Origin of the sequence: Methylomonas sp. Kb3 (genome assembly GCF_002834115.1) — a bacterium.
Lineage (GTDB): Bacteria > Pseudomonadota > Gammaproteobacteria > Methylococcales > Methylomonadaceae > Methylomonas > Methylomonas defluvii.
Genome location: NZ_PIZT01000010.1, coordinates 57,672 through 115,342 on the forward strand (window position 1 = coordinate 57,672; position 57,671 = coordinate 115,342).

Sequence of the window (57,671 nt, forward strand, 5' to 3'; positions counted from 1 at the left end):
AAGGCGAACTAGGCATGGGGTTTTGCCGTTGGCTAAGTGCTGTGTCGCCCGAAACCAAACGCCGCAGAGCAAGGGTTCATTGGCGCCGCCGCAGTCCGTGGCTGGCAGTTAGTACCTTTGCCTTGTTGGCTTCGGCGAAAACCGTATTTGCAGAGCAGGGCGATGAACTTTCTTTGCAACGCATCGGCAACGGCAATCCGGTCGCCGGTAAACAAAAGTCGGCTGACGAACGTTGCCAGGAATGTCATGGTGAGGACGGCAACAGTGGCGATGTCAGAATTCCCAGCCACGCCGGTCAATACGCCGGCTATCTGGTTAAACAGCTCAGCGATTTTAAATCCGGCGCTCGCAATCACGAAATCATGAATGTGATGGCCGCCGATCTGACACAAGAAGACATGGCCGACATCGCCGCATATTTTGCCAGCCAAAAAGTCATGCGAGGCGAGCGGATCGCCGACAATCCGCTCGCTAAAAATTTGTTTGTAAACGGCGATGCGGCGCGGGATTTGCCGGCATGCGCCAGTTGTCACGGCGAAAACGGTAAAGGCAAGGTGGTGGATAACGTCATTTACCCGGTGATAGGTGGCCAGCGTCGGGTTTATCTGCGCAGTCAATTGACCAATTGGAAGCTGGGCGAACGCAAAAATAGCCCGGAAGCCGTGATGAACAAGGTCGCCAAGTCTTTAAACGACGACGAGCTGAATGCCTTGGTCGAATACCTATCGGGCTTGTAAGCAGAGGAGTGTGCCGCCGGAAGCTTATTCCCATCCTTTTTACGGAGTTGATATGAAACGTTTTTTCCTGGGTAGCGCACTATTGCTGTTAGTCGCGTTCTCGGCACTGGCCGGCTTGCAAGAAGGCGATGTGGCACCGGATTTCCAGACCCAAGCCTCGTTTGCCGGCAAGCCGTTTGCCTATTCCTTGAAGGAAGCGCGCGGCAAAGGTCCGGTGGTGGTGTATTTCTATCCGACCGCTTACGGGCGCGGCTGCAATATTCAGGCAAGAACCTTTGCGATCAATCACGACAAATTCGCCGCCGCCGGTGCGACGATTGTGGGCGTGTCTTTGGATAGCATCGAGCGGTTGAACGAGTTCTCGGCCGATCCTGATTACTGCGCCAGTAAATTTCCGGTGGCCTCGGATGCGGACGGCAAGATCGCCAATGCTTACGGCTTGAGCGTGGATGAATCGAAAACCGGGCGCTTGGACAGCCGCGGCGTACAAGTCAATCACGGCGCTATCGCCCGGACCACGTTTGTGGTGGCGGCGGACGGCAGGATCGTCGCCAGCGTCGGCGACTTGCAACCGGCCGAAAATGTCGAAAAGGCCCTGGAGATTGTGCAAGGTTTGGGTAAGTCCGCGCAGGCAGGTCAATATGGGTTTAAGGAAGGGTTTAGGGGGCGAAGTGCAAAGTAGTTTTCAACGGATAGTGTCATCAACAAAGGGCGTTTAGGAGGGCGGCAATGAAAAAGTCTTTGAATTGGTTGTTATATGAAACCCATCGCTGGCTGGGGGTGGTGTTGGCTTTGTTCATGTTTTTCTGGTTTTTTACCGGCATCGCGATTATTTATTCGACGCCGACCACACAAAGCCGCAGCCAGCAATTGGCGCACGCGGAAAGCCTAGCACCGGAAGTAGGCTGGTTGAGCCTTGGCGAAGCCTGGGACCGCAGTGCCGAACAACGCAAGCTGTTTGCCGTGCAACATCAATCCAAGCCGGCCAACATGGGCGAACATGGCGCGCAAGCAAAAGCCGAGATAGGTAATAGCGCCGAACAGACTGCCGGTATAGCCGATGCCCGCTTGGTAAGACGGAACGACGAGCCGTTTTGGCTGGTGGAAGATACCCAAGGCGCGCGTTTTGCGTTGTCCGCACTGGACGGCAGCTTGCGCGAAACTTCAGTGGAGCAGGCGTTACGCATCGCCGACGACTGGTTCAAGCGCGAGGGTATTAACCATAATTTGCAAGTAGTGGAAACGGTGGAAGCGCCGATTATTCTGCGCAATCAGGAGGCTTTGCGGCCGTTTCATCGGGTAGCTAGTGACGACGGCGACGAGTTGTTGATTTCGGCGCGTACCGGCGAAGTGCTGCATGCTTCGACCCGCGTCGATAGGGCGTTTTACTATGCCGGCAACTGGCTGCATTTATTCAAACCTCTGGAAGCTATCGGTCTGGGGCAATATCGCCACGATGTGCAATTATGGTCGGGCTTGGGCGCGACTATTGCGTGCATCACCGGTTTGATTATCGGTTGGTTGCGCTGGCGGCCGGGATTTAACGGCAAGCCCACTTACTCGCAAGGCCGCACGCAACCCTACCGCGAGTTTTGGTTTAAATGGCATTTCTGGAGCGGTTTGATCGGCGGGACCGTGGCGCTGTCTTGGGCGCTGAGCGGATTTATCGATACCAATCCCGGCAAATTATTTTCCGAAGCCAATCCGTCCCGGCAAGAGCTGAACCGTTATTTGGGCAAGGTGTTACCCGACGCGATGCGCAATTGGCAACCCGGCCCGCTGAATACGGCCGAGGGTAAGGACATCGTCGAGTTGGGTTGGCGGCGTTTGGGCGGCGAAGCGGTGTTATTGGCCTATGGTCGCGATGGTCAGCGATTGCCGCAAGCGGTGGATGGGGCGGTTCACCAATTCAATAAAATCTCGGTAACCGAGGCGATTCAGCGTGTGGCAGAAGATATGCCCATCGCCAGCCAGGAATTGCTGGACGATTACGATAGCTATTATTACCCGCGGCATTATCAAAGCTTGGTGGAAAAGCCCCTGCCGGTGGTAGCGGTACAGCTGGCGGACGCAGCCGGCACACGGTTTTATCTGGATCCGCAAGACGGTAGCTTGTTAGCTAAGCTGGATCGCAGTCGCCGGGTGTTTCGTTGGCTGTATTCGGGGTTGCATCATTGGGATTTCGGTTGGCTGTATCACCGGCCGATCTGGGATGCCTGGATGTTGACTTGGGTGGGTTTCGGTTTGGTATTGGGCGCCAGTTCGCTGGTGGTTGGATGGAAAAGACTGGTCAAAACCTTTAAGCCAAAAAAACGCAAGGCGGCCGGACCGCAGTCGGCGCTGGAACTGGCTACGGAAACCCGTAGTTAAGATAAATGCTCGGTAACGCCAGGATAATTGGCGTTACCGATACGTTTAGATATAAGGCCCGAGAACCAAGATGGTTTTATAGCGGCTTTTTCGCACTTCCTCACATTGAAAATGCTGTTAAAAATAGGTTGGCATGTCCAGCGCGAATATTTGAGGTCAAGACTGTATGCCGCCTTGACCCCAAAATGGTAGGCTAAAATCGCCGAGAAGTGCACTGCAACCGTTTTAGGGTTGCCGTTAACCTATCGATTTCCTCGTAAGTGTTATAAAACGCCAACGAGGGTCTTACGGTACTTTCCAAGCCAAAGCGGCGCAAAATGGGCTGTGCGCAATGATGGCCGGAGCGCACGGCGATGCCGGCCTCATTCAAGGCTTTACCAATATCTTGAGTGCTATGACCGTCTATCACGAACGACGCCACGCTGGTTTTTTCCGGCGCGGTGCCGATCAACCGCAGTCCGGGAATGGCCTGTAACGCATGCATGGCGTAAACCAGCAACTCATGCTCGTAGCGGGCTACATTTTCGATACCGATCTTGTTTAGGTATTCCAGCGCCGCACCCAAACCCACCGCATCGGCAATATTGCCGGTGCCGGCTTCAAATTTGGCGGGTGCCGGTTGGTAGACGGTTTTCTCGAAGGTGACGTCTTCGATCATATTCCCGCCGCCTTGCCAAGGTTGAGTAGCCTCCAGAACTTCCGCCTTGCCGTACAGCACGCCGATACCGGTCGGACCGAAGATCTTATGTCCGGAGAATGCCAGCCAATCGCAATCCAAGGACTGTACATCAACCTTTAAATGCGACACCGATTGCGCGCCGTCCAGCAATACTTTAGCGCCGGCCCTATGAGCCAGTTCGATCATTTCTTGCGCCGGCGTGACGGTGCCCAAGGCATTAGAGACCTGGGTAAACGACACCAGCTTGGTTTTGGCATTCAGCAGTTTTTGATATTCGGACAAAATCACTTGGCCGTTATCATCGACCGGAATGACTCTGAGTACCGCTCCGGTCTCCGCGCACAATTGCTGCCAGGGCACGATGTTGGCGTGATGTTCCAGCCAGCTGATGACAATTTCGTCACCCGCGCCAATGTTTTGCTTGCCCCAACTTTTGGCAACCAGGTTGATGGCTTCGGTAGCGCCACGCACGAACACCACTTCATCGGCGGACGAGGCATTGATAAAACGCGCGACGATTTGTCGTGCGCCTTCATAGGCATCGGTAGCTCGTGCCGCTAATTCATGCGCGGCCCGGTGGATGTTGGAGTTTTCGTGCTGATAAAACTCGGAAATCCGATCAATCACTACCTGCGGCTTTTGCGTGGTCGCGGCGTTATCCAGCCAGGCCAGCCGATAACCGTTTACGCGCTCTTGCAAAATCGGAAAGTCTCGCCGCACTGCATGCACATCAAATGGCGGATGCGCAGAACCTAAACCCGGTATTTGCGCCGCGCGAGCCAATGCCGATACGTCGTTTAAAAAATAAAACGATGAAGCGCTGGGCGTGGTGGGTTGGCTTTTACCAAACGGTGTGGCAAGGGCCGTTTGCAAATCCGCTGTACCAGGCAAAGCAAAACTGCGTTGCACCAGGGCTGAGATAGCCGTGTCGTCAATGCCGGGCCGGGAGTCGAAACCGGAGCTGACGTTATTAAACGGTACGGCAGTTGCCGCCGAGACCGGCACGGTATCGATGGCTTCGCCAGCATTAGGCACTTCCAGGAAAATCTGATTGGCCAAGCGCGTCAATTCGGCGGCATCCGGCAAGCCCGCGGGCACGGTGCCGCCGCTCAGCGCTTGTTGCGCCAGGCCAGCCAGATCACTGTTATTGGTAGTCATAGTAGTTGCCTATTTCGACGTTCTCCAATACGCCGATGGCGTCCTCGGTCAACACCGCCAGCGAGCAATACAGCGATACCAGATAGGAGGCGATAGCTTTGTGGTTGATGCCCATGAAACGCACGGACAGGCCCATGCTCAGTTCGTCGGTCAGATTGGGTTGATACAAACCGACTACGCCTTGACGGCTTTCGCCGGTGCGCAACAACAGGATGTTGGTTTTGCCGTTGGTGATTTTTAGCTTGTCGGTCGGAATCAAGGGCAGGCCGCGCCAGGTTAAAAATTGCGAACCGAACATGGAGATGGTAGGTGGCGGTGTGCCGCGGCGAGTCGCTTCACGGCCGAACGCGGCGATGGCGCGTGGGTGGGCCAGGAAGAAAGCGGGTTCTTTCCAGACTCGGGCAATCAACTCGTCCAGATCGTCAGGAGTTGGCGAGCCTTTGCGGGTTTGGACTTTTTGCGCAGGCGCGACGTTGTTTAACAAGCCGTATTCGGCATTGTTGATCAGCTCGCTTTCTTGACGCTCTTTGACGGTTTCGATGGTCAGGCGCAGCTGCTCGTGGATTTGGTTGTAAGGGCTGCTGTACAAATCAGCGACGCGGGTGTGAACGTCCAACACGGTGTTGACCGCGTTCAAGCGGTATTCGCGGCCCCATTCTTCGTAATCCACATAGGTTTGCGGCAGCACTTTTTCGTCCAGGCTCGAGCAATCAACGGCGATGCTGGTTTCGCTTTTAACTTTGTTGACCCGGTAAATACCCGCTTCGACCGGCACCCAGTGCATCAAATGCACCAGCCAGCGCGGGGTGATGGTACCCATCATGGGCACGGTTTTGGTAGCGTTGGATAAGGTGCGCGCAGCGACGTCGCCTAACGCGGTATGGGCTTGATGAATGTCTGACATGGTGATTTTCCTTTCTTAGTGGGTGGTGGTTGGTTAAAGTGTTTTTGCTGACGGATTAATCAATGTTGGTTTGAAAAAGCGCCGATTTGCCGTTGAGATTAAATCTCGCCGCCGCCGGCAAATACTTCGGTCCGATTCTGGCCCTGGCTTACCAGGCTGTCCGGCGGCACGCTGTGGGTGAGCCAGACGTTGCCGCCTATCGTCGAACCCCGGCCTATCGTGATGCGGCCCAAAATAGTGGCGCCGGCGTAAATCACCACATCGTCCTCGACGATGGGGTGGCGGGCGTTACCCTTGACCAGAATGCCGTTGTCGTCCTTGTCAAAGCGTTTGGCGCCCAGCGTGACCGCTTGATATAAACGCACCCGCCGGCCAATGACCGCGGTTTCGCCGATTACCACGCCGGTGCCGTGATCGATAAAAAAGCTGTCGCCGATTTGCGCACCCGGATGGATGTCGATCCCAGTGGCGGAATGCGCAACTTCGCTGATCACGCGCGCCACCAACGGCAGACCCAATTGGTACAGCACATGCGCTAGTCGGTGATGAATCACCGCGGTGATGCCTGGATAGCAAACCAACACTTCATCGGCGCAACGCGCGGCGGGGTCGCCCTCGTAGGCAGCTTGAATATCTGTGTCGATCAATTGCCGCACAGCAGGCAACTGGGCGGCAAACTGCCGGGTGATGTCTGTCGCTTGGCTGCGAGTATCCAGGGATATGCCTTGCTGTTCGGCGACAAATTGCAATTCCAGGCCGATTTGCCGTTGCAATTGCCGCAGCAGGCTATCCAGCGTGTGGCCGACGAAATAATCGATGCCCTCGTCAGTCAGGTCGGGCATTCCTAGTCGGTTTGGGAATAGCGCCGCGCCCAAGTTGTCGATGATCTGGCTCAAAATCTTACGGGAAGGCAATTTGGGCGGATGTTCGCGGCGGTGGCGGTTTTCCAGGGATTGCAGGCGCAGTTCGCGCAGTTCTGCAACCAGAGCATCGATTTCCCAGCGTTGGCCGTGTTCGCTTAAGGTCATAGCGCTACACCTTGCGGATCGAACAGGCCTTCGAACAAGGCCGAGCTCAAGTAGCGCTCGCCGGAGTCCGGCAAGATGACGACGATGGTTTTGCCTTCGTGTTCCGGACGCTTGGCCACCCGCACCGCTGCAGCCACGGCTGCACCACAGGAGATCCCGGCCAAGATGCCTTCCTCGCGCGCCAGACGGCGGGCATAGGCTATGGCATCGTCGTTACTGACCAAGGCAATTTCGTCAACCAAGGATAAATCCAGCACATCCGGCACGAAGCCGGCGCCTATGCCTTGAATCTTGTGTGGTGCCGGTTGTAGCGGTTCGCCGGCTCGGAATTGGCTCAGTACCGGGCTGGCCTCGGGTTCCACCGCAATGGAAACGATAGGTTTGCGTTGTTTGAATTTGATATACCGGGATACGCCGGTAATGGTGCCGCCGGTGCCGACGCCGGAGACTAAAATGTCGATGGCACCGTCACTGTCGGTCCAGATTTCCGGGCCAGTCGTGAGTTCGTGGATGCTGGGGTTGGCGGGATTTTTAAATTGTTGCAGCAGTACATAGCGGTCCGGATCGGACGCGGCAATTTCTTCGGCTTTGGCTATCGCGCCTTTCATGCCCTTGGCGCCTTCGGTGAGGACCAGTTTGGCGCCATAAGCCACCAATAATTTGCGCCGTTCCAGACTCATGGTTTCCGGCATGGTGAGCGTTAGTGGAATGCCGCGCGCGGCGGCTATGAAGGCTAGGGCGATGCCGGTATTGCCGCTGGTGGGTTCTATCAGTTCTTTGCCGTCGGTCAGCAAGCCGCGTTGCTGGGCGTCGTTAATCATCGCCGCGCCGATGCGGCATTTCACGGAATAGGCTGGATTGCGGCCTTCGATTTTAGCCAGCAAAGTCACCGGCGCGCCGTCGGTAATGCGGTTTAGCCGGACTAATGGGGTTTTGCCTATTGATTGCGAGTTATCTGGATACCAATGCGTCATGACGGTATTACTCCCTGTCGGATTTCTGCGGGCCAAAAAAAAAGCCAGCAGCCTGCTTATCAATTCAGGCGTACTGGCTTCCGGTGGTCCGGTCAGCGATTTTTTTTAAAGTACTTGGTTTAAACGAAGGCTGTCAATACAGGTTCGATTGGTTCGGTTATCTGTAATGCCTATTTGAGATATATAAATCTAAAAATATGATTTACCTCGGTGCAAGGAGCTTGCGGCGGTGGTTGGGCGGTTTGTAAGTCTTTGTTTTTGCGTGAAGGATCGCAAAGTCGAAATTTTTACGGCGGTTCTTATGATAAATATCGAAATCAAAACCGAAATTCGTGCCGGATTTTAATATTCATGCTCCTTGGCGGCTTTGGCAAGCAGCTCGTTAATGAAATATTGCAAATAAGTGGGTAGATATAATTGCTTCAAATAGGCGATTTTCGTCACCGAACGCGGGATCAGGTGCGATAAATCCCTGGCGACCAAATCATTGTCGTTGCGCGCTTCGTAAGACGTACCGGCGATAATCCCCACGCCTAAACCCAATCTGACATAGGTTTTGATAATGTCGGAATCGGCGGCGGACAGCGTTATGTCCAGTTCCTTGCCGGCGTTCTTAAAGGCTTTTTCGATGGTCGAACGGCCGGTATAGCCTTGCGAGTAAGTCAAAATCGGAAATGCGGCCAGCCGGCCCAAGGTCACATCGCCTTGCGCCAAGGGGTGATGGCGCGGCACTACGGCGATGTGTTGCCATTCGTAGCAGGATTTGACGACCAGTTTCTCGTCCTCGTCCAGCTTTTCGGTGCAGATGGCAATATCGGCCCGATGCTGATGGAGCTGCTCTATTAATTCTTGTGGCGAGGATTGCACCATGTAAATGGTGATGCCCGGATATTTCTCCCGGAATTTTTGCACCGGTTCCGGCAGCAAGTATTTTGCTTGAGTATGGGTGGTGGCGATATGCAAGGCGCCGTTGCGATTCTCCCGAAAGTCGTCGGCTATCGACAAGATGTTCTTTTTGGCTTGATTGATTCTGTCTACCTGCTCCATGACCTGCTCGCCCAGCGGTGTCAAACCCAGCAGTTTTTTGCCGTGGCGTTCGTAGAGCGGCGAGCCCAATTCCTCCTCCAATAATTGTAACTGTCGGCTGGCGGCCGACTGCACCACATGCATGATTTCCGCGGCTTTGGATTGGTTGAACTGGGTGTCTTTGAGGACGCGCAATAATTCAAGCTGATTTAGATTCATATCGGTCTTTCCATGGGGTGATTTGAGCGATGGGCAACAATCGCGAACCGGGTCAAATGCCGGTACCGGGCTATGTTTGGCATAGCCCGAACTATGAGGGGTGCTGTCAATTAAACCAATGCGCTTGTTTGATATGCACCGCCACGCGGTCGCCCTTGTTTAAATTCAGTTGTTTGAAGCGTTCGTTGGGCATCTCCGCAAACAGCGTCGCACCGGAACCGTTATGTTGCGGATTGAACAGTTCGATGCGTATCGTCGCGCCCAGATGTTGCCAGTCCTTCAAGGTTACCGGCGAGCCGGAGGCTTCTTCGGCTTTGACGATGTCGATATGATGCGGGCGGACGTGCGCGAAGATGCCTTGCGGTTTTTCCGCCAGAATCCCTGCACGTTGCAGCCAGTTGCTTTCGGTTTCCGATAGATCGAAGACGTTGGTTTGCCCGATGAATTTAGAGACAAAGGCATTGGCCGGGTGATCGTAAATATCCGCCGGGGCGCCTTGTTGCTCGATACGGCCTTGATTCAATACGACGACTTGGCTGGCCACTTCCATGGCTTCTTCCTGATCGTGGGTCACAAAAATACTGGTGACATGGAGTTCCTGATGCAGATTGCGCAGCCATTGCCGCAGATCTTTGCGCACGCTGGCATCCAATGCACCGAACGGTTCGTCCAGTAACAATACGCTGGGCTCTACCGCCAGGGCTCTAGCTAAAGCTATCCGCTGCCGTTGGCCACCTGACAATTGATCCGGGAAGCGGTCGGCCAGCCAATCCAGTTGTACCAACTCCAACAAAGAATGCACTTTTTTGCTGATAAAGGCTTCGGTAGGCCGTTCCTTGCGTGGCTTGACCCGCAAACCGAAGGCGATGTTGTCGAACACCGTCATATGCCGGAACAAGGCGTAATGTTGAAACACAAAACCAATCCCGCGCCGGCTGACATGTTGCTCGGTCTTATCTTCGCCGCTGAGCAGTACCCGGCCGAAATCCGGGGTTTCCAGGCCGGCGATGATCCGTAACAAGGTGGTTTTGCCGCAGCCGGATGGGCCCAGCAAGGCCACCAGCTCGCCTTCCGGAATTTCCAGGTTGACGTCGTATAAGGCGGCAAATTTGCCGAAGTTTTTGCTGATGTTGTTTAGCAGAATACTCATGTTTTTATCTCAATACCGGATGTTAAACGCCTCAGAATGTCGGCGTATTTTCGTCTTTAGGCTCTGGCCTGCTTCCATTCCAAAACGCTTTTCAAAACCAGCGTAACGATGGCCAGGCAGGCTAATATCGAGGCGCTGGAAAATGCGCCGATCACGTCGTAATCGTTGTAACTGACTTCCACATGCAAGGGCAGGGTGTTGGTCACGCCGCGAATATGGCCGGATACCACGGATACCGCGCCGAATTCGCCCATCGCCCTGGCATTGCAAAGCAACACGCCGTACAGCAAGGCCCATTTGATATTGGGTAAAGTCACTTTAAAGAATGTCTGCCAGCCGCTGGCACCCAGCGATAGCGCTGCTTCTTCTTCCTCGTTGCCCATTTCCTGCATCAGCGGAATCAGTTCGCGCGCCACAAAAGGAAAGGTGATAAAGATGGTTGCCAGCACGATGCCGGGCACCGCGAATATCACTTTAATGTCATGCTCGGAAAACCAATGTCCGAACCAGCCTTGGGCGCCGAACATCAGCACAAAAATCAGTCCCGAAATAACCGGCGATACCGAGAACGGCAAATCGATCAAGGTGGTCAATAAGCTTTTGCCCCAAAACTCGAAACGGGTGATGGCCCAGGCTGCGGCGACGCCGAATACGGTATTCAGCGGCACGGTGATCAATGCCACCAGCAAGGTCAGCTGCATCGCGGCGATGGCATCCGGTTGCGCCAGCGCTGTCCAATAGGCTTGCCAACCTTTGGAGAACGCCTGATACAACACCAAACCCAGCGGGACGCACAGAAACAACACAATAAAACCTACCGCGATGCCGACCAGGCCCCAGCGCACCCAAAATGGATCGTGCAGTGCTTTGAAGTGTGCTTGGCCAGTGGCGTCGCTAATCACATGAACATTGGCGTGCATGATGCCTCCTAAATTTGCCCGGAGCGGCGGCGCGCCCAGAGCTGCAATAAATTAACGATCAGTAGCAACAAAAACGACACCAGCAGCATCGTCAGTGCAATCGCCGTCGCGCCGGCATATTGGTACTGTTCCAGTTTGGTGATGATCAATAGCGGGACGATTTCCGAGACATAAGGCAGATTGCCGGCGATAAAGATTACCGAACCGTACTCACCCACCCCACGGGCAAACGCCAGCGACACGCCGGTCAACAGTGCCGGAAAAATGTTGGGAAAGATCACTTGGGCAAACACTTGCAAGCGAGTAGCACCCAGACTGGATGCGGCTTCTTCCATTGTGGTATCAAATTCTTGCAATACCGGCTCGATGGTCCGCACCACAAAAGGAATGCCGATAAAAATCAATGCCACCACTATGCCCAGCGGCTTGTAAGCCACTTGCACACCCAATGAACTCATCAACCATTTACCCAGCATGCCGCTGGGCTGAAAGATGGTCGCCAGGATGACGCCGGCCACCGCCGTCGGTAAGGCAAACGGTAGATCAATTAAAGCGTCCAAAAAACGCTTGCCGGGAAAGGGGTAACGCACCAATACCCAGGCGATGACAAATCCGAACACGCCCGCGACCAAGGCGGCAATCAGCGACGTACCGAAGCTGACCCGAAACGACGATACCACTCGATTATTGCTAATGATGTCTAGATACTCGCCCCAACCTAGTTGCAAGCTCTTAAATACCAGGGTGCTCAAGGGGATCAGTACCACCAGTCCGAGATAGAACAAGGTATAGGCCAGTGCCGGTCGAAAGCCCGGCATGATATTGCTTTGGGTCATGGTGTTTCTCTGGAAACAGTCAGTAGGTGCTGACAGGATAGAGAAACTTAAATGCCAACGGAAATGATATAAATTGAATTGATAATCTTTTATTTAGATAACAAGCGGGCGAATTTTGGCTATTGCGGCCAGGATGGGAGGGTAAATATTCGCCATGTCATATATCCAATTAACAGATATATATTTCTGTTTATATCGTTTTCAATCGCTTTGCGGTTTTTTTACCATTTGTCACACGGTCATTGGCGCTAATGCTGCCAAGACAAGGATTCATCAAACCACGATAACCCACCATACCTCAGGAGGCTATATGGCGATTGAACTTAACGGCCATGCATTGAAGCAAGGCGATAACAAGGAGATTGCATTGCAAATTGCGACGATTGTGCAGGATATTCGGTTTGGCTCGGTTGAAGTCGTGATTCACGACGGCCGCATCGTCCAGATCGACAAGCGCGAACGTTTTCGGCTGGGCCAGCAAAAAGATTCTGCATTAGCGGGTTCCAACTAGACTAAGGCTAACGCCGCTAAATAGTTGTTCGCTTGTTGCCACTCAGCCAAAGGACGGCGAGATGAGCAGAATCTTTTTGTGTACCGGTCATTAACTACTCTAAACCCACAGTTACCCACATGAAACGACCTTTAATTTATACAGTACGGGCAGCAGGTGCACTTGGCTTGTTGCTGGCTTGGCCGGTCCTGGTCAACGCCGAAGATTATTATGTCCCGACCAAAGGCTATCGCGTCGAACCTGCGCCAACCGATCCGCCTTTGTACGTGCGCAATATGAGTAAAACCCAGTTCGAGCAATTTCGCGATGTGAAATGGCTGGATGTTGGGCTGGATTTTCGGACCCGCTACGAATACCGCGAAAACGACTTTAGGCCGCAACGCTCGGGCACCTCAGAGTGGCGGCCCGATGCCGATAACCTGTGGCTGCTCAGGACCCGCGCCTACGTCGGCATCAAAGAAATCCTCGATCCGTTACGCTTTGCGGTCGAAATGGAGGATGCGCGCAGTTATAACGGTTTGTACCCGAAAACCGATGCCGATGTGAACGAGTTTGAGATGATCCAGGGCTATGGTGAGTTGTATTTCGCCAATGCCTTAGGCCATAACCGGCCCCTCAGTATTCGTGCCGGCCGTATGCACTTGGAATTGCTGGATAGGCGTTTGATTGGTAACAACGAGTTCCGTAACACCACCAACAACTTTGAAGGTTACCGAGTACACTTCGGCAAGAAGCAGAATGACTGGGATTTGGATACTTTTGCCTTGCAACCGGTGGAGCGCTACAAATACGAATTCGACCAACCGGATGAAGACACCTGGATCTACGGCGCCGTACTCAGCCTGAAACAATGGTCCGAGTTTGTCACCATCCAGCCTTATTTCCTGGGTCGCAAAACCGACGGTGATCCCGCCAACCGGGTGGCAGCCAATCGTAAGGCCAGTATGGATATTTATGCGCCGGGTCTTAGGGCTTACGGCTTTTTCGGCGGCGGCTTTGATTTCGATGCCGACATCAACAAGCAATTCGGACGCTTCGGTTCCTTGTCCGGGACGCGGGAGACCTTACGCCAGCACGACGCCTTGGCCTACTCTTTGGAATTGGGTTACAGCTTCGACCACGATTGGAAACCCCGCGCCAGTCTCTATTACGGCTACGGCACGGGCGATAAAAACGCCGGCGACAATATCAACCAACGCTTTGATGCCTTCTACGGCTTTAACCAACCCTGGTCGCGGAATGATTATTTCTCCTGGGACAATATCATCGCGCCGAAGGCCAGACTGGAGTTTTCACCTTACAAAGACGTGCGTATCGATACCGGCTACAACGCTTACTGGGAGGAAAGTGCAGCCGGTGGCTGGAACCGGGCCGGTTTGCGCGACACCACGGGCCGCAGCGGGACTTTCCTGGGACACGAATTTGATATTCGCCTGCGCCATAAACTGAATGCCTATGTGGATTGGAGCATGAGCTATGCACGATTTACCCCTGGCGACTTCACCGAAGCCAGAGCCGTAGGCGTATCGCAAGGCGGGCAGGGCTCTTATACCAGCGAGCCGAGCAATTTCTTCTACTTCGAAGTATCTTTAAACGCCTTTGGCGATGGTAAGCCTACCTACAAATAAACACTCCCGCCGGCGCGGGTGCGACGACATTTAAGAACCCGGCCAATAAGTAGCCGGGCTATTTAAATTAGAAATCCCCCAGGCAGTCGCTATACTCTCAGCACGAGGAGGGTTTATGCGTGAAGCAATGGCGCCTGCATGGCTGAGATGGATAGCTGCTGCCGGGCTTTATATCGTAACGGCCAGATTGGCTTTGTTGTATTTCGCGCCCAATGGCAGTGCCAGTGTGTTTTTTATTGCCAGCGGGCTGGCATTGGCGGCCATTTTGCAGGGCGGCCGCCACTATGTCTGGGCAATATTCATCGGGGCCTTGGCGCTTAATCTGTGGCAAGGCAAAGCATTATTGAGCGCGACCAGCATATCAATCGGTAGCACCTTCGGCGCCTGGTCCGGCGCTTGGTTGCTGCAGCGCATCCGCGGCTTCGACCGTTCTCTGAAAACGCTGCGCGATTATCTGGTGCTGATAAGTGTAGGCGGCGTTGTCGCTTGTTCGTTGACTGCGGCAATCGGCACGTTGACTTTGTTTGTTGGCGGATTTATCGGCGAGGAGACGGTGCTTTCCTCGCTGTTACATTGGTGGATGGGCGATACGCTGGGCGTGATATTGGTTACGCCGCTGATTTTGGTCTGGACTAATAGTGCCTGCAAGCTGCAGGGGGCTAAAGCGTTCAGCGAAGCCATGATGATTATTGCGCTGAACTTTTTGGTGGGGCAGTTGGTGTTTCTCGACTGGTTTCACGACAGCCTCGGCGCTTACGCGAAAAGTTACTGGATATTTCTATTTGTCAGTTGGGCGGCTGTTCGGCTTGGCAGCCGCGCTACCACGCTGATTTTGGTCGTTACCGCCATACAGGCCATGTTCGGCTTGGTTTGGCGACGTTCCGGCCTGACCGATCCCAGCTTGGGCGATAATCACGAAATCAACTATTGGTTTTTCATGGTGGTGCTATCGGTAGTGGGCATGGCGCTGGCCTGCTATTTTTCCGAGCGGCAAAGGGCCTTGGAAACCTTGGCCGAAAAAGAAGATTTGCTACGCACCTTGTTAAAGGCCATGCCCGACAAAATATGGCTGAAAGATCCCGACGGCGTCTACCTGCTGTGTAACCCGAGCTTCGAACCCCTGTACGGCAAGCCTGAACAGCTTATCGTCGGCAAGACCGATTACGATTTTGTCAGCCGCGAACAAGCCGATAAATACCGCGAACAGGATGCTAAAGCCATGGCCGCCGGCGAGCCTATCCGCAATCAGGACTGGATAAGCTATGCCGACGGCAAGCATAAGGCGCTCTACGAAACCATTAAAACCCCGGTTAATTCCTGCGACGGCAAATTGATCGGCGTGCTGGGCATGGCCCGAGACATTAGCCAACTGCATGCAACGCAGCTCGCCTTAAACGAGCGCATCAAGGAACAAAAATGTCTGCACGCGGTTTTTCGCGCCACCGAGGATTTAGAAAAGCCTTTGCCGGAGGTGCTACAGCGCGTTGTTGACTTATTACCTGCCGGCTGGCTTTGTCCCGAAGCAACCGCTGCCCGCATGGAATGGGACGGCCAAAGCTATTTCAGCGGCGATTTCAAAAATTCCAGCAGCTTACTGACCGTACCCATTCAAATCGATGGTATAGCGTCCGGCAGTATCTCGATCGCTAATCTGCAACCGCAGCCCGAGCATCCGGACGATCAGTTTTTAGGCGAAGAACGACTCTTGCTCGATGCCGTGGCGGAACGGGTGAGTAGCTTTATAAAACGCCGGATCATCGAGGAAAAAGCCAGAAATCGCGAGCGGATTTTCAGCGCCATCGTCTCGCAGGCCACCGATGCGATTACGCTAATTGATGCCGAAACTTTCGAGTTCATCGAATTCAATGACGCCGCCTGCCAACACTTGGGGTATAGCCGCGAGGAATTCGCTGGCTTGCGCCTGCCGGATATTCAGGGCGAATTCGACGCTGCCCAGGTTCGCCAGATAGCGGATGATTTCATGCAAGCCGGCGGTGCACAATTCGATACCTTGCGCCGTCACAAGAACGGTACATTGTTGAATGTCCATGTCAGCATCAAAGTGATTGAAATCAGAGGCCGTAATTATTTGTCCCTGATTTGGTCGGACATTACGGAACGCAAGCAGATCGAGCAACAATTCCGCCACCTTTTTGATCACAACCCGGCGCCGATGTTGGTCTACGAGCGCGGCACGCTGGCCATGGTCGCGGTGAATGATGCGTTTATCCAGTTATATGGCTACAGCCAAACTGAAATCGTCGCACTCAAACTCACCGATCTGTTCCCGGAACAACAGCGACAAGCCATTGCAAGCTTGGCGGCCAGTCTGCGCGGTTTTGCCTATATCGGCGAGTGGCAGCATCTTCTTAAAGACGGCCGGGTAATCGACATCATCGTTCGCTCGCACGACATCCATTTTTCCGAGCGTGACTGTCGGGTAGCGGTGATTACCGACATTACCGAACTGAAACAGGCGGAAGCGGAACTGCGCAAACTGTGGCTTGCGGTGGAGCAAAGCCCCAACAGCATCGTCATCACCAATCTGCAAGCGGAAATCGAGTACGTCAATCAGCACTTTACGGCGGTCACCGGCTATAGCCGCGAAGAAGCCATCCGCCAAAATCCGCGGATCCTGCAATCCGGGCACACCGGTCAGGCCACTTATGACGAGATGTGGCATACCCTGACCCAAGGTAAAAGCTGGTCCGGCGAATTGATTAACCGCCGTAAGGACGGCAGCGAATACGTCGAATGGGCGCAGATCACGCCGGTAAGGCAAGCGGACGGTGCCGTCACTCACTATCTGGCCATTAAGGAAGACATTACCGAGAAAAAACGGGTGGAGAGCGAACTGGATTCTTATCGCCACCATCTGGAAGAGCTGGTGGCGGCGCGCACCGTAGAACTGGAACAAGCCCGGCAGGCTGCGGAAGCCGCTACGCTGGCGAAGAGCCAGTTTCTGGCCAATATGAGCCACGAAATCCGCACGCCGATGAATGCGATTCTGGGTATGTTGTATCTGGCGCTGAAGCAGGATTTACCCTCAACCTTGCACAACCATTTGACCAAGGCGCAGAGCGCCGCGCATTCGCTGTTGGGGATCATCAACGATATTCTGGACTTCTCTAAAATCGAAGCCGGTAAGCTGGAGTTTGAGTCTACCGAGTTTGCGCTGGACAGAGTGCTGGAGCAACTCACCGATGCTATCGGCCTACAGGCTGAGCAAAAAGGCGTGGAGTTTTTAATTCGCTACGATGTGAATATCCCCGCCACCTTAAGAGGCGATCCGCTACGCTTAAAACAGGTGCTGCTCAACCTGTGCGGCAATGCCATCAAATTCACCGAACGCGGGGAAGTGGAATTGGCGTTCCGGATGCTCAGCAAAAAGGCTGACGCGGTGATTTTGCAGATTTCGGTTCGCGATACCGGCATCGGCATGGATCGTGAGTTGCAAGGACGTTTATTTCAGAAATTTACCCAGGCCGATCAGTCCACTACCCGGAAGTTTGGCGGCACCGGCTTGGGATTGGCAATTAGCAAACACCTGGTGGAACTGATGGGCGGCAGGATCTGGCTGGAAGATTCGCAACCCGGCCAGGGCACGACTATTTGTTGCACGGTGCAACTGCAGATTGCCCAACAGGCCGAGGCGCGTCGCCGGGAATTGCTGGATCAGACCGGATCGTTACTGAAAGGCATCCGGGTGCTGGTGGTGGAGGACAACGACATTTCCCGAGAAATACTCGCGGAAATGTTGCGATTTTTTCAGTTGGACGTCAGCGTGGCCGGGGATGGCGCCACTGCGATTCGTTTACTGGAAACCGCCGCCGAGCATCCCTTCGATCTGGTGTTGATGGACTGGCGGATGCCCGGCATGAATGGCGACGAAGCCACTAGGCGGATTCATGCCGATGCGGCCATTGTGCTGCAACCTAAGGTGATCATGATCACGGCATACGGCCGCGAAGACGTGATGTCGCTGGCTCACCAAGCCGGAGTAGACGGTTTTCTGATCAAGCCGGTTTCGCCGTCGTCGCTGTTGGATAGTATGCTGTCGGCATTGGGGCGGGGCGACGTCCTCGAAAGGCAGGAATCGCAGTATGCCGCCGCTCAGGCGCCGCCGAATTTGCTTGGCCGCCACGTTTTATTGGTAGAAGATAACGCCATCAATCGCGAATTTGCTGTCGAATTGTTGCGCAGTATGAATATCGCGGCGGATGAGGCGGTGAACGGGGAAGAAGCGTTGGCGATGGTGCAGCGGTATCAGTACGATTGCATATTGATGGACATCCAGATGCCGGTGATGGACGGTCTGGAGGCCACGCGGCGGATTCGCGCTTTGGCCGGGCAAGCGGGGGGAGAACGCTTCGCCAGTTTGCCGATTATCGCCATGACCGCGTTGGCAATGGCCCGCGATGCCGAAGAAAGCCGGGCGGCCGGCATGAACGACCACATTACTAAACCGGTGGAACCGCAAAGCTTGTTTTCCTGTTTGGCAAAATGGCTGCCTGCCGCTTCTAGCGATACGCAGGCCGAGACCTATGCGGTCAATGAAGCGCCGGCACGGGTGGTTTGTTCTCCCGAGTTATTGGGCCTGCAAAGTTTGCAAGTCAGCGAGGGTATTCGCCGCATCGGCGGAAAGGAAGCGGCTTACCGTAAACAACTCAGACGGTTTCGCGAACATTACGCCAACGCAGTAGACGAATTACAGCGTATATTGCAAACCGATAATCTCACGGCCGCTGAAAATTATTGTCATTCCTTGAAAGGCGTAGCCGGCAATATCGGCGCCAATGCATTTTACGAGTGCATTGCCGGCATTGATGCCGGGCTTAAACAACAGCAACGGCCTGCCGCGGAACACATTGAGCAGCTGCGCGACTTATTGCAACAAGTGATGACCGACATCGATAGTCTTACCCCGCCGCCGACGCCGGCCGCATTGCCGGCACAACCGCTATCGGTCGAGGCCATAAGCGCTAAAATTACCCGCTTAATGGCTGTGTTGGAAAGCGATTTAGGCGCAGCCGAAGCGTTAATCGGCGATTTACGCAAGGGTACGGCCGGAAGCGAGTTCGAAGCCGATTTCGAGGCGATTGCCGCCGAGGTCGATGCGTTTAACATAGATCAAGCCATCGCTATGTTGGTGGCGGTGCAACAACGCCTGCTGGCTGGGCCATCATTAGAGCAGCGAGATTAACATGTCCCAGACGAATAACAGCAAACCGAGTATTTTGATCGTCGATGACGTCAACGAAAATCTGCATGCTTTATTGAGCATTCTGCGCGAAGACTACGCCATTCTCGCCGCGACCAACGGCGAAAAAGCCCTGGAACTGGCGGTGCGCGCCCCAGGTCCGGACCTAGTATTGCTCGACATCAAAATGCCGGGCATGGACGGTTACGAAGTGTTGCGGCGGCTGAAGACCGATCCTATGACGGCCGATATTCCGGTCATCTTCGTCACGGCCCTGTCGGAATCGGCCGACGAGGCCGCCGGCCTTAAATTGGGTGCCGCCGATTACATCACCAAACCGATCAATCCCGATCTACTGAAACAGCGGATACTGACGCAACTGGAATTGCGCCAATATCGCCGCAAGCCACTAATTTCCTTGAACGAACAGATGTTGATCAGAGCGGAGCGGCCGGCACTGCTGCTGGTTGACGATATGCCGGAGAATATCCATGAATTGGCCGAGGCGCTGAAGGAGGAATACCGCATCCTGGTAGCCAACAACGGCCGCAAGGCGGTGGAAATAGTGTTGGGCTCCCATCCGCCCGACGTGGTGCTGCTGGACATCCTGATGCCGGAAATGGACGGGTATGAAGTGTGCCGGCGTATCAAGGCCACAGCCGTAGGCACCCGGATTCCGGTGTTATTCGTCAGCGTGGTGGACAAAACGGTGGACAAAGTGCGCGGCTTCTCGATTGGTGCCGCCGACTACATCACCAAGCCCTTTGACATCGACGAAGTGCGGGCGCGGATACGCACGCATTTGGAACTTAGCCGCTTGAATCATCATTTCGAGCAGTTGATTGAGCTGCACACCGCCGAGTTACAACACTTGGATTCCATCGTCTGCCGGTCTCCGGTGGTCGCGATAACCTGGCGCAACGCCGAGGATTGGCCGGTGAGTTACGTCAGTGCCAATATCGCGGATTGGGGTTATCGTCCGGAGGATTTGCGCTTGGGCAAAGTGAAGTATCTGGATTTGCTTCCGCCCGAAGACCGGTTTCGGGTCGAAGCCGAAGTCGCTCAACACATTGCCCATGGTCCGGACGAATATCATCAGGAATACCGCTTATTGCACGGCGACGGCCATTGGATATGGATTGATGAATTTACCCGGCTAAGCCGCAACGAGCAGGGCGAAGTGGAATCCTTCGACGGTTTGCTGAATAACATCACCGCCCGCGTCGAAGCCGAGCTGGCTTTGCGGGAGCGGGAGCATCAATTACGGGTGATGGGCGATAATCTGCCGGACGGCTATGTGTATCGTTACCGAATCTGGCAGGACGGGCGGACCGCTCTGCAATACATTAGCGCCGGGGTGGAGAAACTGCACGGGCTGAAGCCCGCGCAACTGATCGAAGACATCAATCCGTTCTTTGCGCAAATGGCGCCTGAGTCGCTTCAGCAATACCGGGAAGAGGAAGCCGAATGTCTCAGGGAATTAAAAGTCTATAAAGGCAGCGTGTTATTCAATCCGCCAAGCGGCCGCCAGTGCTGGATTGCATTTCGGTCCAGCCCAAAACGGCAAGCCGATGGCAGCGTGGTTTGGGATGGTGTGGGCGTTGATGTCACTCAGCGTATAGAGAACGAACAAAAGCTGATTTTACAGGCCCGGCGTGCGCAAGCTTTGTTGGAACTGCCAAAGGCGTCGGAAGACTTGAACGAGGCGGAATTCATCCGGCGCGGCATGCTTCTGGCGGAAGAGCTAACTGCCAGCCAAATGGCTTTTGTATACTTTATCAATCCTGACGAAGACTGTATGGAACCGGTGGCCGAGTCTCGAGCGCGGCAGGAACCACGTGGGAAAACCGTCGCGGACAGCCGTATTCTTCTCAGCCAAGCCGGTATCTTGGGTGAGTCCGTCAAAAACCGCCAACCGGCGGTTTTCAATAATATACCGGTCCATCTCCCTAAAGAGTTTGTCGTAACCGCCAATACAGAAGCCTTTCCCCGGCTTCCTGCTGCTGGTTTTTCCGATGCGCAGCCTGAATTGCGTCGGCTGATTTCCGTGCCGGTGATCGAGAATGGCAAAGTGGTGATGCTAACCGGTGTGGCGAACAAAGCGACCGACTATACCGAGCTGGATGTCGAAACCGTTCAGCTCATCTCGAACGCCCTGTGGCGCATCGTGCAACGCCAGCGCGTCGAGAAAAAAGCCGCCCGTTTCAGCCAGGTGTTGGCGCGATCCACCAATGAAATCCATATTTTCGATAGCCAGACCCTGCGGTTTATTGATGTGAACCAGGGTGGGCGGGACAATCTGGGTTATTCAACACAAGAGCTTGAACGGATGACGCCGTTGGATATTAACCCTGAGCTAAATGAGGAGGCCTTTGAACAGCTGTGCGCGCCTTTGCGGGCGGGTAGCAAGAGCCGCTGCGATTTCTCAACGATACACCGGCGTAAAGACGGTAGCGAGTATCCGGTTGAAGTTCATCTGGAATTAATCGATGACCAGCCCCCGTTATTTGTGGCCATCATTAACGATATGACGGAAACTCGGCAAATGCAGGAGCGCATCGTGCAATTATCGCGGTACGATCCGGTTACCGGTTTGCCGAATCAATTTTTCTTCGAAGACTTGCTGGCCGCCGCCATCGCGCAAGCCGAGCATCAGCAGCACGATATTGCCGTATTGCGTTTGGATATTGAAAATTTCCATACGATTGATGACACCTACGGTTACGAAATCGGCGATCAAACGCTGAAAATCATTGCCAACCGCTTGGTCAAGGCCGCCGGCAGCGAGGGCCTTGTCACCCGGATGGCCAAGGACAATTTTAATATTGCCTGTTCGGATATCGATAGCCCATCGGCAGCCGAACAATTTGCTGAAGCCCTGCGGGCGGCTGTGACGGAATCGGTGGTGCTGGCCCAGCATGAAATTCATCTGGAAGCCAAGATCGGTATCAGTTTTTATCCCTCAGATGCGAAAACAGCCAGCGAGTTGGTGCAGCGCGCCGGGATTGCTTTAAATCACGCCAAAGCCGACAAGGTGTCCAGTTTTCGTTTCTTCAAGCAAGACATGAATGAGCGGTTACTGGCCAGAATCGCACTAACCAACGACATGCGCCACGCTATCGAGCGTGAACAATTTGAGCTTTATTACCAGCCTCAAGTCGATCTTGCCAGCGGAAAAATCATTGGTTTGGAAGCCTTGGTACGCTGGAATCATCCCGTGCAAGGTTTTATGCCGCCGAATAAATTTATCCCTTTGGCGGAAGAGTCCGGCTTGATCGTGCCTTTGGGGGATTGGATTCTCAAACGCGCCGTATCGCAAGCCAAGGAATGGCGGGATGCCGGGCTAATCCCTGAAGGCTTTACCGTTGCTGTGAACGTCTCTGCCATACAAATGCAGGCGGGTGGCTTGGTCGATTTGCTAAAGCAGTTATTTGCTGATACCGATTTGCCGGCCCGTTATATTGAATTGGAACTCACCGAAAGTTTGTTGATGACGAATGTAAGCGAGACCCTGACGCTGCTGAAACAGCTGAAGGACCTGAGCATTCAGCTGTCGATTGACGATTTCGGCACCGGCTATTCGTCGCTTTCCTACCTCAAACAATTTTCGGTGGACAAGCTCAAGATAGACAAAAGCTTTATCGACAATGTGGTCACCGACTCGAACGATGCGGTGATTGTGCAAGCCACTATCGCCATGGCGCACAGCTTGGGCCTAGCCGTCATCGCAGAAGGAGTGGAAAGCCAGGGGCAAACCAGTTACCTGAGAAGGCTGCGCTGCGATCAGATACAGGGTTATTATTTCAGTCGGCCGTTGCCCGGCGCTGAGATTCGGCAGTTGTTGCAGGCCGGAACCCTACTGCGTTTACCTTCGGATGAACAAAAACCGCAAGTGCTTATCGTGGATGACGAACCGTATATCATGTCGGCGCTGAAGCGCTGCTTGTGGCGGGACGATTATGAAATTTTGACGGCCGGCAGTGGCCAAGAAGCACTGGAGTTGTTGGCCAATCATCCGGTTATGGTGATTATCTGCGATCAACGTATGCCGGAAATGACCGGTACGGAGTTTTTGTCGCGCGTTAAAATCATGCACCCGCGAACGGTGCGAATGATTATTTCCGGCTATGCCGATTTAAACACTATCACTGAGGCCGTTAACAAAGGCGAAATATACAAATTCCACAAAAAGCCTTGGGACGACGATGAATTACGCAACGACGTTCGGGAAGGCATCGCGCGTTATTACGCCTCTGAAAACATCCGGTCATTGTAGAGGCTTGCAATCGGCGATTTTGTGTCATCCGGCAAAGGGAAATACGAGATCTTTGCTGGTCAAGATGTTGTTTAAAACAAGGCCTTTCGCAAACCGGCCAAAACGCCAATAAGTAAGCTTAATTAGAATTTTGCGCACCAAGTTGGATCTGATTTTATTTTTGCTTGCACCACAAAAACGCAAAACGCTGGATTTTGCAGGCGGTGTGATTTTATATATTATTGATTTATATATAAATTTATGTATGGCATACAGCTTGCTGTATAGAGCTACAACACGTGAGGCGCGATCATAAAAGCGCCTTAACAAAATGGTGACTAGGGTTCCGGTTCGATTTCGAGCGTCAGCGACCGAGAGTTGCCGGCTTCTTTCGGGGAGCTACACGGCGGGATAAAAGCCCGGGAGGTCAGACGGTTTTATAAACCGGTCCGCCTCTACGTGTAGCTTTTCAACCCGACTGGAGCTACTCATGACATCTACTTCCTCCCACTGCCTGTCCCGATTAATTGCGCTTGTCCTTGCTGGGGCATTGTTTTGCTTGTCTAAACCGGCTGCCGCCGAGGTAAAGGTCGGTGTCAGCGATTGGCCCGGCTGGGTGGCCTGGTACGTCGCCGAACACAACGGCTACTTCAAAAAGTACGGCGCCAAGGTCAAACTGGTCTGGTTTGCTAATTACACCGATTCCATCTCGGCCCTGTCCGCCGGCCAACTCGACGCCAACTGCCAGACCTGGTCCGACACCATGGCGCCGCTCAGCAAAAACATACCGGTCAAAGCCATCCTGGTTAACGACAACTCCGACGGCAACGACGCTTTGATGGTCAACCCGGCCATCAAAAGCTTCGCCGATCTGAAAGGCAAAACCATCGCCCTCGAACAATATTCCATTTCCCACTTCGTGCTCGCCACCGCCTTGAGCAAAAACGGCCTGAGTTTCGACGACATCAAAACGGTAAACCTGTCGGCCGGCGACGCGGCCGCGGCGTTTCTGAGCGGTCGGGTCGATGCGACCGTGGTGTGGAATCCCTGGGTCAATAATATCCAGACCAGCGGCAAGGGAGCGGCGCTGTTCACATCCAAAGATATGCCCGGCCTGATTCCCGATTTGCTGGTGGCTAGAGTCAAAGCCATCGAAACCCACCGCGCCGAGCTGGTCGGCATGATCAAGGCTTGGCAGGATACCCAGCGCTTTATCCGCGAGCAGCCCGACCAAGCCGTCACCGTCATGGCTAAAGTGGTCGGCATGAAACCGGACGCCTACAAAGTGTTTCTGCCCGGCACCCGCTTCTTCACATTGGAAGACAACCTGAAAGCCTTGGGACCGGCCAGTGAACCGGCGTCGTTGGCAGCGGTCGGCCCGACCATCGCCGCGTTTTTGAAGGACAACCGCTTGATCGACAGCGTGCCGGATTTGGCGGTCGGCGTCGATGCCTCGTTGGTGGCCGAAGCGCTCGCCGCTCACTAGCTCGGGGTGAAAACGATGACTGGCAATTTAAATCCGCGGCGACCGCTATGGGCGATACGCGGCAGTTTGGAACGGCGCACCCATTGGCTGATTGCCATCAGCGGTTTGCTGTCGGCACTGCTGGCTTGGTGGTGGGCCTCGGCCGGCGGCGCGATAGACCCGGTGTTTTTGCCGACCCCGCCGCTTGTGCTGGACAGCGCCTGGGCATGGCTGCGCGACGGCGATTTGCTCGGCGACGTGGCGATTAGCGTTTACCGGGTCGTGGCCGGGTTTTTATTGTCGGCGGTATTGGCCTTGCCGTTGGGCGTGCTGGTCGGTACCTATGCGCCGGTCAAAGCCCTGTTCGAACCCTTGACCGACTTCATCCGCTACATGCCGGCGGCGGCCTTCATCCCGTTGGTGATGCTGTGGGTGGGCATAGACGAGGGCGCCAAGATCGCGATTATCTTCATCGGTACCTTCTTTCAAATGCTGCTGATGATCGCCGAGGACGTGCGGCGGGTGCCTATGGAGCAAATCGAAGCGGCGCAGACTATGGGCGCCGACCGCGACGAAATCGTGATGCGGGTGATCATGCCCTCGGCCAAACCGGCGATTTTGGATACCTTGCGGGTGACGATGGGCTGGGCCTGGACGTATCTGGTGGTGGCCGAGCTGGTGGCGGCCAACTCCGGTTTGGGTTTTGCGGTGCTGAAGGCGCAACGCTTTTTGCAAACCGACAAAATCTTCGCCGGCATCATTTTGATTGGACTGTTCGGGTTGGCTACCGACCAATGCTTCCGCTGGGCGCATCGCCGCAGCTTCCCTTGGCTGTACCGGAGATAGCGCCGATGACGACTCCCATCATTCAAGTCCGCAACTTGCAAAAACGCTTTGCCGCCAACGGCGCGGACATCGTCGCACTGCAAGATGCCGATCTCGACCTTGCGCCCGGCGAATTCGTCACGCTGGTCGGCGCATCCGGCTGCGGCAAATCGACCTTGCTGCGCATCGTTGGCGGCCTGGAGCCGGCCAGCGGCGGCAGCGTTAGTGTCGATGGCGCGGCAATCGCCGGCCCCGGCATCGACCGGGCCATGGTGTTCCAGCATTACAGCTTGTATCCCTGGCTGAGCGTGACCGACAACATCAAGTTCTGCCGGCAATTGAAAGTGCACCGCGACGTATCGACGCTGAGCGATGTCGAGTCCGCCGAAGGCCGGGCCGACGCCCTGATCCGTTTGATGGGCCTGAGTCACGTCGCCGACGCCTATCCGAATCAACTGTCCGGCGGCATGCAGCAGCGGGTGGCGATTGCCAGGGCCTTGATGGCGCGGCCGCGCATCCTGCTGATGGACGAGCCGTTCGGCGCGCTGGACGCCCAAACCCGCGAGGTCATGCACGATCTGATCCTGCACGTTTCCATCCTGGAAAAAACCACGGTGCTGTTCGTCACCCACGACGTGGAAGAAGCGATTTATCTGGCGCACCGGGTGGTGCTGATGGCGCCGCGGCCGGGACGCATCGCCGCGATCCACACCGTGCCCTTGCCGGACCACCGCGACCAGGACATGAAGCAGACCCCGGACTTCATTGCCTTAAAAAAACAAATTTTGGCCGGCATCCGCGACACGTCCGGCATGCAGACCGACTATGAACTGCTCGAGCGCCTGGGTCAGGTTCCGGCGCCGTAAACCTATTTGGAGACCAACATGACTTTAGCTGCAATCGATCCCGCAGACCTGCTTTGGAGCGAGACCTTGCCGGGCGGTGCTCATACCTCGTTCCGGATGCGGCGCGGCAACCGCCTGCGCCTGACCGACAGCGAAGGCGGCGCCAACTTGTCGGCTTTGTTCGTCAATGACGACGAACGCACCGAACGCTACAACATGGCGGACACGTTAAAAGCGCAACACACGTTTCATCTGACTGAAGGCTTTGTCTGCTATTCCGACATGGGCCGGGTGTTGTGCTCGCTTACCGCCGACACGCTGGGTTGGCACGACACCGTATGCGGCGTGTCCGACGCTGCGCAAGTACTGGCCCAATACGGTCAGGCCAGTTACCAAAGCCATAGAAACGCGATGTACCGCAACGGCCGCGACAGTTTGTTGATCGAACTGGAGAAATGGGGGCTGGGCAAGCGCGACCTGGTCGCCAACGTCAATTTCTTCAGCAAGATCGCGGCCGACGCGGACGGCAATCTGCAATTTCAAGCCGGCCATTCCGTCCCCGGCAGTCAGGTCGAATTGCGCTTCGAAATGAATACGCTGGTGGTGCTGAGCAGTTGCCCGCATCCATTGGACCCCAATCCGGATTACCAGCCCAAGCCGGTGTTATTAGAAGCCTATCGCGGCGCCTTGCCGGACCAAGAAGACAAATGCCGCAATTTCCGCTCGGAAAACGGCCGCGGCTTTAGCAATACCGAACGCTATTTTCTGTAATCACCGATCTAACGAGGACGTAACCATGCCCATCGTCGAGAGCACGCTCGATCCGAGCAACGCCATTTACGATTACACCTTGCCGGCCGGCGAACCCTGGCTGCATACCATCAAACAAGGTCAGACCTTCCGTATTCTAGACCTGGAAGGCAACCAGGCCGTCGATACTCTGTTTTACAGCGCGGCCGACCATGAAGAACGCTACAGCGCCAGCGACACGATACGCCACCAGGGCAATCTGTACCTGAGCGCCGGCACTCAACTGATGTCCGGCGAGGGTAACGTTCTATTGACTATCGTCGCCGACACCTGCGGTCGCCACGATACGCTGGGCGGCGCCTGCGCCGCCGAAAGCAACACGGTGCGCTATGCGCTGGATAAAAAGCACATGCACAGCTGCCGCGACAGCTTTCTATTGGCCGTCGGTCACGCCGACTGCGGCCTGGCCAAGCGCGACATCGCCAGCAATATCAATTTTTTCATGAACGTGCCGGTCACGGCCGACGGCCAATTGACCTTTGCCGACGGCATTTCCGCGCCGGGCAAGTACGTGGAAATGCGGGCCGAGATGGACGTGATCGCGCTGATTTCCAACTGCCCGCAATTGAATAATCCGTGTAACGCCTATAACCCGACGCCGGTGCGCCTGCTGATCTGGGATTGACCCGTAATCCGCGCCGGGACGGCCCGGCGTTGGTAAAGCAAAGCGGGACGGCCCGCCAGAAGAGGATTCATGTTTAACAAGGTATTGATCGCCAACCGCGGCGAAATCGCCTGCCGCATCATTCGGACCTTAAAGGAATTGGGTGTAGCCAGCGTCGCGGTGTATTCCGAAGCCGACGCTCATGCCCGCCACGTCCAGGAAGCCGACGAAGCGGTCTGCGTCGGCGGCGCGGCGGCGGCCGACAGCTATTTGCGCGGCGAGCGGATTTTGGCAGCGGCATTGAGCACCGGCGCCCAGGCCATCCATCCAGGTTACGGCTTCTTGAGCGAGAATGCCGAATTTGCAGAGCAATGCGCGGCGGCCGGCATCGTTTTCATCGGCCCGACCCCGGAACAGTTGCGCCGCTTCGGTTTGAAACATACCGCCCGCGAAATCGCCCAAGCTTGCGGGGTGCCGTTACTGCCCGGCACCGGCCTGTTGGCGGACATAGAGCAGGCTTTGCGGGCGGCCGCCGCTATCGGCTACCCATTAATGCTGAAAAGCACAGCCGGTGGCGGCGGTATCGGCATGCGCCTGTGCCGCAACGACGCCGAACTGCAAGAGGCCTTTGCCGTGGTGCAGCGCTTGAGTGCGGCCAATTTCAAGGACAGCGGCCTGTATCTGGAGAAGTTCATCGAACGCGCCCGCCATATCGAGGTGCAGATTTTCGGCGACGGCGCGGGCCGGGTGATTCATTTGGGCGAGCGCGATTGTTCGGTGCAGCGCCGCAACCAGAAGGTGATCGAGGAAACCCCGGCGCCGGGCCTCAGCGACGCGACCCGAGCGGCACTTTACCGGCATGCCTTGGCACTGGGCGAAGCGGTGGCTTACCGTTCGGCCGGCACCGTCGAATTCGTTTACGACCAGGACAGCGGCGAGTTTTATTTCCTGGAGGTCAACACCCGACTGCAAGTCGAACACGGCGTGACCGAGCAAGTCACCGGCACCGACTTGGTGGCCTGGATGCTGCGGCTGGCGGCCGGCGACAGCACGTTCCTGGATCAGTACCGGCACGCGCCGCGTGGTTGGGCTATGCAGGTCAGGGTTTATGCCGAAGACCCGAATAAGAACTTCCAGCCCTCGGCCGGCTTGTTGACCGATTGCCGTTTTCCGGCCGGCGTCCGGGTCGATCATTGGCTGGAGAACGGCCTGGACGTTACGCCTTATTACGACCCTTTGCTGGCCAAGGTCATCGTCCACGCCGCCGACCGCGAACAGGCGCTGGCGCAAATGGACGAGGCCTTGGCCGACACTCGCTTGGCCGGCATCGAAACCAATCTGGCCTATTTGCGGCAGATCGTCGCCGACGGCGTGTTCCGTAGCGGTCGCCAGATTACCGCTTATTTGGCCGGACTGACTTATCGGCCGCGCACCCTGGACGTGCTGGAAGCCGGCACGCAAAGCATGATCCAGGATTATCCGGGCCGCTTAGGTTATTGGGACGTCGGCGTGCCGCCGTCCGGGCCGATGGATATGCTGGCCTTTCGCTTGGCGAACCGGATTTTGGGCAACCCGGAACACGCGGCTGGCCTGGAAATGGCCATCAACGGCCCCAGCCTGCGCTTCAATTTTGCTACCCGCATCGTCTTAACCGGCGCGGCGATGCAAGCCGAATTGAACGGCCAGGCCGTAACCTATTGGCAGGCGATTGCGGTTGCGGCCGGCGACGTATTGAAACTGGGCGCTATCGCCGGCCAGGGTTGCCGTGCTTATCTGGCGATCCAAGGCGGCTTCGACGTGCCGGAATATCTGGGTAGCCGCGCCACATTTACCTTGGGCCAGTTCGGCGGCCACGGCGGCCGGGTGCTGCGGGTCGGCGACGTGTTGCCGATTGCGGTGGAAACCGCCATGACCGAGGAAGTCGTGCCGAATTCGGCCGCGCTACCGGTTTATTCCGAGCACTGGCACATCGGCGTGCTGTACGGCCCGCACGGCGCGCCGGATTTCTTTACCGACGAAGACATCGCCGAATTTTTCGCGACCGACTGGGAGGTGCATTACAACTCTAACCGCACCGGCATCCGTCTGATCGGCCCGAAACCGCGCTGGGCCCGTAGCGACGGCGGCGAAGCCGGTTTGCATCCGTCCAACATTCATGACAACGCCTACGCCATCGGCGCGGTGGATTTTACCGGCGACATGCCGGTGATACTCGGTCCGGACGGTCCGAGTCTGGGCGGCTTCGTCTGCCCTGCCACCGTGGTCGCGGCCGAACTGTGGAAACTGGGCCAATTAAAGCCCGGCAATACAGTGCGATTTATCCGCCTGACCCGCGAACAGGCGGCGAAGCTGGATGCCGAGCTCGAACGGGTCCTAGCCCATCCTGCCGCTGCGGCCTTGCCCCAATTGCCGGCGGAAACGGTTACCCTGGAAAGCTGCATCCTCGCTCAACTGCCGGCCAATATCGAGCAGGTTGCAGTGACCTATCGCCAGGCCGGCGACCGCAACTTGTTGGTCGAATACGGGCCGCTGGTACTGGACATCAATTTGCGTTTTCGGGTGCATGCCTTGATGACCTGGCTGCAACAGCGCGGCATACCCGGCATCGTCGACCTGACGCCCGGCATCCGTTCCTTGCAGGTGCATTACGACCGCCGCCTGCCGCTGGACGAACTGATGCGGATCTTGGCGCAGGCCGAAGCCGAACTGCCGGCCATAGAGGACATGGAAGTGCCGACCCGCGTCGTCCATCTGCCGCTGTCCTGGGACGACCCGTCCACCCAATTGGCCATCGAAAAATACATGCAGTCGGTGCGCAAGGATGCGCCGTGGTGCCCGAGCAATATCGAATTTATCCGCCGCATCAACGGCCTGGACAGCATAGAGCAGGTCAAGGACATTCTGTTCAACGCCAGTTATCTGGTGATGGGCTTGGGCGACGTTTACCTCGGTGCGCCGGTGGCGACGCCCATCGATCCGCGCCACCGCTTGGTGACGACCAAATACAATCCGGCCCGGACCTGGACCCCGGAGAACGCGGTCGGTATCGGCGGCGCTTATATGTGCGTCTACGGCATGGAAGGTCCGGGCGGCTACCAGTTCGTCGGCCGCACCGTGCCGATGTGGAACCGCTACGGCAAACCGCCGATTTTCGCGACGGTAAGCCTTGGCTGCTGCGCTTTTTCGATCAGATTCGCTTCTATCCTGTATCCGCCGAGGAATTGCTGCGCTACCGGCAAGATGTAATCAGCGGCAAGGCCAAACTGGATATCCGCGAGGAAACCTTCAGCCTGCGCCAATACAACGACTTTCTGCGCCAAAACGCCGATGAGATCGCCGCCTGCAAACAGCGCCAGCAAGCGGCCTTCGACGCCGAACGTGAACGCTGGGCGCAAGCCGGGCAAGTTTACGCGGATGACCAGGCCGTCGCGGCGGCGGCTATCGACACCGAACTGGATTTGCCGGCCGGTGCCAGGGCCGTAGCCAGCCACATCGCCGGCAATGTCTGGCAGGTTTTGGTCCAGGCCGGCGCTAGCGTCAAGCAAGGCGATACCTTGGTGGTGGTCGAGTCGATGAAAATGGAATTTCCGGTAACGGCACCGGCAGACGGCACGGTCTGGAAAGTATTTTGCAATGAAGGCGCTCAAATCAGTGCCGGCCAGGATTTGCTGGTGCTGCAAGCCGGGGAGGACGCATGAAGACCTGGAGCGAATTGCCGGAAGTACTCAGCATCGCCAGCCTTAGCCAGGCTTACCGGGACGGCGCACTGACGCCGACGACCTTGGTGGACATGCTCTGGCAACGCCTGGAATCCGCGCCGGCGCGCGGCGTCTGGATCAGCCGTTTGCCGCTGGCGCAGATGCAGGCTTACGCCGCGGCGCTATCGGACCAGTCGCCGGACGACTTGCCCTTGTACGGCATCCCCTTTGCGATCAAGGACAATATCGATTTGGCCGATCTACCCACCACAGCAGCTTGTCCGGCTTACGCCTACCAGCCGCAGCAATCGGCTTTCGTGGTGCGGCAATTGATCGCCGCCGGAGCGATTCCGGTCGGCAAGACCAATCTGGACCAGTTCGCGACCGGTTTGGTTGGCACCCGCTCGCCTTATGGTGTGTGCCGCAACAGCTTCGATCCGGCTTACATCGCCGGCGGCTCCAGCTCGGGTTCGGCGGTCGCGGTGGCGACCGGTCTGGCCAGCTTTGCGTTGGGTACCGACACCGCCGGCTCCGGCCGGGTGCCGGCCGCGTTCAATAACCTGGTCGGCGTCAAGCCGACGCGGGGCTTGTTAAGCACATCCGGCGTAGTGCCGGCCTGCCGCAGCCTGGATTGCCTGTCGATCTTCTCGTTGACCGCCGCCGACGCCGAGCGGGTGATGCGGATTGCCAACGTTTACGACGCAGAAGATGCCTATAACCGTCCCGATCAGCCCTTGCCCGTGCCGCCGGGCTTTGCTAGCAGTTTACGTATTGGCGTGCCGAAGCCGGAGCAATTGCAATTCTTCGGCGACGATGCGGCGGAAGCCTTGTTTGCCGAGGCCATCGCGCAATTGCAGGTACAGGGCGGCAGCATCGTCGAAGTGGACATCCAGCCTTTGCTGGACGCCGCCGGTTTGCTCTACGCCGGGCCGTGGCTGGCCGAGCGTTATTTGGTGGCCGGTGAACTGTTGCAGACCAACCCCGAAGCCTTATTTCCGGTGACGCTAGGCATTCTTGCCAAAGGCGCGGACTTGTCGGCCGCCGACGCCTGGCGCGCGTTTTACCGCTTGCAGGAATTGAAGCGGCAAAGCGATGCGCTCTGGCGACAGGTTGATGTACTGCTCACACCGACCACCGGCACCCTCTACCCGATTGCCGCCGTCGAAGCCGAACCGCTCGAACTGAACAGCCGGCTGGGCTATTACACCAATTTCATGAATCTGCTCGACCTCAGCGCCATTGCGTTGCCGGCGGGTTTTCGCGGCAATGGCCTGCCGTTCGGCATCACCTTGTGCGCGCCGGCCTTTGCCGACCGGGCTTTGCTGGCCTTGGCGAAACGGCGCGAGCAATCGGCGCCGCATACATTGGGTGTCTCCCAAATCTTAAGCGCCGAATTTCCGGAAGCGGACAGCGACGATTCGTCCGGCTTCGTCCGGGTCGCGGTGTGCGGCGCGCATCTGTCCGGTCTGCCGCTGAATCATCTGTTGACTGGCCGCGGCGGTATTTTGCTGCAACGGACTCACACGGCGCCGATTTACCGGCTGTACGCATTGCCGGACGGCAAGCGGCCGGGCATGGTGCGCGACGAAACCGGCGCGGCGATTGCCGTTGAGGTGTGGGCTTTGCCGATTGGACGCTACGGCGAATTCGTCGCCGAAATCCCGCCACCCTTGGGCATCGGCAGCGTGCAGTTGCAGGACGGCACTAGCGTGCAGGGCTTCGTCTGCGAAACGGCCGCCGTGCGTGAGGCGCTGGACATTACCGATTACGGCGGCTGGCGCGCCTATCTTGCGCGCCCCGACTAAACCGCCGGTTTTAGCCGTTTAAATTTTCATAACCCCAACCATTTAAGCCGGATTTTCCGGCTGGCGGGAACGCTTGCGCCCGAAAAACTTCGACGATTCATTTTCCGACAGGAGAACACCATGCCACACTCATCTTTCCGAACCCGCGAATGGCTGTATGCCGCACCGTTACTGTTGGCGATGTCGCCGTTGCCGGCCGAGGAACGCGCCGGTTTATTGAACGGCTTGTCGCTGATTAACGACTTACCCTGGATGAAAGCCGCCGGCTTGCGCGTCCACAGTTGGGCCGATGCCGGTATCGTTTACAACGCCAACGACCCCGGCGACGGCTACAACGGCCCCGTGGTGTTTGCCGACCGGGCCAACGAATTCAATCTGCACCAACTGGGCGGCGAATTAATCCGCGACGTCAATACCAGCGGCGACCATTGGGATGTCGGCGGCAAGCTGACCTTGATGTACGGCAGCGACGCCCGCTTCAATACCATCAACCCTTACGGCGGCGGCCATTGGGATAACCGTTTGATCGGTTCCGACGAGCGTTTTTACAAACTGGCGATCCCGAATGCGTACCTGGATATTTTTACGCCGATAGGCAAGGGCCTGACCACGCGCATCGGCCGGTTTTACACGATCATGGGGTACGAGACCGGTTTGTCGCCGGATAATTTTTTCTACACCCATCCTTATACCTTTCAATACGGCGAGCCGTTTACCCATTTCGGCATGACCACCACCTATCCGGTCCATCAAAATCTAAGTGTGACACTGGGGGCGGTGACCGGCGGCCACACCAAGCTAAACGGTGTACTGGACGGCAACGGCGCTTGGGACGGGTTCGATAAAAACATGGAAAACTGGAATTTTCTGGGCGGTGCGACCTGGACCAGCGACGATGCGGCGACCTCGTTCACCGCGACGCTGATTACCGGCGACGTCAACAGCGACAACAATCTGCGCGAATTTCAGCGCCAGACCGGTATTAATAAACGCGACAACCGCACGTTTTACAGCCTGGTATTCCAGCATAACTTCGCCGAGCGCTGGCATTACGTGCTGCAGCACGACCACGGCATCGAACAACAGCACCCGTTGAATAATTTCGCCGACGCCGAATGGTACGGCATTCATTCGCAATTGAAATACGACCTGTCCGATACCGTGGGCGTGGGCCTGCGCGGCGAATGGTTTAGGGATGACGACGGCGTTCGGGTGGGCCAAATGTGCCCCAGTTGCGCGGTGCTGGCGACCGGGCCGGCCAATTATTATGCGGCGACGCTAGGGGTAAACTGGAAGCCGGCGAAATGGTTGATGCTGCGGCCGGAAGCGCGCTACGACTGGTCGGAAGGCGTCGATGCTTACGACGAACGGAACAAGGACAGCCAGTTTATTTTTGGTGCCGACGTGGTGGTTACTTTTTAGGGGCTGTTGCCGTTTTTCAAACAACAGCTAAGCAAACGATGCCGCGACGGTTGTTTACGGACGAATACCGGAATAAATTCAAAGCCATCCTGTTATTAACCCGGCCCTTAAATACCGTTCGCCCTGGGCTTAGGCGAGCTCAGTCCGAACGGAATGCCCGAGATAAATAGGGCCGGTCAATAGTTTGGCAAAGGCTTGTCGGCTGTTTTTCGGGGTCTCAAACGGCAATAAACGATAGCCCCCAGCGCGCCCAGGGCATGACCGTAGTAATCGATCTTAAATTGCAGTTGCCCGTTTGCCTTCGATTCCATGCTGTGTCCGACGGACAGCCACACCAAAAATACGCTACAGATCAGTACCGCATACAGCCATTCTTTGGTGCTCAGACCTTCCTGGTCGGTGAAGTAAGCGGCAGCCAGACCGAATACGCCGCCGGAAATACCGCAGATCGCTATCGGCTCCGAGTAGAACAGGATTGAGGGGATAGAGGACAGGCTGGCTACCAGCAACACCATTAAAAATCGGCCAGAGCCGGCTTGTCGTTCGTAAGCCGCAGCGATGCCCAAGCCGGCTACATTGGTCAGGACATGTGGAAAGTTAATGTGGATAAATAAATGTGTAATGGCTTGCAGCGGCCATAAAATCGCCGCTGCCGAAATATTGTTTAATGCCAATAAACGATAAAGCTGTTCATCAACCTCATTAAAACCAAAGTCGCTGGTCACTAGAAAAATACTCAAAAACCACAAACCGGAAAACAACGCCGCCTTAATTTGCTTAAAATTTTCCAAGAAAGTGAGCGGGGCATCTTTCAGGCAGCTCGGTGACGGTCTGTAAAACAACAGCAGCGCGGTATAGCTTGCCGTTACGAAAAGAAACAATATCATTTGACGACGGCAATATTGCGTTCGATATGTTTTTGCGTGGCTTCGTCAAGCTTGGCTACTTTTTCCAAGCCTTTCAGCTGCGCTTTTATGTAGATATTTCGGCCGTTTTTAAGTGTAAATTTCATCGGTCTTTGCAGCATACCCTTGCCGATTTTGACGGTGGCAATTTCATTGAAGGCAAAAAAGTCGTCGCTGGCAAATTTCCCCAATAAGTTTAAGCGGTGAAAATGGATGCCTTTTTGAGTAACGGCAATGAAATATTGCTTCATGCTGAATACAGCCAGGGGGCCGATGATAAAAAACAACCAAAGCTTGAAAGGTTGCTGGGCGATGAAAAATCCGACTAGAGAATCGCCCGGCATTAAATTTTTCAGAATATGCGCCTTCGCCGCTTCTTTGTTCATTAAGATTCCTTGTGGTCAATGACTTAAATATTTGCGTGCATTCGACTGATGCCCGCCTTGGCCGGTTCTTAAAAGCTTAACGGCTAAACCGAACTGCCGATAAATGTAGTTCAAGCAAGAAGGGTGTCAACGGAAGGACGGGTGTTTGGCGCAGGACGCGCCCCGCTTCGCCAGTTCAGCCCGAAGCGAGTACCCGTGTTAAATAAGGCCGGGTTGATAATTAATCCACCAGCGGCAAAATCAAATAGTCGGTCCATTTGCGGTCGCCATCAGCTTCATCTTCAGTGGGAACCAAGGTTTCATTCCAGCCGCCGCCCAGCGCTTTGACCAATAACACGGAGGCCGACAAACGCTGCCCGAGCAATTGCACAGCGGTTTGTTGATTGGATAGCGCCGCGGTTTGCGCCGTTATCACGTTGATGTAGCTAACTGTGCCGGCTTGATATTGATTGTTGGTCAAGGCCAAGGCCTGTTTCGCAGCGGCGACGGCTTTGTCTTGCACTTGGGTTTCTTCATCCAGGATACGCAGCGCGGCCAGGTTATCTTCCACCTCTTGAAAGCCGGTCAGCACGGTTTGCCGATAGGCGGCGACGCTGGCATCGTAGGCGTCTATCGCCTGTTTATACTGGGCATTTTTGGCACCGCCGTCGAACAAGGTCAAGGCCAAGCCGGCCGGCCCCAAGGACCAATAGCGGCGGGCCATCGTGAACAAGGTGTCGGCAGTCGGCGACTGAAAACCGTTAGTCGAGGCCAGATTCAAAGTAGGGTAGTAAGCGGCTTTGGCGACACCGATTTGGGCGTTGGCGGCGGCGATTTTACGTTCGGCGGCGGCAATGTCCGGACGGCGTTCCAGCAATTCAGAGGGCAGGCTGACCGGAAAGCCCGGCGGTTGTGCGGTTAAAGGTGCCGGCGCCAGCGACAACTCGGCAGGGGTTTTGCCTATCAGCACCGCGATGGCATGTTCCAGCTTGGCGCGCTGCACGCCCAGGTCGATGGACTGAGCGCGCACGGTTTCCAATTGCGTTTCCGCTTGCACCACATCGGCCTTGGCCACCACGCCCACGGCATAGCGGTTTTTGGTGATTTCCAGGGTTTTCGCAAACGCCGTTACCGTTTCGTCTAATAAGGCTTTCTGGGCGTCCAGGGTTTTCATTTGAAAGTAACTGTCCGCCAACGCCGATTGGCTGGACAGAATCAACGCATGCAAGGTCGCGGCACTGGCCTGTGCATTGCTGGTATTGGCTTCCACCTGGCGGCGCACACTGCCCCATAAATCAGGTTCCCAGGCCACGCCGACCGCCTGGCCGAACAGGTTGCGCACGCCACCCACCGCGACGTTCTGGCCGGTGGCGGCGCGGAAGCGGTTGAAGGTGCCGGTCAATGTCGCCACCGGCAGCAAGGACGATTGCACCGATTGCACCAGATGCTGGGCTTGCCGATATTGGGCTTCGGCCTGGATGATGGACTGGTTGGCGGCGGCAACTTGTTCTTCCAGTTCGTTCAGTTTGGGGTCGTTAAAAATTTCCCACCATTTGCCGGGCAAGCCGGTATCGCGCGGCTGGGCCTGCTTCCAGCCTTTCACTTCTTTAAATTCCTCGGAGATATTGGCTTGCGGACGCACATAATCCGGGCCTACCGTACAGGCAGCCAACGGCAAGGTCAGTAAGGAAGCAAGCAACGGTGGGTTTATTCTTAAACGCATGACTATCGGTTTAGATGGAATGTGGCGCTGGGCTAGCGGCGCGGTTGGAAAAGCGGCCGTGCATCCACAGCCGGAACCGGTCGAGGTACAAATAAACGACCGGCGTTGTATACAAAGTCAAAAGCTGGCTGAAAATCAGGCCTCCCACGATGGAAATACCAAGTGGTTGGCGCAATTCCGCGCCGTAACCGCTGCCCAAAGCCAGCGGCAAAGCGCCGAACAGTGCGGCCAGCGTGGTCATCAGGATGGGTCTGAAGCGCAGCATGCAGGCTTGAAAGATCGCTTCGCGCGAATCCAAACCGCGCTCGCGCTCAGCCAGCAGTGCAAAGTCTATCATCATGATCGCATTTTTCTTGACGATGCCGATCAGCAGAATCACGCCGATCAGCGCAATGATGCTGAACTCCTTTTCGCAAGCCATCAAGGCCAGCAAGGCGCCGACGCCGGCCGAGGGCAGGGTGGATAGTATCGTCAACGGATGTATCAGGCTTTCGTATAACACGCCCAGCACGATGTAAATGCTGATCAACGCGGCCAAAACCAGCCAGGGCTGGCTGCGCAAGGCTTCCTGAAACGCCTTACCCGAGCCTTGAAAGCTGCCGGTGATGGCGGCCGGCAAGCCGATGTCGCGCAAGGCCTGGTTGATAGCGGCATCGGCAGTGGACATCGATATGCCGGGCTTTAAATTAAACGATAATTCGGTCACCGCAAACTGGCCTTGGTGATGAACCGACAACGGTGCGTTGCTGGGTGCAAAGCCGGCCAGCGCCGACAGAGGTACTTGCTTGGGCTGTGCTTGCGTACCGTCGGTGCCGGTTCGACCCGGCGCGCTGATATACAGTTGTTTCAGGCTGTCCGGCGATTGCCAGTACTGCGGCGCCAGTTCCATCACCACCCGGTATTGATTCAACGGATTGTAAATCACCGACACCTGACGTTGCCCGAAGGCACTGTTCAGGCTGTTGTCGATCAAGGCCTGACTGACGCCGTAACGCGCGGCCAGATCGCGGTTGACGGTCAGGCCGATTTGTTCGCCCTTGTCCTGTTGACTGGTGCTGACGTCGCTCAATTCCGGCAACCGAGCCAGCGCGGCTTGTACCTTGGGTGTCCACGCTCGCAATAAATCAAGGTCGTCGGCCTGCAGGGTGTAATCCAGCATGCCGAACGACATGCGTCCGCCTATGCGCAGTTCCTGGGCCGGAAACATATGCAAACTGGCGCCGGGAACCCGGCCTGCGGCCTTGCGCAAGCGCTCCATTACCACCTCGACGCCGTCGCGTTGTTCGTGCGGAATCAAGGTGATGAAAATCCGCGCGCTGTTACTGCTTTGCGAACTGCCGGCAAAACCGGCGACATTGGCGACCGCCGGATCTTTTTGCAAAATCTCGGAGATTTGCGCAAATTGCTTTTGCAGGGTTTGGAACGAGGTGTTCTGATCGGTTTGAATTTCGCCCAACAAGCGGCCGCCGTCTTGGGTCGGGAAAAAACCTTTGTCGATGGCGCCATATAAGTAAATGTTGAAAGCGATGGTTGCCAGCAATAAGCTCAGCATAATGCGGCCGTGGCGCAAGGCCCAGCTCAGGCTGATCCGGTAGATGTTCTGTATCCAATCGAAAGCTGCGCCTATGCCGTGATAGACGGCGCCATGTTCCTTGGATTCCTTACCCAGCCAGCGCGCGCAGAGCATGGGGGTGGTAGTTAGCGAGATCACCAGCGAGACCAGCACCGCTGCCGACAAGGTCACTGCAAACTCCCGAAACAGCCTACCCGGCACGCCGCCCATCAACAAAATTGGCAGGAACACCGCTACCAGCGACACGCTCATCGCCAATACGGTGAAGCCCACTTCTTTGGCTGCCAATAGCGCCGCGCGGAATGGCAGCACGCCTTCTTCGATATGCCGGTTGGTGTTTTCCACCACCACAATTGCATCGTCCACTACAAAACCGGTGGCGATGGTCAAGGCCATCAAGGTTAGGTTGTTGATACTAAAACCGCAGAAATACATCACCGCACAAGACCCCAGTAAGGAAGCAGGCACCGCGACGATGGGCACCGCCGCCGAGCGTGGATTACGCAGAGATACCAGCACCACCAGAATCACCAGTAACACGGCGACGAACAAGCCGTGTTCGACTTCTGTAATCGAGGCACGGATGGATAAGGATCTATCCACCACCACCGAGAGTTCGATATTGCTGGGCAGCGCTGCCCGCAAAGCGGGCATTACCGCCAGCACTTGATCGACGGTCTGAATCACATTCGCCAAGGGTTGTTTGCGGATAATCAACAGCACTGAAGGCTTGCCGTTTTTGGCACCGGTATTGCGCAAATCCTCGACGGAATCGACCGCTTCGCCCAGATCGGCAATCGTCACCGGCGCGCCGTTGCGATACGCAACAATCAACGGCAGATATTCCTCGGCTTTACGGGCCTGGTCGTTGGCTTGAATCTGCCAGCGGGTGTTGGCGCTTTCCAGTACGCCCTTGGGCCGGGTGACGTTGGTTTGGGCGATGGTGTTGCGCACGTCTTCCAGGCCAATGCCGTATTTACTCAGCGCGTTGGGGTTCAGTTCCACACGCACCGCCGGTAATGCCGCGCCGCCGATCTGTACCTGGCCGATGCCGGGGATTTGCGAAATTTTTTGCAGCAAAATCGTCGACGCGGAGTCGTACATCTGGCCGCGCGTAAAACTGTCCGAGGTCAGAGCCAGGATCAGAATCGGCGAATCCGACGGGTTGTCGCGCCGGTAGCTGGGCCGATTGGGCATATTGCTGGGCAACATGCTGGCGGCTGCGTTGATCGCGGCCTGTACGTCGCGGCAGGCGCCGTCGATGTCGCGGTTTAAATCGAATTGCAAGGTAATCTGCGTAGAGCCTTGGGAACTGCTGGAGGTCATTTCCGTAACCCCGGCGATCCGGCCGAGCGCGCGTTCCAGCGGCGTGGCGACCGTCGCGGCCATCGTCTCGGCGCTGGCACCGGGTATCTGCGCCTGTACCGATACGGTGGGAAAGTCCACTTGCGGCAGCGAGGAAATGGGTAGATTTAAAAACGCCAGCACGCCGCATAAGGCAATGGCTATGGTCAATAAGGTAGTGGCGACCGGGCGGCGGATGAATAATTCGGACAGGTTCATGGTTGGCTTGGGTCCTCTGCCGCTTGTTCCACTTGATTCAGCCCCAGACCGGCGTTAACCTGCCGCGCCAACCTGTCCATGGCCAGATAAATTACCGGCGTGGTGTACAGCGTCAACAATTGGCTGAGCAGTAAGCCGCCGACCATCGTGATACCCAGCGGATGGCGCAACTCGGAGCCGACGCCGCTACCCAACATCAACGGTAGCGCACCCAATAGCGCAGCCAAGGTGGTCATCAAAATCGGCCGAAAGCGCAACAAACAAGCCTGAAAAATGGCTTGCTCGGGTGGCAGATGTTGCTTCCGTTCCGCTTCCAGCGCAAAGTCTATCATCATGATCGCGTTCTTCTTGACGATGCCGATCAACAAAATGATGCCGATGATGCCGATGATGCCCAGGTCGCCGCCGGAGACTTGTAGCGCCAACAACGCGCCAACGCCGGCCGAGGGCAGGGTGGACAAGATCGTGATCGGATGGATATAGCTTTCGTACAGCACGCCCAGCACGATATACACCGTGACGATGGCAGCCAGGATTAGCCACAGCGTATTGCCTAGAGAAGCCTTAAAGGCTTGCGCGGCGCCCTGGTATTCGCTGCGGATGGCTAGCGGCAATTCGATCTCGCTTTTAGCGGCATCGACGGCGGCGACCGCATCACCCAGCGCATAACCGGGTGCCAGATTGAAGGACACCGTCGTGACCGGGAACTGGTCCAGATGGCTGATCGCCAATGTGGTCGGCCGCTCCGACAGTTCGGCGATGGCCGACAACGGTACTTGGGTGCCGTTGGTGGATGGTATGCGCAATTCGTTCAAGGCTTGCGGACCGGTCTGCTCGGCCGGATCGACTTCCAATACCACCCGATACTGATTGGCCTGGGTGAAGATGGTCGAGACCAGACGTTGGCCGTAAGCGCTGTATAAGGCGTTGTCCACAGCTGCGGTACTGACACCAAGCCGGCTGGCGGTGGCGCGGTCGATCTTCACAAACACTTGGCGACCTTGGTCCTGCACGTCGCTGACCACGTCGGCAAATTCGGGCCGGCCGTGCAAGGCATCTACCAGCTTGCCGGTCCATCGGTTCAAATCATCGATGTCGGCGCCTTCCAGGGTAAATTGGTATTGGGTGCGGCTGACCCGGTTGTCCATCGTTAAATCCTGCACCGGTTGCAGGTATAACACGCTGCCGGGCGATTCGGCCAAACGGGTTTTCAAGCGGGCGATAATTTCGTTAGCCGATGGGCGTTGATCGTGCGGCTTTAAGTTGATCAAAAACCGGCCGCTATTGGGCGTGGCGTTGACGCCATCGACGCCGATAAATGACGACAGACTTTCCACGGCCGGATCTTCAAGTATCAATTTGGCCAGCTTTTGCTGTTGCTCGGCCATGGCCGGAAACGACACGTTTTGCGGCGCTTCGGAAAAGCCTTGAATGATGCCGGTATCCTGGCTGGGGAAAAAGCCTTTCGGTATCCAGATATACATCGCCGCGGTCAATGCCACAGTCACAAAAAACACCAGCAAGGTCGCCGTTTGCCGTTGCATCACCCAACTCAGGCTGCGGCCGTAGGTCTTGATCAAGCGGCCGAACCAGTCGTCGCCGATTTCGTCTTCGCTATGGTTGCCGGCGCCGGGGCGCAGCAGTTTGGCGCACATCATCGGCGTCAGGGTCAATGACACCACCGCCGAAATCAAGATCGCTACCGCCAGCGTAATCGCAAATTCTCGGAATAAACGGCCCACCACATCCGACATGAACAGCAGTGGAATCAATACCGCCACCAGCGAAAAAGTCAGCGAAATAATGGTAAAGCCAATCTGCGCCGAACCTTTCAATGCGGCTTGCAACGGCGCTTCGCCGCGCTCGATATAGCGGGAAATGTTTTCGATGACCACGATGGCATCGTCCACCACAAAGCCGGTGGCGATGGTCAGTGCCATCAGGGTTAAATTGTTGATGCTGAAATCGGCCAGATACATCGCCGCAAAGGTGCCTACTAAAGACAGCGGCACCGCAACGCCGGGAATGATGGTGGCCGGGATATTGCGCAGAAACAGGAAGATCACCATCACTACCAGCGCCACGGCCAGTAATAGTTCGAATTGCACGTCGTGTACCGAGGCGCGAATCGTTACGGTGCGGTCGGTTAATGGCGTGACCTCTATGCCGGGCGGCAGCGAGGCTTGCAGTTTGGGCAGCAGTTCCTGAATGCTATCCACCACCTCGATCACATTGGCGCCGGGCTGGCGCTGGATGTTGACGATAACGGCCGCATTGTCGTTGGCCCAGGCGGCCAGACGCACGTTCTCGGCACCATCGACCACTTCGGCGACGTCCGCCAATTTGACCGGCGCGGCATTTTTGTAAGCCACCACCAACTCGCGGTATTCGGCCGGTGAGCGCAATTGATCGTTGCTGTCTATCGTCGCGGCGCGGCTTGGGCCGTTGATCGAGCCTTTGGGTTGGTTGACGTTGGCGGCGGCAATCGCGCTGCGCAGGTCTTCCAGGCTGATGCCGTAAGCGGCCAGCGCTTTGTGGTTGGCCTGGATGCGTACCGCCGGCCGTTGGCCGCCGCTGATGCTGACCATGCCGACGCCGGGCAATTGGGCAATTTTTTGCGCCAGCCGGGTATCGACCAAATCTTCTACCTTAAATAGGGGCAGAGATTGGGCGCTGACCGCCAGCGTCATGATGGGGGTATCGGCCGGATTCACCTTGCTGTAGATGGGTGCTTGAGGCAAATCGTCGGGTAGAAAGTTGGCGGCGGCGTTGATCGCGGCTTGTACGGTTTGCTCGGCAACGTCCAGGTCCAAGTGCAAGTTAAACTGCAAGGTAATCACCGACGCGCCGCCGGAACTGGTGGAGCTCATTTGCGTCAAGCCCGGCATTTGTCCGAATTGGCGTTCCAGCGGCGCGGTAACGATGGAGGTCATCACTTCCGGGCTGGCGCCAGGGTACAGCGTGGTGACCTGGATGGTCGGATAATCGACCTGCGGCAGCGCCGAGACCGGTAATAGCCGATAAGCCAGTATCCCCACCAACAATAAAGCCACCATCAACAAGGAGGTGGCGACTGGCCGCAGAATGAATAGGCGCGAAGGATTGAAGCCGGCCTTGCCCGGATCGCTGAGACTCATGACTTATCCGCGCCGCCGGCGTCTGCCGGATTCGTCATTGGGTTTGGGTTGCAACTCGGGTTTGGCGGCGACTGCTTGGCCGTCTTTCTCGGCCACATCCACCACCGCGCCGTCCTTGACCCGGTCGATGCCAGTGAGGATGAGTTGTTCTCCCGGTGCCAGATTATGTTCGATAGCCACTTTTTCGCCTTCGCTGGGGCCGGGTTCGACGCGCCGCAGGTGGGCAATATTTTCGGCATCGACCACATACACAAACGCACCCTGGGTATCGTGTTGCAAGGCGCTGCTGGGTATCTGTGTAACGCCGTGCAAGGTATCCAGATGCATGCGCACGTTAACAAATTGATTAGCAAACAGGGTTTGCTCCTGATTGTCGAATTGCGCCTTTAGTTTGATGGTGCCGGTGGTCGGGTCGATCTGATTGTCCAGCGCGGTAAGCTTGCCTTCCGCCAGCTTCAGCTTGCCGCCTCGGTCGTAGGCCTCTATTTTAATAGCCTGACCGTCGCGATAGCGCTTTACTACCTCCGGCAATTTATCTTCCGGCAAGGTGAACACCACGCTGATCGGCTGTAATTGGGTGATTACCACCAAACCGTTGGCGTCGTTGGCGCGAACGATATTGCCTTGGTCGATCTGACGCAGGCCGGCCCGGCCGGAAATTGGCGCGGTCAGCTTGGCATAGCTCAATTGCAACTTGGCGCTATCGACCAAGGCCTGATCCATTTCCACGTTACCTTGATATTGTTTGACCTGTGATGCCTGGGTGACGGTTTGCTGGGCGGCGATGGAATCTTGAGCCAGCAAGGTTTCATAACGGGCATGATCCAGTTCGGCGTTTTTTAACAGTGCCTGGTCGCGCAGCAACTGGCCTTGGGCTTGTTGTAACTGCACCTGAAACGGCCGCGGGTCGATTTCTGCCAGCAGATCGCCAGCCTTGACCATTTGCCCTTCGCTGAACGCCACTTTCACCAGTTCGCCGTCCACTCGCGGCTTGACGGTCACGGTACGTAGTGCGGTGACGGTGCCCAGTGCATTCAGATATACCGGAAAATCCCCGCTGCTAGCGGATTGGATGGCGACGACGGCCGGCGAGTCTGGCTGCTCGAAAAAGCGCCGGCCCTTGCCGCCGCGCTCCGCTTTAGCGTCCGGGGCGGCTTCGCTGTGATGAAAATAAACGCCGGTCCCGGCCAGGCTCACGGCTAATATCGCGCCGGTCCACAGCCAGGGCCGGCGCTTGCTCGACGACGGTATGTCGGAAATTTGTTGGTTCATACTTGGATGCGTTTAGGTAAGGTTTGCGAACGGATGGTATGGATGCCGGCCAGCGTAAGTCCTGGGCCTGTTCGGGGACTCACTCGGCCTGTGAGTTAAGGCGTCGACAAGCAATAACACCCGTTGCTTTAAATTCATCTCTGCCGGGAATAAGCGAATTTCCGACGCTGTTTCAGCGATTCAGCGTCGGAGAATTGCGAGCGGTCAGTCATTAGCCGCCGGAATGCAAGATAACTGGAATGGCTAGATTTATTTTGCCACTCTGGTCAGGCCAACCGCCGCTCGCAAATCCGCAAGGGTTACCACACGGGGGCCATGCAATGCAGCTATTTGGCCAACATCCAATTTAAGCTTTTGAATGGTTTCATACAGGTTTAGAGAATAAGGGTTCACCGAGGTGGGGGCTGGGGCGTTGGCGGCTGGCGGCGTGTAAGCATCCGCTTCTATCAATATCTTCTCTTTGGGCAAATACACCGTGACAAAGGCGTCGTTATGGCTGTTGCCAGTCAAGGAATGAATCTCGATGTTACGTTTGCCATCAGAAATTACCTGCTTACCGGCAAAGTTAATGAAGTTTGGGGTTTTTTTGGACTTCTCCAGATTATCGGGGCGAATGCTGTGGGGAACAGACCAAATTTTTTCGTAATAGGCTTGATTGGGCTGATGGGTGACGATCGTGGCCCCTGTATCGACAAAGGTGCGCAAACCGCCGCTGTGATCAAAATGTGCATGGGTGTTAATCACATACTTGATCGGCTTATTGGGGATGGTTTCCTTCAGTTTTTCGATCAGAGCGAGTGAGCGTTCTTCGTTCTGCGGCGCCTCTACCAAGACAATATGGTTAAGTTGTTCGATGGCCACGCTATGGTGCGTACCGCCAGTCAAATAATAAACGCCGTCCGCTAGTTTGTTAGCTGCGACGATAGTGTTCGGCTTCTTGGCTGCTTCGGCAGGTACCGGAATGTCTACTGTCGGGTTGGCTTTTACGGTTGTTACGTTCAAATCCAATACCGGATAGCCGCCTTGCAGACGCACGATGTGACTGGGAAACAACCCACCGTCAAATACCTTGTAGTCGCTGTATTGAGTTTCTACCAAGGTATCGCCAAGTACCGGGTTGTCAATCCAGGTCTTCACATTCGTCAGTTGGTTGTTGGCGTTCAGGGTGCCCTGGTAGCGGTATTTGCCGTCCAAGGTAAAGGACACTTGGGTGTCGTTGCCTTTTTCTTCGATTGTGGCCTGATGGGTCTGCGCCGCCCTTAAGAAGCCTTGTGGCGTGGCCCATATTTCCGCGGCGCGCTCCTCGGTTGCTGTCGGTTGCGATGTGATGGTGGGAGTTGCGCTGCTGGCGCCTGCGGCAGGCGGGGCAACGTTCCAGGCAAACGCGCCGCTGACGTACTGATCAGCCTTCTGCTCGGTCGGTTGCGGGCGATTGCGTCCGGGCTCTATCTCTTGCAAGCGACTAATTTGCACGCGGGCGCTGGCGGTTTCGTAATTGATGTCGGCCGTGTAGTTTTTCAGCGCAAAGGGCGGCCAGGGTAAATCGGGACTCGGCGCTTGTCCGAACTGATACCAGCGACCGGTACCGCTAAATTCAATGCTTTTGACCTGAGTGGCGCCGGTGGCATCGCTGGCTAATTTGAGGCTATTTTGATGTAGCGAACTGCAACCGGCGATGATAAACGCTGTTAAACCAGCCGTTCGGTATAGCAATTTGTGCATGTTAACTCCTGTCGATTTGAAATAGATTCTGCTAAAGCGGGATTCGGCGTCGGTCAAGCTATGTTTTTTCCGGTCAACACACGTTTCGCCCAAAGTTTCTTGATCCATGCCAGTTTCCGATCAGTAGGCTCATAAGCAAGTAAATGACGATCATCGATGAGCTAGTTGATCGTGGTTATTGGACCACAAAGCAAATGTCATGCCGCTAAACTGCAATCCTTAAAATTCATAAGGATCTGCTGGTGGATGCGTTGGGATCGACGGCAGATTGCTGCTGAGCTAGCAATGTTTGTTGCTTAGATGTTTGTGTAGAGGCAGGTCAAGGCTTAGGAGTTTGCTATGCGGGGGTGTTAGCTAAACATGCGAAATTACGGGCTCGGCGGTTTGGGTGGGGATTGCCGTCATTATGCTTATATCTGAAATACACATCGAAATATATCGTTTTTAAAGAGAGCCTGGCGCTGGATAGAATTTCTTCAAGCTTTTCACTTGGGAAACCTTACATGACGTTGACAAAAACCTTTCTGCCATGGTTGGGTGCCGTAATCGCAGTTACTGCCTCATTTCCAGCCAACGCAACCAACGGCTATTTTGCCCACAGCTACGGCGCCAGGAGCAAAGCCTTGGCGGGGGCGAGTACCGCTTTTGCGCAGGATGCGATTATTTCCGCGATTAATCCGGCCGGTCTGGCTTATGTCGGCGATCGCCTGGATTTGGAACTTGAATTATTCAGTCCGCATCGCGAGTACCGAGTTAACGGCGGCGGCATGTTAGCGACCGGGTCGGTTGAAAGCGACAGCGAGTATTTCCCGGTGCCGACCTTGGGTTGGAGTTACAAATTAGACGCAGAGCAAACCCTCGGTGTGGCCATGTATGGCAATGGCGGCATGAACACCGATTACAAGCCACTGGTCAACGGCAATGGCTTGTTTACCGGGGCTAACGGTACTTTCGGCGCCGGCCGCACCGGTATCGATATGGCGCAGGCCTTTATCGTCGGCACCTACGCGCATTCGTTTGCCAAAGGCCGCTACGCATTGGGAATTTCGCCGATTTTTGCGGCGCAGACTTTCAAGGCCAGGGGCTTGGGTACATTCGGTCAGTTCGGTTTTTCCAGTGAGCCGGATCACTTATCGGATCAGGGGCGCGATTATTCGTTTGGCGCCGGCTTCCGGGTAGGTGGGTTGGCCGAGTTAACGCCGGGTTTGCGATTGGGTGCGTCTTATAAAAGCCGCATCTATATGTCCAAGTTCGAACGCTACTCCGGCTTATTTGCCCAGGGCGGTGGCTTTGATATTCCGGACAGCTTTAATGTCGGTTTGTCCTGGGACGTTAGCAAGGCGCTGACCGCCAATTTTGACGTCGAGCATATCCGCTACAGTGAGATTAAATCGGTCGGCAATACCTTTCAGGGCAATTTGCTGGGGCACGCCGACGGCCGAGGTTTTGGCTGGAACGACATGACGATTTATAAAGCCGGGGTGCAGTGGCAGCAAAGCCCGGATTGGATTTGGCGCGGTGGCCTGAGTTATGGGCAACAACCCATCGAAGGCTCCGAGGTGCTGTTTAATATTCTGGCACCCGGCGTCCAGGAATGGCACTTGACCGGCGGCTTAAGTCACGCGCTTAGCAAACAAGACGAACTCAGTTTTGCTTTCATGTATTCCCCGCAGAAAACCATCACCGGCCCAAATCCATTGAGTCCGGGACAATCAATCGATTTGTCGATGAGCCAGTTTTCGCTGCAATTTGGTTGGACGCGGCGGTTTTAATTCATTCAGGGCTCTCCTCCCTCTCAAGCGCCGTCAAGGCGCTTCTTTTTTTACCGATTGTTACAAAACATGGCGATGACATTTCCTGATCAAGTGGCTTTTCATAGGTATAAAGGCTCAACTACCAGAATGCATGGCTTGTGCTGCCTGATAGTTGTTAAAACAACAGTAGGTCAACAATTGCTGCGCGTGAGGCAGCAGTGTAGAGATGGCTAATTTGCTAAATACTATGTCAAACAAGCACTTGAAAGCTGGCACGTAAGTTGATTTATGAAAGGAATTAAGCATTTATCGAACACCATGTCCAAATCTACCGTTTCCCGACTCGCCAGCACCCGAATTCCCACGGCGTATGGCGACTTTCAACTCTGCTATTACAGCAACACCCTGGATAACAAAGAACATCTGGCGTTTGTGATGGGTAGCGTCAGCGATGCCGACAATGTCTTGGTGCGCATCCACTCCGAATGTTTTACCGGCGATGTACTGGGTTCCAGACGTTGCGACTGCGGCGAACAACTGGACCGCTCCTTGCAATTGATCGCCGGCCAGGGTGCCGGCGTTTTAGTCTATCTGCGCCAGGAAGGCCGCGGTATCGGCCTGTTGCAGAAAATGCGCGCTTATAACTTGCAAGACCAAGGCTACGACACGGTGGACGCCAATCTGTTGTTGGGGCATGGCGCGGATGAAAGAGACTATTCCTTGGCGGCCCGTATTCTGGAAGAGCTGGGCGTCAAGTCGATACGGCTGATGACCAACAATCCGTTAAAGATTCAAGCTCTGGAAAGCGAGGGTATCCGAATCAATGCCCGTTTTCCGTTGGAAGCCACAATTAATGCCGATAACGAAGGCTATCTGCTGACCAAAGTCCGGCGCATGGATCACTTATTAAAAATCAAACCTGCCGCTATCAGGGTAAGCGAGAGAGCCGCACATGCTTGTGAACCAGCAGATTGAGCGCTGGCTGATCGCCCAAACAGCGTTTTCCGAATCAGCGGAACGGCCGTTTGTCACGCTAAGTTATGCGCAAAGTTGGGATGGCAGCATTACCACGCGCGCCGGTGAAACCTTGGGCTTGAGCGGTTCCGAGTCGCGGCGTTTGACCCACCAACTCCGTAGTCCGCATGACGGCATCCTGGTCGGTATCGGCACGGTGCTGACCGATGACCCGCAATTAACGGTGCGCGAATGGGATGGGCACAACCCGCAACCCATCGTGCTGGATAACGGTTTACGCACGCCGCCGACCGCTCGCCTCTGCCAACGCAAGGATAAAGACTGCTCGCTGCTAACCTGTTTAAAACCCGACGGGACATTCGGCGGCAACGCCGAAATCATCACTTTAGCCGGCGATGACGATGGGCGTGTTGACCTGTCGGCAGCCCTGCAACGACTTTGGGAAAAAGGCATCCGGACATTGATGGTGGAGGGCGGCAGTCAGGTCATCACCGCATTTTTAAAAGCGCAATTGGCGGATGCCTTGGTATTGACCATTGCGCCGACTTTGGTCGGCGGTTACAAGGGCGTCGGCAATCTGGATTTAGGCTGTAAAAGCCAATTGCCGCAAATTCGTCCATTACATTCGCAAATGCTGGGACAAGATTTGATCATGTGGGGCAATCTGCATTACCGGGAGATGGCGGTAGCATGAGGGCCCGTCAGCTTTGGTTTATCAAGCCCGGAGAGGTTGAAATCCGCGAGCAGCGCTTGCCGCCGTTGCAGCCTGGGCAAATATTGGTGAAGAGTCTTTGCTCGGCGATAAGCGCCGGTACGGAAATGCTGGTTTACCGGGGACAATTGCCCACCGATATTGCGTTGGATGCCTCGCTGGCGGCCTTGCAGCAGCAAAACGCTTATCCCTTGCAATATGGTTATGCCTGCGTAGGCAACGTCGAACAAATCGGCGCTGGCGTCGATGCCTCTTGGTTAAATAAGCGCGTGTTTTCGTTTCAGCCGCACGCCAGTCATTTTATCGCTACACTGGATCAACTCATCGCGTTGCCGGATGATGTCGAACCCGAGGCGGCGGTGTTTTTAGCCAACATGGAAACGGCGGTCAATCTGATACTGGACGGCAGTCCGGGTTTAGGCGAACGAGTGACTGTTTTAGGGCAAGGCATCGTCGGCTTATTGCTATCCAGCTTACTGGCTCGTTTTCCCTTGGCGCAGTTGCTGGCTTTGGATGAAATCGGCAAACGCAGCAATTACGCCGAGTGGTTGGGTGTACACCGAACTTTCGACCCAAAGTCTGATAGGCAAATTGCCGAATTGAAAGATGCTTTACGATTGCCCGTGGAATTATCGGCAACACCGAACTCCGGCGCCGATCTGATCTACGAAGTCAGCGGCGCACCGGCAGCCTTGAATCTGGCTATCGACCTGTGCAGCTATTCCGGGCGCATCGTGATCGGCAGTTGGTACGGTAACAAATCCGCTTCCGTACAACTGGGTGGAGTGGCCCATCGCAATCGAATCAGATTCATTAGCAGCCAAGTCAGCAGTATTGCGCCGGAATTGACGGGGCGCTGGGATAAGGCCCGGCGTTTTCAACAGGCTTGGCGGATGATTCGGCAGGTGAAGCCGCAAGCACTGATCAGTCATCGCATTCCCATCGACCAAGCCGCAGACGTTTACCAGCTGCTGGATCAAGCGCCGGAACAAGTCTTACAAGCCGTTTTTATCTATTAATAGACCATAGCTTTAGCTAATCGCCGTGAATTTAGCCCCCTCTCCTCGTGGGAGAGGGCTGGGGTGAAGGGGGATAAAACCCTAGTCTAACCTTCGCCTAAATGACATGTTAGTACCAGAGCAGGAACAAGGCATTGGCCGCCAGTAACAAAAATAGCCACCGAAACCCAAGGAAAACCAACATGTACAGCGTAGCCGTCAGCCGAGACTTTATCGCCAACCATTACTTAATCGGCGGCGATTGGGGCAGCGAAAACCAACCCCACGCCCATCATTACATCGCCGAAGTGCGTATCGACGGCGAGGAACTGGATCAGCACGGCTATCTGGTGGACATCGTTGCTATCGAAGCCGCGTTGGATGAAATAGTCGCCGGTTTTCGCGACCAAATGCTCAACGACAAACCGGAGTTTGCGGGCTTAAACCCCAGTATCGAGCACTTCAGCCGCATTATCTGCGAAAAAATCGCCGCAGCCATTAATCCACCGGGCACAGGCAGATTGCGGGTAAAACTCTGGGAAAACGCCACCTGTTGGGCGGCTTACCGCTTGGCGTTCTAAGCGCTAAACAACGTGCATGTCGGCTTGCTGATCGTTGGAGATATGGACAGCGTCAGCGGTGGCTATTTGTATAACCGCAAGTTGGTGGCTTACCTGCAAAGCCAAGGTGACCAGGTCAGCATTATCAGCTTGCCGCCGCATAATTATTGGCGGCTGTTGGCGGAAAATATTACCGGCGATTTGCTGGAGAAAATCGCCGCAGCCAAGCCGGATATTCTGATTCAAGACGCCATGGCGCATCCGGCCGTGTTTTATTTGAATCGGCGCATCAGTAAACAACTCGACATCCCGATAATTGCCCTGGTGCATCTGCTAGCCAGCATCGACCACTCGCCTTGGCACAGTGCCTGGCTCTATCGGATTATCGAGCGCCGCTATTTACAAACGGTGAACGGCATCATCGCCAACAGCCGGACCACGCTAAGCCAAATCCAACAGCTACTGGCCGGCGAATTACCTCCGCACTGTATTGCTGTGCCGGCCGGCGATAATTTTGCGGGCGTAAACATCGATCACACAGCCGTGTTAAACCGCGCGCTGGAGCCCGGACCGCTGAGAATATTGCTGGTAGGCAACGTCATCCGCCGCAAGGGTTTGCATGTGCTGCTCGAAGCCCTTAGCCAACTGCCTGCACCGGACTACCTGCTCAGAGTGGCCGGACGGCTGGATATGGAGCCGGGCTATGTCGCGTATATCAAAACCTTGATTCAAGATGCCGGATTGACCCAAAACATGTCCTTGCTCGGTTCCGTGCAAGGTGAAGCGTTGGCCGATTTGTACCGGCAACACCATCTATTAGTCATGCCGTCCGCTTACGAAAGCTATGGCATTGTCTATGTGGAATCTCAGCAATTCGGCTTGCCGGTGATCGGCACCATGGCGGGAGCTGCCTGGGAGATTATTCGTGAAGGAGATAACGGCTATTTGATCGAACCCGAAGGTCATGTCGCCTTAGGCAATTTGTTAAAAACCCTGCATCATGATCGGCAACTGCTGGCTCGATTGGGCGCTAACGCCCTGCAATTCTATGCCGACCATCCCAAATGGGAGACAAGTTGCGCCGGCATCCGCGCGTTTTTATCGGGTCAAGTAATCGGGCAAAACCGATAAACGCTCAGCCATTCGCCAACAATCGCGTGCGCCGGCTGGCAAGTCCCTGTCGAGCACAGCTATCGATGTAGTGGTGCAGCGCCACCTGCGCATTGGTTTTAGAGGAAAACGGCCCTTTGCGGCCTTCCCGAGTCAAAAAATACCAGGCGTGTAACCCTGTACCAGGATTAACTACAGACAAAAATCGTTCCGTGCGAAACATAGACCACTCACTATCAAGGATTAAACAGGCGTGATGCCGATAATGTCGTATCACTATTTATGCCATGTTTATAAGCCTTGCCAAGTCTGGCCTTATTACACCGGATTAGAGAAAAATTGTTGCTGGAGATACTGATACTGTTGCTCGGGTGTATGGTAAACAATTTGGCGGGATGGCTCACAGGACTAAGCTAGGGCTAAACTCAATGGGCTTCGTAGGATGGGTAGAGCGAAGCGAAACCCATCGCTAACTTCAAACTTACGCTGAAAAAAATGACTGAATACCGTCGCCATCGTGTCCAGGGTGGCACTTACTTTTTTACGGTAAATCTGGCGGATAGAAGCCAAACACTACTGACGGATCATATTGAGATTTTGCGAGAATCCTTCCGTATGGTTAAACAAAAACATCCATTTACAATGGAAGCGATTGTAGTGTTGCCGGAACATCTGCACGCCATTTGGATATTACCCGATGGTGAAGATGATTTCAGTTTGCGCTGGCGACAAATCAAATCAGAATTTTCCAGGCATATTGAAATTGGTGAGAAAATTTCCCATAGCCGTATTCGTAAAAATGAAAGAGGAATCTGGCAAAGACGATTTTGGGAGCACCGAATAAAGGATGATAACGACTTTGCCAGACATGTGGATTACATTCATTTCAATCCAGTAAAACATGGTCACGTCACAACTGTCGCGGATTGGCCTTATTCATCGTTTCATCAGTATGTTAAGCGAGGGATTATTCCGGTTGATTGGGGCGGAGTAATGGGATTGGAAAATGATTTAAATTTGGAATAAGAATATTTATGAATTTTTACCTGATGGGTTTCGCTGGCGCTCTACCCATCCTACCGCTAAAAGAAAATTGGAAAGACAATGACAAATATAAATATTCAAAAATATAGTAGCCAAATTCAAGAAATGTCCTTGTGGGCTAAGAAGTTCACGAATTGGGATAAACTTCGCGCTATACAAAACAGCAAGATAATAAGTTCAACGTACGTATGGTTATTTGTTGTTCCACTTGTGGCAAAGTTATTGTCGAAAATAAATGAATCCATAAAAATAACTATCGACGGTAGTGTGTACGAATTTGTGATAGAGCTACCATTCTCCTGGGAGGTGTTCTTTTATTCGTCATTATGCTTTGTTATCGGTAATGTTATTTTTCTAGTTTTAGCTCCCGAGTTAATAAAAGATTTCAAAGATTATGGCGAGTACACTGGATCAAGAAGAAACATACATCATCTATCTAGGTATATGACAGAAAAATATAAGCTTCATCTAAATAATATTCGTGCTAAGGAGTTAGAAAGCTCTAAAGATTACGAAGATTTAAAGCGGCGTATTGGATTTAATGACAGTAGCAAAAATCAAAACCCTAAGGCAGAGGAAGATCAGTTCTGGTCGTTATACGACTATTTGAATATAGAATACCGTTATTTCAGATATATCTGCACTGCTTTTTATGCAATAGGTTTTGTGTTGTTTTCATGGGTGATTATAAGAAACATTTTTTGGGTACTAACTCATTAATTTGACTTATCAGGGCAGGGTGGAGAAATGCGAAACTCAACATGAAGACAGAACGAAGTGAATCGCATCACTCGCCACGGATGGGCTTCCTTTCGTCAGCCCACCCTCTCAAACCAACTTAATCCGCCGCAAAGCAATAAAAATAACCCGCGCCGCCGGTGCTGACCAGGTTTTCCTGGCTGCAGCCCTTGCTGTCGTGGGTGGAATTCCAGGAGACGTTGCCGCCGGTGGCGCCGCGGTTGGTGCGGTCGGAGTGGCCGACGCGAACGCTGCCTTCGCCGCTGCTGGTGTAGTTTTTACAGGTGTGGTCGGCAGCATCGGTGTAGGCGCGGCCGTCCGGTTTGGAGCCGGTGATTAGGTCGTGCTGGTTAGGTGTAGCGCCAACACCATTGATCTGCGCGCCTTTTTCGGTGAGGTTGGTGGTGCGATGCACGTTGTTGCCCAACTGGCCTAACTCCACGGTGTCGCCGTGCAGGTGTGCAACGTCGTTCGCGACAATCGCGCCGTTAGCGTTGGCCCAGGGGCCGTTGCCGATCCGGTCGCGGGCGTTGACGGCGGGTTGGTCGGCTGTGGCCTGGGTGCTCAAATAGGCGCGCCAGGTGCGGTTGCCGGCACCGACGTCGGTCGCCAGTTTCTGGCAATGCGCATCCGCGCCCGCCAGGCCGCCCAAATCCGCGCCTTTGCCGGAGCCAACACTGGTAACGAAAAAGCCTAGCGGTGGTTTGGGGGCGTCGCTGGGGGCTTGTTGAGCGAAGGCAGTGTTGGCGCTCAGAACGAGCAGGCCGGCAACAAAGCTAGTTTTTTTCATGCATTTTCTCTCTAGTTATGGGTTATCAAAACGGATTCCTTGAGCAAGGTTCCCGCTCCGAAAACAGCAGTAATCGTGCCGTATTTAATCGCCAGGAAATTCCGTTGTTGAACAGAGTTAATGCCCGCCAGCTGTTGCGATACAGACAGGGTTTGCTGGCTGACTGTCTTTAGAGAAGCACTTGGCTACCGACTTGCCTGTAACGCGCGCAAACAACCCAGGCCGCCGATGAGCATAATGGCATCGCGCAAACGCATTAACGCTATCAAGCCAACAGCTGTCTCGGCGGGCCAACTCAAATACTGAAACGCCCAAAACACCGCTGCTTCCAACGATCCGACGCCGCCCGGCAGCGGCAACAAAAACGACAGACGCATCGCCACCAACACCACCAGAAACGCCGAAACATCCAGGGCAAAGTCGAACACGCCGAGCAGCAGCCATAACTCCAATAGCAACCCGGCCCAGCCGCACAGAGAAAATATAAAGGCTTTGCATAAAACCGGCTTACCGGTAGTTACGGCAGCCTTTAAGTCACTACCCAGACGCTGCCAATGTGTTTCGATGTTTTGTAGGCGCGGATGATGCTGCCAACGCCGGGCCAGGCGCTTTAGCCAAGCCAATATCCGTTCCGGCTGCTTTAAAATAATCCAGCCAAATAGGGACAAGATCAGCAAGATAGCGATCAGACTTAGCAAGATTTCTCGCCAGTTGGCGACAGCGCCGGCCGGTGAAGCTAGCAGCAATAGCACGGCCAGAACCAAGATGCTGAAGTTGATCCACAGCTCATAAAATCTATCCAAGCCCAAACTCAGCAGCGCCCTGTGTAGCGGCAAATGGTAGCGCTTGTACAACCAGAAAATCTGCAAAGGCTCGCCGCCGAACTGCGGGCCGGGCGTGATGAAACTGACTGCTTGGCCGGCTTGGCGAATCAGCAATAACTGAGCAACACCAACCGGTAATTTCAGCAAATCACTGAGCACCCACCAACGCTGAGTCGCCATTAAGATAATGACCAGATTCAGACTTATCCAGCCTAGCCATTGGTTGAAAGAAAGTGTGCCAATAGTCAACGTGATAGTGGCGAGAGGCAATTGGCTAAACACCGCGCTAGCCAGCAGCAATCCAGGCAACCACAATAAAATCGGCAGCGCCTTAAACCAGTTCATCAGGCCCCGTCATAGCGTTGAATCCAGTCGTCGCCCCATCGCCACAGGCTATAACGGCCGGTGCCCAGCAGCAAAATCCAGCTGGCAGCGAAGATCAAACCATAAGACACAACTCGGTTGCTATCGTGCGGATAATGCCAACCCAAGGAGACGATCACGATCAAGGCTCCCAAGCGCCCGGCCAAGCCAAGCACAACCAGCGCAACGCCTAGCACCAGCAGTTTGTCCTCGGTGTCGATGGCATCCGGTATCAGCATAACCGCCAGCAACGGCACTAATAATCTCAGCCCTGGCTGAAAATACTGCGCGCTCCAATTTGCCAAGCACTCATAGTCCTGCTGCTTTAACCGACCGCACACCACCCACCAGTCCGCCGTAAATCCGAACAGCACCGGCAACATGAAGGCAATGCCGGCGATAGCGGTCAACTCGGGGTCAAGTAGCGGCCAGAGCGCCAAGGCAACAAACGCCATTTGAAAGCCCGCCAAAGTC

Annotated in this window: 43 protein-coding genes and 1 riboswitch (2 of these 44 cut by a window edge); of the genes, 25 read left to right on the forward strand and 18 right to left on the reverse strand. The window is 55.3% G+C overall.

The window, feature by feature from the left end; genetic code table 11:
- The 4 genes in view from CWO84_RS07590 to CWO84_RS07605 are tightly spaced (at most 52 nt apart) and all read left to right on the forward strand, a layout consistent with a single transcriptional unit that may run on beyond the window.
- A protein-coding gene (locus tag CWO84_RS07590; RefSeq protein WP_101052228.1) for a peroxiredoxin crosses the window boundary here: on the forward strand, positions 1–12 show its final stretch. Its footprint begins 579 nt before the window's first position; the window shows 12 of its 591 coding nt (coding positions 580–591); its start codon lies beyond the left edge, outside the window; the stop codon is at positions 10–12.
- Positions 13–14: 2 nt separating this feature from the next.
- Positions 15–737 (forward strand): c-type cytochrome, encoded by a 723-nt coding sequence (locus tag CWO84_RS07595; RefSeq protein WP_051669914.1) that lies wholly within the window; start codon positions 15–17, stop codon positions 735–737.
- A 52-nt stretch (positions 738–789) separates the two neighbouring features.
- The gene (locus tag CWO84_RS07600) at positions 790–1,419 is read left to right on the forward strand and encodes a peroxiredoxin (protein ID WP_051669912.1); all 630 of its coding nucleotides are present in this window, start codon (positions 790–792) and stop codon (positions 1,417–1,419) included.
- A 47-nt stretch (positions 1,420–1,466) separates the two neighbouring features.
- Complete coding sequence (locus tag CWO84_RS07605) at positions 1,467–3,107, forward strand: PepSY domain-containing protein (RefSeq protein ID WP_033156399.1); 1,641 nt, start codon at positions 1,467–1,469, stop codon at positions 3,105–3,107.
- Positions 3,108–3,300: 193 nt separating this feature from the next.
- Here the strand turns inward: CWO84_RS07605 and CWO84_RS07610 are convergent, their stop codons facing one another.
- The 8 genes from CWO84_RS07610 to cysT form a co-directional block, all read right to left on the reverse strand.
- Positions 3,301–4,944, reverse strand: a complete 1,644-nt coding sequence (locus CWO84_RS07610; RefSeq protein WP_033156398.1) for a family 2A encapsulin nanocompartment cargo protein cysteine desulfurase — start codon at positions 4,942–4,944, stop codon at positions 3,301–3,303.
- A complete protein-coding gene (locus tag CWO84_RS07615) occupies positions 4,931–5,848 on the reverse strand; it encodes a family 2A encapsulin nanocompartment shell protein (protein ID WP_020481377.1) in 918 nt (305 codons plus the stop codon). Before CWO84_RS07615 ends, CWO84_RS07610 begins: the two co-directional genes overlap by 14 nt.
- A 98-nt stretch (positions 5,849–5,946) precedes the next feature.
- Positions 5,947–6,876, reverse strand: a complete 930-nt coding sequence (epsC, locus tag CWO84_RS07620) for a serine O-acetyltransferase EpsC (protein WP_101052229.1) — start codon at positions 6,874–6,876, stop codon at positions 5,947–5,949.
- Positions 6,873–7,850 carry a cysteine synthase A gene (gene cysK / locus CWO84_RS07625; protein ID WP_033156396.1) on the reverse strand — a complete coding sequence of 326 codons (978 nt, stop codon included), beginning with the start codon at positions 7,848–7,850 and terminating at the stop codon, positions 6,873–6,875. The genes epsC and cysK overlap by 4 nt, the downstream gene beginning before the upstream one ends.
- A gap of 342 nt (positions 7,851–8,192) precedes the next feature.
- Positions 8,193–9,095, reverse strand: a complete 903-nt coding sequence (locus CWO84_RS07630; protein ID WP_033156395.1) for a LysR substrate-binding domain-containing protein — start codon at positions 9,093–9,095, stop codon at positions 8,193–8,195.
- Between the two features lie 106 nt (positions 9,096–9,201).
- Complete coding sequence (locus CWO84_RS07635; RefSeq protein WP_033156394.1) at positions 9,202–10,245, reverse strand: sulfate ABC transporter ATP-binding protein; 1,044 nt, start codon at positions 10,243–10,245, stop codon at positions 9,202–9,204.
- A gap of 56 nt (positions 10,246–10,301) precedes the next feature.
- Positions 10,302–11,165, reverse strand: a complete 864-nt coding sequence (gene cysW, locus CWO84_RS07640; RefSeq protein ID WP_033156393.1) for a sulfate ABC transporter permease subunit CysW — start codon at positions 11,163–11,165, stop codon at positions 10,302–10,304.
- 8 nt (positions 11,166–11,173) lie between these two features.
- On the reverse strand, positions 11,174–12,001 hold the full coding sequence (cysT, locus tag CWO84_RS07645) for a sulfate ABC transporter permease subunit CysT (protein ID WP_101052230.1): 828 nt from the start codon (positions 11,999–12,001) through the stop codon (positions 11,174–11,176).
- Positions 12,002–12,311: 310 nt separating this feature from the next.
- Here cysT and CWO84_RS07650 point away from each other — a divergent pair, with 310 nt between their 5' ends.
- The 13 genes from CWO84_RS07650 to CWO84_RS07705 all read left to right on the forward strand — a co-directional run bounded on the left by CWO84_RS07650 (position 12,312) and on the right by CWO84_RS07705 (position 35,069).
- Complete coding sequence (locus CWO84_RS07650) at positions 12,312–12,512, forward strand: YezD family protein (protein WP_171695615.1); 201 nt, start codon at positions 12,312–12,314, stop codon at positions 12,510–12,512.
- A gap of 119 nt (positions 12,513–12,631) precedes the next feature.
- Entirely contained in the window at positions 12,632–14,140 is a 1,509-nt protein-coding gene (locus CWO84_RS07655; RefSeq protein ID WP_101052231.1) for an alginate export family protein, read from the forward strand.
- 115 nt (positions 14,141–14,255) lie between these two features.
- A complete protein-coding gene (locus tag CWO84_RS07660; RefSeq protein WP_101052232.1) occupies positions 14,256–19,343 on the forward strand; it encodes a PAS domain S-box protein in 5,088 nt (1,695 codons plus the stop codon).
- 1 nt (position 19,344) lies between these two features.
- Positions 19,345–23,616, forward strand: coding sequence for an EAL domain-containing protein (locus CWO84_RS07665; protein ID WP_051669906.1), 4,272 nt, complete (start codon positions 19,345–19,347; stop codon positions 23,614–23,616).
- A 306-nt stretch (positions 23,617–23,922) separates the two neighbouring features.
- A riboswitch (guanidine-I (ykkC/yxkD leader) is annotated at positions 23,923–24,023 on the forward strand.
- A 62-nt stretch (positions 24,024–24,085) separates the two neighbouring features.
- A complete protein-coding gene (locus CWO84_RS07670) occupies positions 24,086–25,081 on the forward strand; it encodes an ABC transporter substrate-binding protein (RefSeq protein ID WP_101052233.1) in 996 nt (331 codons plus the stop codon).
- 15 nt (positions 25,082–25,096) lie between these two features.
- On the forward strand, positions 25,097–25,906 hold the full coding sequence (locus CWO84_RS07675; protein WP_033156389.1) for an ABC transporter permease: 810 nt from the start codon (positions 25,097–25,099) through the stop codon (positions 25,904–25,906).
- 5 nt (positions 25,907–25,911) lie between these two features.
- Positions 25,912–26,751, forward strand: a complete 840-nt coding sequence (locus tag CWO84_RS07680) for an ABC transporter ATP-binding protein (protein ID WP_101052234.1) — start codon at positions 25,912–25,914, stop codon at positions 26,749–26,751.
- Between the two features lie 18 nt (positions 26,752–26,769).
- Positions 26,770–27,501 (forward strand): urea amidolyase associated protein UAAP1, encoded by a 732-nt coding sequence (locus tag CWO84_RS07685; protein WP_101052235.1) that lies wholly within the window; start codon positions 26,770–26,772, stop codon positions 27,499–27,501.
- A 25-nt stretch (positions 27,502–27,526) separates the two neighbouring features.
- Positions 27,527–28,165 carry an urea amidolyase associated protein UAAP2 gene (locus tag CWO84_RS07690; protein WP_101052236.1) on the forward strand — a complete coding sequence of 213 codons (639 nt, stop codon included), beginning with the start codon at positions 27,527–27,529 and terminating at the stop codon, positions 28,163–28,165.
- 69 nt (positions 28,166–28,234) lie between these two features.
- A complete protein-coding gene (gene uca / locus CWO84_RS07695) occupies positions 28,235–31,390 on the forward strand; it encodes an urea carboxylase (protein WP_240617996.1) in 3,156 nt (1,051 codons plus the stop codon).
- A 269-nt stretch (positions 31,391–31,659) separates the two neighbouring features.
- On the forward strand, positions 31,660–31,842 hold the full coding sequence (locus CWO84_RS24875; protein ID WP_240618008.1) for an acetyl-CoA carboxylase biotin carboxyl carrier protein subunit: 183 nt from the start codon (positions 31,660–31,662) through the stop codon (positions 31,840–31,842).
- Positions 31,839–33,647: an allophanate hydrolase gene (gene atzF, locus CWO84_RS07700; protein WP_101052237.1), complete on the forward strand. Its 1,809-nt coding sequence runs from the start codon at positions 31,839–31,841 to the stop codon at positions 33,645–33,647. The genes CWO84_RS24875 and atzF overlap by 4 nt, the downstream gene beginning before the upstream one ends.
- Before the next feature lie 120 nt (positions 33,648–33,767).
- Positions 33,768–35,069, forward strand: a complete 1,302-nt coding sequence (locus CWO84_RS07705) for a porin (protein WP_101052238.1) — start codon at positions 33,768–33,770, stop codon at positions 35,067–35,069.
- Positions 35,070–35,245: 176 nt separating this feature from the next.
- On the opposite strand, the gene CWO84_RS07710 is transcribed toward CWO84_RS07705, so the two are convergent.
- From CWO84_RS07710 to CWO84_RS07740, 7 genes are all read right to left on the reverse strand, one after another.
- The gene (locus tag CWO84_RS07710) at positions 35,246–35,956 is read right to left on the reverse strand and encodes a rhomboid family intramembrane serine protease (protein WP_101052239.1); all 711 of its coding nucleotides are present in this window, start codon (positions 35,954–35,956) and stop codon (positions 35,246–35,248) included.
- Positions 35,953–36,360 carry a hypothetical protein gene (locus tag CWO84_RS07715; protein WP_101052240.1) on the reverse strand — a complete coding sequence of 136 codons (408 nt, stop codon included), beginning with the start codon at positions 36,358–36,360 and terminating at the stop codon, positions 35,953–35,955. The genes CWO84_RS07710 and CWO84_RS07715 overlap by 4 nt, the downstream gene beginning before the upstream one ends.
- A gap of 220 nt (positions 36,361–36,580) precedes the next feature.
- A complete protein-coding gene (locus CWO84_RS07720; protein ID WP_101052241.1) occupies positions 36,581–38,062 on the reverse strand; it encodes an efflux transporter outer membrane subunit in 1,482 nt (493 codons plus the stop codon).
- A gap of 10 nt (positions 38,063–38,072) precedes the next feature.
- Entirely contained in the window at positions 38,073–41,198 is a 3,126-nt protein-coding gene (locus CWO84_RS07725; RefSeq protein WP_101052242.1) for an efflux RND transporter permease subunit, read from the reverse strand.
- Positions 41,195–44,335, reverse strand: coding sequence for an MdtB/MuxB family multidrug efflux RND transporter permease subunit (locus CWO84_RS07730; RefSeq protein ID WP_101052243.1), 3,141 nt, complete (start codon positions 44,333–44,335; stop codon positions 41,195–41,197). The genes CWO84_RS07725 and CWO84_RS07730 overlap by 4 nt, the downstream gene beginning before the upstream one ends.
- A gap of 3 nt (positions 44,336–44,338) precedes the next feature.
- A complete protein-coding gene (locus CWO84_RS07735; protein ID WP_101052244.1) occupies positions 44,339–45,607 on the reverse strand; it encodes an MdtA/MuxA family multidrug efflux RND transporter periplasmic adaptor subunit in 1,269 nt (422 codons plus the stop codon).
- 249 nt (positions 45,608–45,856) lie between these two features.
- On the reverse strand, positions 45,857–47,329 hold the full coding sequence (locus tag CWO84_RS07740) for an MBL fold metallo-hydrolase (protein ID WP_101052354.1): 1,473 nt from the start codon (positions 47,327–47,329) through the stop codon (positions 45,857–45,859).
- 503 nt (positions 47,330–47,832) lie between these two features.
- On the opposite strand from CWO84_RS07740, the gene CWO84_RS07745 reads away from it, so the two are divergent.
- The 8 genes from CWO84_RS07745 to CWO84_RS07785 all read left to right on the forward strand — a co-directional run bounded on the left by CWO84_RS07745 (position 47,833) and on the right by CWO84_RS07785 (position 55,202).
- The gene (locus tag CWO84_RS07745; protein WP_101052245.1) at positions 47,833–49,101 is read left to right on the forward strand and encodes an outer membrane protein transport protein; all 1,269 of its coding nucleotides are present in this window, start codon (positions 47,833–47,835) and stop codon (positions 49,099–49,101) included.
- 300 nt (positions 49,102–49,401) lie between these two features.
- Entirely contained in the window at positions 49,402–50,058 is a 657-nt protein-coding gene (ribA, locus tag CWO84_RS07750) for a GTP cyclohydrolase II (RefSeq protein ID WP_101052355.1), read from the forward strand.
- Positions 50,036–50,752 carry a RibD family protein gene (locus CWO84_RS07755; RefSeq protein ID WP_101052246.1) on the forward strand — a complete coding sequence of 239 codons (717 nt, stop codon included), beginning with the start codon at positions 50,036–50,038 and terminating at the stop codon, positions 50,750–50,752. The genes ribA and CWO84_RS07755 overlap by 23 nt, the downstream gene beginning before the upstream one ends.
- Positions 50,749–51,789, forward strand: coding sequence for a zinc-binding dehydrogenase (locus CWO84_RS07760; protein WP_033156373.1), 1,041 nt, complete (start codon positions 50,749–50,751; stop codon positions 51,787–51,789). The genes CWO84_RS07755 and CWO84_RS07760 overlap by 4 nt, the downstream gene beginning before the upstream one ends.
- 182 nt (positions 51,790–51,971) lie before the next feature.
- Positions 51,972–52,349, forward strand: a complete 378-nt coding sequence (locus CWO84_RS07765) for a 6-carboxytetrahydropterin synthase (RefSeq protein ID WP_033156372.1) — start codon at positions 51,972–51,974, stop codon at positions 52,347–52,349.
- A 12-nt stretch (positions 52,350–52,361) separates the two neighbouring features.
- Positions 52,362–53,459 (forward strand): glycosyltransferase family 4 protein, encoded by a 1,098-nt coding sequence (locus CWO84_RS07770; protein WP_101052247.1) that lies wholly within the window; start codon positions 52,362–52,364, stop codon positions 53,457–53,459.
- Positions 53,460–53,933: 474 nt separating this feature from the next.
- The gene (locus tag CWO84_RS07780; RefSeq protein ID WP_033156370.1) at positions 53,934–54,464 is read left to right on the forward strand and encodes a transposase; all 531 of its coding nucleotides are present in this window, start codon (positions 53,934–53,936) and stop codon (positions 54,462–54,464) included.
- Positions 54,465–54,542: 78 nt separating this feature from the next.
- Entirely contained in the window at positions 54,543–55,202 is a 660-nt protein-coding gene (locus tag CWO84_RS07785; RefSeq protein ID WP_033156369.1) for a hypothetical protein, read from the forward strand.
- 118 nt (positions 55,203–55,320) lie between these two features.
- Here CWO84_RS07785 and CWO84_RS07790 read toward each other — a convergent pair whose 3' ends face one another.
- The 3 genes from CWO84_RS07790 to CWO84_RS07800 all read right to left on the reverse strand — a co-directional run.
- Positions 55,321–56,010 (reverse strand): hypothetical protein, encoded by a 690-nt coding sequence (locus CWO84_RS07790; protein WP_033156368.1) that lies wholly within the window; start codon positions 56,008–56,010, stop codon positions 55,321–55,323.
- A 185-nt stretch (positions 56,011–56,195) separates the two neighbouring features.
- Positions 56,196–57,179 (reverse strand): lysylphosphatidylglycerol synthase transmembrane domain-containing protein, encoded by a 984-nt coding sequence (locus tag CWO84_RS07795; protein ID WP_033156367.1) that lies wholly within the window; start codon positions 57,177–57,179, stop codon positions 56,196–56,198.
- Positions 57,179–57,671, reverse strand: the end of a protein-coding gene (locus CWO84_RS07800; RefSeq protein WP_051669905.1) for a CDP-alcohol phosphatidyltransferase family protein. The gene runs 614 nt beyond the window's last position; the window shows 493 of its 1,107 coding nt (coding positions 615–1,107); the start codon falls outside the window, past its right edge; it ends in the stop codon at positions 57,179–57,181. The genes CWO84_RS07795 and CWO84_RS07800 overlap by 1 nt, the downstream gene beginning before the upstream one ends.

Coding starts and splice junctions, on each gene's coding strand:
- CWO84_RS07680 (WP_101052234.1), top strand. CDS start 25,912: ATGACGACTCCCATCATTCAAGTCCGCAACTTGCAAAAACGCTTTGCC.
- CWO84_RS07760 (WP_033156373.1), top strand. CDS start 50,749: ATGAGGGCCCGTCAGCTTTGGTTTATCAAGCCCGGAGAGGTTGAAATC.
- cysW (WP_033156393.1), bottom strand. CDS start 11,165: ATGCACGCCAATGTTCATGTGATTAGCGACGCCACTGGCCAAGCACAC.
- CWO84_RS07795 (WP_033156367.1), bottom strand. CDS start 57,179: ATGAACTGGTTTAAGGCGCTGCCGATTTTATTGTGGTTGCCTGGATTG.
- CWO84_RS07725 (WP_101052242.1), bottom strand. CDS start 41,198: ATGAACCTGTCCGAATTATTCATCCGCCGCCCGGTCGCCACTACCTTA.
- uca (WP_240617996.1), top strand. CDS start 28,235: ATGTTTAACAAGGTATTGATCGCCAACCGCGGCGAAATCGCCTGCCGC.
- cysT (WP_101052230.1), bottom strand. CDS start 12,001: ATGACCCAAAGCAATATCATGCCGGGCTTTCGACCGGCACTGGCCTAT.
- CWO84_RS07765 (WP_033156372.1), top strand. CDS start 51,972: ATGTACAGCGTAGCCGTCAGCCGAGACTTTATCGCCAACCATTACTTA.
- CWO84_RS07790 (WP_033156368.1), bottom strand. CDS start 56,010: ATGAAAAAAACTAGCTTTGTTGCCGGCCTGCTCGTTCTGAGCGCCAAC.
- atzF (WP_101052237.1), top strand. CDS start 31,839: ATGAAGACCTGGAGCGAATTGCCGGAAGTACTCAGCATCGCCAGCCTT.
- CWO84_RS07720 (WP_101052241.1), bottom strand. CDS start 38,062: ATGCGTTTAAGAATAAACCCACCGTTGCTTGCTTCCTTACTGACCTTG.
- CWO84_RS07755 (WP_101052246.1), top strand. CDS start 50,036: ATGCTTGTGAACCAGCAGATTGAGCGCTGGCTGATCGCCCAAACAGCG.
- cysK (WP_033156396.1), bottom strand. CDS start 7,850: ATGACGCATTGGTATCCAGATAACTCGCAATCAATAGGCAAAACCCCA.
- CWO84_RS07745 (WP_101052245.1), top strand. CDS start 47,833: ATGACGTTGACAAAAACCTTTCTGCCATGGTTGGGTGCCGTAATCGCA.
- CWO84_RS07655 (WP_101052231.1), top strand. CDS start 12,632: ATGAAACGACCTTTAATTTATACAGTACGGGCAGCAGGTGCACTTGGC.
- CWO84_RS07780 (WP_033156370.1), top strand. CDS start 53,934: ATGACTGAATACCGTCGCCATCGTGTCCAGGGTGGCACTTACTTTTTT.
- CWO84_RS07705 (WP_101052238.1), top strand. CDS start 33,768: ATGCCACACTCATCTTTCCGAACCCGCGAATGGCTGTATGCCGCACCG.
- CWO84_RS07615 (WP_020481377.1), bottom strand. CDS start 5,848: ATGTCAGACATTCATCAAGCCCATACCGCGTTAGGCGACGTCGCTGCG.
- CWO84_RS07675 (WP_033156389.1), top strand. CDS start 25,097: ATGACTGGCAATTTAAATCCGCGGCGACCGCTATGGGCGATACGCGGC.
- CWO84_RS07740 (WP_101052354.1), bottom strand. CDS start 47,329: ATGCACAAATTGCTATACCGAACGGCTGGTTTAACAGCGTTTATCATC.
- CWO84_RS07600 (WP_051669912.1), top strand. CDS start 790: ATGAAACGTTTTTTCCTGGGTAGCGCACTATTGCTGTTAGTCGCGTTC.
- CWO84_RS07635 (WP_033156394.1), bottom strand. CDS start 10,245: ATGAGTATTCTGCTAAACAACATCAGCAAAAACTTCGGCAAATTTGCC.
- CWO84_RS07605 (WP_033156399.1), top strand. CDS start 1,467: ATGAAAAAGTCTTTGAATTGGTTGTTATATGAAACCCATCGCTGGCTG.
- CWO84_RS07670 (WP_101052233.1), top strand. CDS start 24,086: ATGACATCTACTTCCTCCCACTGCCTGTCCCGATTAATTGCGCTTGTC.
- CWO84_RS07690 (WP_101052236.1), top strand. CDS start 27,527: ATGCCCATCGTCGAGAGCACGCTCGATCCGAGCAACGCCATTTACGAT.
- CWO84_RS07785 (WP_033156369.1), top strand. CDS start 54,543: ATGACAAATATAAATATTCAAAAATATAGTAGCCAAATTCAAGAAATG.
- CWO84_RS07630 (WP_033156395.1), bottom strand. CDS start 9,095: ATGAATCTAAATCAGCTTGAATTATTGCGCGTCCTCAAAGACACCCAG.
- CWO84_RS07715 (WP_101052240.1), bottom strand. CDS start 36,360: ATGAACAAAGAAGCGGCGAAGGCGCATATTCTGAAAAATTTAATGCCG.
- ribA (WP_101052355.1), top strand. CDS start 49,402: ATGTCCAAATCTACCGTTTCCCGACTCGCCAGCACCCGAATTCCCACG.
- epsC (WP_101052229.1), bottom strand. CDS start 6,876: ATGACCTTAAGCGAACACGGCCAACGCTGGGAAATCGATGCTCTGGTT.
- CWO84_RS07650 (WP_171695615.1), top strand. CDS start 12,312: ATGGCGATTGAACTTAACGGCCATGCATTGAAGCAAGGCGATAACAAG.
- CWO84_RS07735 (WP_101052244.1), bottom strand. CDS start 45,607: ATGAACCAACAAATTTCCGACATACCGTCGTCGAGCAAGCGCCGGCCC.
- CWO84_RS07610 (WP_033156398.1), bottom strand. CDS start 4,944: ATGACTACCAATAACAGTGATCTGGCTGGCCTGGCGCAACAAGCGCTG.
- CWO84_RS07710 (WP_101052239.1), bottom strand. CDS start 35,956: ATGATATTGTTTCTTTTCGTAACGGCAAGCTATACCGCGCTGCTGTTG.
- CWO84_RS07665 (WP_051669906.1), top strand. CDS start 19,345: ATGTCCCAGACGAATAACAGCAAACCGAGTATTTTGATCGTCGATGAC.
- CWO84_RS07685 (WP_101052235.1), top strand. CDS start 26,770: ATGACTTTAGCTGCAATCGATCCCGCAGACCTGCTTTGGAGCGAGACC.
- CWO84_RS07660 (WP_101052232.1), top strand. CDS start 14,256: ATGCGTGAAGCAATGGCGCCTGCATGGCTGAGATGGATAGCTGCTGCC.
- CWO84_RS07595 (WP_051669914.1), top strand. CDS start 15: ATGGGGTTTTGCCGTTGGCTAAGTGCTGTGTCGCCCGAAACCAAACGC.
- CWO84_RS07730 (WP_101052243.1), bottom strand. CDS start 44,335: ATGAGTCTCAGCGATCCGGGCAAGGCCGGCTTCAATCCTTCGCGCCTA.